The 57,671-nt window shown below is 65.7% G+C and carries 50 protein-coding genes (2 of these 50 running past the window's edge); 29 read left to right on the top strand and 21 right to left on the bottom strand.

The window, feature by feature from the left end; genetic code table 11:
- The 8 genes in view from xrtA to NX780_RS04530 are tightly spaced (at most 23 nt apart) and all read right to left on the bottom strand, a layout consistent with a single transcriptional unit that may run on beyond the window.
- Positions 1–740, bottom strand: the start of a protein-coding gene (gene xrtA / locus NX780_RS04565; RefSeq protein WP_258826664.1) for an exosortase A. 814 nt of this gene lie to the left of the window's left edge; only the first 740 of its 1,554 coding nucleotides appear in the window; its start codon is at positions 738–740; its stop codon lies beyond the left edge, outside the window.
- On the bottom strand, positions 731–1,924 hold the full coding sequence (locus NX780_RS04560) for a TIGR03087 family PEP-CTERM/XrtA system glycosyltransferase (RefSeq protein ID WP_258826663.1): 1,194 nt from the start codon (positions 1,922–1,924) through the stop codon (positions 731–733). Before NX780_RS04560 ends, xrtA begins: the two co-directional genes overlap by 10 nt.
- A gap of 3 nt (positions 1,925–1,927) precedes the next feature.
- A complete protein-coding gene (locus NX780_RS04555) occupies positions 1,928–3,025 on the bottom strand; it encodes a FemAB family XrtA/PEP-CTERM system-associated protein (RefSeq protein WP_258826662.1) in 1,098 nt (365 codons plus the stop codon).
- 17 nt (positions 3,026–3,042) lie between these two features.
- Positions 3,043–3,927 carry an XrtA system polysaccharide deacetylase gene (locus NX780_RS04550; protein WP_258826661.1) on the bottom strand — a complete coding sequence of 295 codons (885 nt, stop codon included), beginning with the start codon at positions 3,925–3,927 and terminating at the stop codon, positions 3,043–3,045.
- On the bottom strand, positions 3,924–4,964 hold the full coding sequence (locus NX780_RS04545) for an XrtA/PEP-CTERM system-associated ATPase (RefSeq protein WP_258826660.1): 1,041 nt from the start codon (positions 4,962–4,964) through the stop codon (positions 3,924–3,926). The genes NX780_RS04550 and NX780_RS04545 overlap by 4 nt, the downstream gene beginning before the upstream one ends.
- A 15-nt stretch (positions 4,965–4,979) precedes the next feature.
- Positions 4,980–6,554 (bottom strand): TIGR03016 family PEP-CTERM system-associated outer membrane protein, encoded by a 1,575-nt coding sequence (locus NX780_RS04540; RefSeq protein WP_258826659.1) that lies wholly within the window; start codon positions 6,552–6,554, stop codon positions 4,980–4,982.
- Complete coding sequence (locus NX780_RS04535) at positions 6,535–7,509, bottom strand: XrtA-associated tyrosine autokinase (RefSeq protein ID WP_258826658.1); 975 nt, start codon at positions 7,507–7,509, stop codon at positions 6,535–6,537. Before NX780_RS04535 ends, NX780_RS04540 begins: the two co-directional genes overlap by 20 nt.
- Before the next feature lie 23 nt (positions 7,510–7,532).
- Positions 7,533–9,065, bottom strand: a complete 1,533-nt coding sequence (locus NX780_RS04530; RefSeq protein ID WP_258826657.1) for an XrtA system polysaccharide chain length determinant — start codon at positions 9,063–9,065, stop codon at positions 7,533–7,535.
- A gap of 382 nt (positions 9,066–9,447) precedes the next feature.
- Here NX780_RS04530 and NX780_RS04525 point away from each other — a divergent pair, with 382 nt between their 5' ends.
- From NX780_RS04525 to pepA, 10 genes are all read left to right on the top strand, one after another.
- On the top strand, positions 9,448–10,227 hold the full coding sequence (locus NX780_RS04525) for a S1 family peptidase (protein ID WP_258826656.1): 780 nt from the start codon (positions 9,448–9,450) through the stop codon (positions 10,225–10,227).
- A 120-nt stretch (positions 10,228–10,347) separates the two neighbouring features.
- The gene (locus NX780_RS04520; protein WP_370663574.1) at positions 10,348–10,950 is read left to right on the top strand and encodes an XrtA/PEP-CTERM system exopolysaccharide export protein; all 603 of its coding nucleotides are present in this window, start codon (positions 10,348–10,350) and stop codon (positions 10,948–10,950) included.
- A 163-nt stretch (positions 10,951–11,113) separates the two neighbouring features.
- Positions 11,114–11,755: a hypothetical protein gene (locus NX780_RS04515; protein ID WP_258826654.1), complete on the top strand. Its 642-nt coding sequence runs from the start codon at positions 11,114–11,116 to the stop codon at positions 11,753–11,755.
- 14 nt (positions 11,756–11,769) lie between these two features.
- Entirely contained in the window at positions 11,770–12,036 is a 267-nt protein-coding gene (locus NX780_RS04510; RefSeq protein ID WP_258826653.1) for an HPr-rel-A system PqqD family peptide chaperone, read from the top strand.
- Complete coding sequence (locus NX780_RS04505; protein ID WP_258826652.1) at positions 12,033–12,947, top strand: HprK-related kinase A; 915 nt, start codon at positions 12,033–12,035, stop codon at positions 12,945–12,947. The genes NX780_RS04510 and NX780_RS04505 overlap by 4 nt, the downstream gene beginning before the upstream one ends.
- The gene (locus NX780_RS04500) at positions 12,944–14,035 is read left to right on the top strand and encodes a nucleotidyltransferase domain-containing protein (RefSeq protein WP_258826651.1); all 1,092 of its coding nucleotides are present in this window, start codon (positions 12,944–12,946) and stop codon (positions 14,033–14,035) included. Before NX780_RS04505 ends, NX780_RS04500 begins: the two co-directional genes overlap by 4 nt.
- Positions 14,036–14,111: 76 nt before the next feature.
- On the top strand, positions 14,112–14,864 hold the full coding sequence (locus NX780_RS04495) for a GAF domain-containing protein (protein WP_258826650.1): 753 nt from the start codon (positions 14,112–14,114) through the stop codon (positions 14,862–14,864).
- A gap of 239 nt (positions 14,865–15,103) precedes the next feature.
- Complete coding sequence (locus NX780_RS04490; protein WP_258826649.1) at positions 15,104–15,838, top strand: GNAT family N-acetyltransferase; 735 nt, start codon at positions 15,104–15,106, stop codon at positions 15,836–15,838.
- Positions 15,839–15,954: 116 nt separating this feature from the next.
- Positions 15,955–16,629: a class I SAM-dependent methyltransferase gene (locus NX780_RS04485; RefSeq protein ID WP_258826648.1), complete on the top strand. Its 675-nt coding sequence runs from the start codon at positions 15,955–15,957 to the stop codon at positions 16,627–16,629.
- A gap of 144 nt (positions 16,630–16,773) precedes the next feature.
- Entirely contained in the window at positions 16,774–17,622 is an 849-nt protein-coding gene (gene pepA / locus NX780_RS04480; RefSeq protein ID WP_258826647.1) for a flocculation-associated PEP-CTERM protein PepA, read from the top strand.
- Between the two features lie 80 nt (positions 17,623–17,702).
- Here pepA and NX780_RS04475 read toward each other — a convergent pair whose 3' ends face one another.
- The 7 genes from NX780_RS04475 to NX780_RS04445 all read right to left on the bottom strand — a co-directional run bounded on the left by NX780_RS04475 (position 17,703) and on the right by NX780_RS04445 (position 31,031).
- On the bottom strand, positions 17,703–18,572 hold the full coding sequence (locus NX780_RS04475) for a ThiF family adenylyltransferase (RefSeq protein WP_258826759.1): 870 nt from the start codon (positions 18,570–18,572) through the stop codon (positions 17,703–17,705).
- Positions 18,573–18,657: 85 nt separating this feature from the next.
- Complete coding sequence (locus NX780_RS04470; RefSeq protein ID WP_258826646.1) at positions 18,658–19,329, bottom strand: N-acyl amino acid synthase FeeM domain-containing protein; 672 nt, start codon at positions 19,327–19,329, stop codon at positions 18,658–18,660.
- Positions 19,330–19,629: 300 nt separating this feature from the next.
- On the bottom strand, positions 19,630–22,410 hold the full coding sequence (gene prsT, locus NX780_RS04465; RefSeq protein ID WP_258826645.1) for an XrtA/PEP-CTERM system TPR-repeat protein PrsT: 2,781 nt from the start codon (positions 22,408–22,410) through the stop codon (positions 19,630–19,632).
- A gap of 170 nt (positions 22,411–22,580) precedes the next feature.
- Positions 22,581–22,895: a hypothetical protein gene (locus NX780_RS04460; protein WP_258826644.1), complete on the bottom strand. Its 315-nt coding sequence runs from the start codon at positions 22,893–22,895 to the stop codon at positions 22,581–22,583.
- A gap of 108 nt (positions 22,896–23,003) precedes the next feature.
- Entirely contained in the window at positions 23,004–26,291 is a 3,288-nt protein-coding gene (gene icmF, locus NX780_RS04455; RefSeq protein WP_258826643.1) for a fused isobutyryl-CoA mutase/GTPase IcmF, read from the bottom strand.
- A gap of 112 nt (positions 26,292–26,403) precedes the next feature.
- The gene (locus NX780_RS04450) at positions 26,404–29,958 is read right to left on the bottom strand and encodes an indolepyruvate ferredoxin oxidoreductase family protein (protein ID WP_258826642.1); all 3,555 of its coding nucleotides are present in this window, start codon (positions 29,956–29,958) and stop codon (positions 26,404–26,406) included.
- 140 nt (positions 29,959–30,098) lie between these two features.
- The gene (locus NX780_RS04445) at positions 30,099–31,031 is read right to left on the bottom strand and encodes a LysR substrate-binding domain-containing protein (RefSeq protein WP_258826641.1); all 933 of its coding nucleotides are present in this window, start codon (positions 31,029–31,031) and stop codon (positions 30,099–30,101) included.
- A gap of 83 nt (positions 31,032–31,114) precedes the next feature.
- On the opposite strand from NX780_RS04445, the gene NX780_RS04440 reads away from it, so the two are divergent.
- Positions 31,115–32,371: an HD-GYP domain-containing protein gene (locus NX780_RS04440; protein WP_370663573.1), complete on the top strand. Its 1,257-nt coding sequence runs from the start codon at positions 31,115–31,117 to the stop codon at positions 32,369–32,371.
- Positions 32,372–32,378: 7 nt separating this feature from the next.
- Here NX780_RS04440 and NX780_RS04435 read toward each other — a convergent pair whose 3' ends face one another.
- Positions 32,379–33,119: an SDR family oxidoreductase gene (locus NX780_RS04435; RefSeq protein WP_258826639.1), complete on the bottom strand. Its 741-nt coding sequence runs from the start codon at positions 33,117–33,119 to the stop codon at positions 32,379–32,381.
- Between the two features lie 58 nt (positions 33,120–33,177).
- On the opposite strand from NX780_RS04435, the gene NX780_RS04430 reads away from it, so the two are divergent.
- On the top strand, positions 33,178–33,774 hold the full coding sequence (locus NX780_RS04430) for a 2-hydroxychromene-2-carboxylate isomerase (protein ID WP_258826638.1): 597 nt from the start codon (positions 33,178–33,180) through the stop codon (positions 33,772–33,774).
- A gap of 9 nt (positions 33,775–33,783) precedes the next feature.
- Here NX780_RS04430 and NX780_RS04425 read toward each other — a convergent pair whose 3' ends face one another.
- A complete protein-coding gene (locus tag NX780_RS04425; protein ID WP_258826637.1) occupies positions 33,784–34,818 on the bottom strand; it encodes a GGDEF domain-containing protein in 1,035 nt (344 codons plus the stop codon).
- 346 nt (positions 34,819–35,164) lie between these two features.
- Here NX780_RS04425 and NX780_RS04420 point away from each other — a divergent pair, with 346 nt between their 5' ends.
- From NX780_RS04420 to NX780_RS04365, 12 genes are all read left to right on the top strand, one after another.
- Positions 35,165–35,368, top strand: a complete 204-nt coding sequence (locus tag NX780_RS04420; protein WP_258826636.1) for a Flp family type IVb pilin — start codon at positions 35,165–35,167, stop codon at positions 35,366–35,368.
- Positions 35,369–35,427: 59 nt separating this feature from the next.
- Positions 35,428–35,949, top strand: coding sequence for an A24 family peptidase (locus tag NX780_RS04415; protein ID WP_258826635.1), 522 nt, complete (start codon positions 35,428–35,430; stop codon positions 35,947–35,949).
- Positions 35,950–36,137: 188 nt separating this feature from the next.
- Entirely contained in the window at positions 36,138–37,541 is a 1,404-nt protein-coding gene (locus NX780_RS04410) for a DUF8689 domain-containing protein (RefSeq protein WP_258826634.1), read from the top strand.
- Complete coding sequence (gene cpaB / locus NX780_RS04405; RefSeq protein WP_258826633.1) at positions 37,538–38,386, top strand: Flp pilus assembly protein CpaB; 849 nt, start codon at positions 37,538–37,540, stop codon at positions 38,384–38,386. Before NX780_RS04410 ends, cpaB begins: the two co-directional genes overlap by 4 nt.
- A gap of 22 nt (positions 38,387–38,408) precedes the next feature.
- The gene (locus NX780_RS04400; protein ID WP_258826632.1) at positions 38,409–40,037 is read left to right on the top strand and encodes a type II and III secretion system protein family protein; all 1,629 of its coding nucleotides are present in this window, start codon (positions 38,409–38,411) and stop codon (positions 40,035–40,037) included.
- 8 nt (positions 40,038–40,045) lie between these two features.
- On the top strand, positions 40,046–40,321 hold the full coding sequence (locus NX780_RS04395) for a hypothetical protein (protein ID WP_258826631.1): 276 nt from the start codon (positions 40,046–40,048) through the stop codon (positions 40,319–40,321).
- Between the two features lie 38 nt (positions 40,322–40,359).
- Entirely contained in the window at positions 40,360–41,526 is a 1,167-nt protein-coding gene (locus NX780_RS04390; RefSeq protein ID WP_258826630.1) for a CpaE/TadZ family protein, read from the top strand.
- Positions 41,527–41,544: 18 nt separating this feature from the next.
- Complete coding sequence (locus NX780_RS04385) at positions 41,545–42,891, top strand: TadA family conjugal transfer-associated ATPase (protein WP_258826629.1); 1,347 nt, start codon at positions 41,545–41,547, stop codon at positions 42,889–42,891.
- A 21-nt stretch (positions 42,892–42,912) separates the two neighbouring features.
- Positions 42,913–43,890 carry a type II secretion system F family protein gene (locus tag NX780_RS04380; protein ID WP_258826628.1) on the top strand — a complete coding sequence of 326 codons (978 nt, stop codon included), beginning with the start codon at positions 42,913–42,915 and terminating at the stop codon, positions 43,888–43,890.
- Between the two features lie 24 nt (positions 43,891–43,914).
- Complete coding sequence (locus tag NX780_RS04375) at positions 43,915–44,856, top strand: type II secretion system F family protein (RefSeq protein WP_258826627.1); 942 nt, start codon at positions 43,915–43,917, stop codon at positions 44,854–44,856.
- Between the two features lie 16 nt (positions 44,857–44,872).
- On the top strand, positions 44,873–45,985 hold the full coding sequence (locus NX780_RS04370; RefSeq protein WP_258826626.1) for a tetratricopeptide repeat protein: 1,113 nt from the start codon (positions 44,873–44,875) through the stop codon (positions 45,983–45,985).
- Between the two features lie 90 nt (positions 45,986–46,075).
- Complete coding sequence (locus tag NX780_RS04365) at positions 46,076–46,417, top strand: BON domain-containing protein (protein WP_258826625.1); 342 nt, start codon at positions 46,076–46,078, stop codon at positions 46,415–46,417.
- Between the two features lie 6 nt (positions 46,418–46,423).
- Here NX780_RS04365 and NX780_RS04360 read toward each other — a convergent pair whose 3' ends face one another.
- From NX780_RS04360 to NX780_RS04350, 3 genes are all read right to left on the bottom strand, one after another.
- Entirely contained in the window at positions 46,424–47,191 is a 768-nt protein-coding gene (locus tag NX780_RS04360; RefSeq protein ID WP_258826624.1) for a GIN domain-containing protein, read from the bottom strand.
- A gap of 124 nt (positions 47,192–47,315) precedes the next feature.
- Entirely contained in the window at positions 47,316–48,140 is an 825-nt protein-coding gene (locus NX780_RS04355; protein WP_258826623.1) for a glycoside hydrolase family 16 protein, read from the bottom strand.
- Complete coding sequence (locus NX780_RS04350; protein ID WP_258826622.1) at positions 48,137–48,997, bottom strand: polysaccharide deacetylase family protein; 861 nt, start codon at positions 48,995–48,997, stop codon at positions 48,137–48,139. The genes NX780_RS04355 and NX780_RS04350 overlap by 4 nt, the downstream gene beginning before the upstream one ends.
- Before the next feature lie 608 nt (positions 48,998–49,605).
- Between NX780_RS04350 and NX780_RS04345 the strand changes: the two genes are divergently transcribed.
- The 5 genes from NX780_RS04345 to NX780_RS04325 all read left to right on the top strand — a co-directional run bounded on the left by NX780_RS04345 (position 49,606) and on the right by NX780_RS04325 (position 57,594).
- Positions 49,606–52,617 (top strand): TonB-dependent receptor, encoded by a 3,012-nt coding sequence (locus NX780_RS04345; RefSeq protein ID WP_258826621.1) that lies wholly within the window; start codon positions 49,606–49,608, stop codon positions 52,615–52,617.
- Between the two features lie 109 nt (positions 52,618–52,726).
- Positions 52,727–54,313 carry a tryptophan halogenase family protein gene (locus NX780_RS04340; RefSeq protein ID WP_258826620.1) on the top strand — a complete coding sequence of 529 codons (1,587 nt, stop codon included), beginning with the start codon at positions 52,727–52,729 and terminating at the stop codon, positions 54,311–54,313.
- Positions 54,314–54,350: 37 nt separating this feature from the next.
- Positions 54,351–55,070, top strand: a complete 720-nt coding sequence (locus NX780_RS04335) for a SapC family protein (RefSeq protein ID WP_258826619.1) — start codon at positions 54,351–54,353, stop codon at positions 55,068–55,070.
- Entirely contained in the window at positions 55,054–56,067 is a 1,014-nt protein-coding gene (locus NX780_RS04330) for a cupin-like domain-containing protein (protein ID WP_258826618.1), read from the top strand. Before NX780_RS04335 ends, NX780_RS04330 begins: the two co-directional genes overlap by 17 nt.
- 12 nt (positions 56,068–56,079) lie before the next feature.
- Entirely contained in the window at positions 56,080–57,594 is a 1,515-nt protein-coding gene (locus tag NX780_RS04325) for a tryptophan halogenase family protein (RefSeq protein ID WP_258826617.1), read from the top strand.
- Here the strand turns inward: NX780_RS04325 and NX780_RS04320 are convergent.
- Positions 57,573–57,671, bottom strand: the 3' portion of a protein-coding gene (locus NX780_RS04320; RefSeq protein ID WP_258826616.1) for a TetR/AcrR family transcriptional regulator. It continues 513 nt past the right edge of the window; 99 of the gene's 612 nt are visible here — the last part of the coding sequence; its start codon lies off the right edge, out of view; it ends in the stop codon at positions 57,573–57,575. The two genes, NX780_RS04325 and NX780_RS04320, sit on opposite strands and share 22 nt — an antisense overlap.

The raw sequence follows: 57,671 nt of genomic DNA, 5'->3' as shown, positions 1-57,671 counted from the left end.
ACGATGCCGTAGGCGCGCAGCCAGTTGGCGACGATCGGCACCACGATCGACAGGCCGATGAAGACGGCGCGGCGGGTGTTCGAGCGGTAGGTCAGGTAGGCGTAGAGGCAGCCCAGGGTGATCGAGGAAATCAGGTAGCGGATGCCGCTGCAGGCCTCGACCACCGACCAGCTGCCGGTCGGCAGCTCGAAACGGGTACCGTTGCGCAGCACCGGGATGCCGGTGGCCTGCACCGCCCACACGGTGAAGTCGGCCGTGTAGTTGATCAGGGGGCCGACGAAGATCTCCCCGAAAGGCACCGCGAACAGCAGGAACAGCAACGGGAAGGTGAATTTCGCCGCCAGGCGCGGGCCGAGCAGGGTGAGCGCGGCCAGCGGGAACATCGACACGAAGGCGTACTGCATCACCACCTGCACGTCGCCCATCCGGCCGGCCAGCCAGGCGGCGCCGGCGCCGGCGAGCAGCAGCAGGCCCGGCCACCACGGGCGTGCGGGCAGGCGCGCGAACCAGGCGCGCTGGCGCCAGATCAGGCCGAGACTGATCGGCAGGATCACGTAGCCGTGGGCGAAGGTCTCGGAGCTGTTCCAGATCGCGACCATCGAGGCGGCCGTCTGCCAGTACAGCAGGAAGGGTGCGATCAGGGCGAGCGCGAGGGCGATGGCGGAGGCTGCCGGCATCCTGATGGGGGCAGCTGCCGGCAGCGCGGCGGCGTCGATGCCGGGTGGAGGTTTCAGGAACATTCGAGTCGCTCCCCGATGCAGGCCAGGTTGCTTGGCCAGCTGTACTTGCGTTCAACCCTGGCGCGCGCGGCCAGGCCCATGGTGTTGTCCTGGCGTGCCAGCAGGCTCGCCACCGCGTCGGCGAAGCCGGTCGCGTCCTGGGCCAGCACCAGCTCGCGGCCCGGTTCGGCCTCGATGCCCTCGAGCGCCTGGGGCGAGACCACCACCGGGGTCGCCATCGCCATCGCTTCCAGCACCTTGTTCTGGATGCCGCGCGCGATGCGCAGCGGCGCCACCGCGGCGCGCGCGTGGGCAATGTAGGGGCGCACGTCCGGCACGGTGCCGGTCACGACGATGTTCGATTGCTTGCCCAGTTCCAGCACGGCGGGGGTAGGACGCGCGCCGACGATGTAGAAGACCAGGTCGGGGAAGCGCGCGCGCAGCAGCGGCATGACGTCCGCGGCAAACCACTGCACCGCGTCCACGTTGGGCCAGTAGTCCATGGCGCCGGTGAACACGATGGCGCGTTCGCCTTCCTTGAAAGGCGAGGCGCCGGCGGCATCGGGCGAGAAGTACTCGGTGTCGACGCCGTTGCTGAAGAAGCCGATGCGCGCATCGCTTTCCGGGGCCAGTTGGCGGAAAAGGTCTGCTTCCGGCGCCGAGACGAACAGCGAGGCGTCGTACTCGCGCGCCACCTGGCGCTCGTAGGACAGCAGCTGGCGCGCTTCATGGCGGTACAGCCAGCTCATCGGCCAGGACTTCTTGTCGGCGTACTGGCGCCATTTATCCGAGTCGACGTCGCAGAAGTCGACCACGCGGCGCGCGTTCGGATACTTGTCGGCGTACTGCGCCATCGCCGAGGAAAACACCAGCACGCGCTCGATCTCGTGCGCCGCCACCGTCTGGTCGACCCAGCGCTGCATGCCTGCGTCGCGGTAGTAGTCGAGCGAGAGCGAACGGTTCTTCACCAGGGCGCCGAGGCTGCGCACACGGGCAAGCGTGGGGTTCAGGCTGGCGAAGTGGCTGCTGGCGCACATCTTCTCCACCGTCGGCACATGCTGCCAGTCGTCGGCGTCGTCGACGAACGTCGCCAGGTGCACCCGGTAGTCGCGCGCCAGGTGCTTGAGCAGATGGTAGGAACGGATCTTGTCGCCCTTGTTGGGCGGGTAGGGGATCCGGTGGATCAGCAGGAGCAGGTCTTCCACGTCTTATCCCAGGTTGCGCACGATGTAGGGGCCGAGGAAGTTCGCCACCGGCAGCGGCAGCTTCTTCCACATCTTGATGAAGAGCTGGTATTTCGGGTTCAGCGGATTGTTGTCCGGCAGCTTGTCCGACGCGTAGAGTTTGTACTCATAGGGCAGCGGTTCGGCCGTGAAGCCCCAGTTCTTCTTGAAATCGTAGGCGCCGGTGCCCAGCTTGCTGCGGCCGTAGTCGAAGATGCGGCAGCCACGCGCGGCGGCAGCCTGCATCAGGTTCCAGTACATGAAGTCGTTGCCCGCCACTTCGCGCGCCAGGTCCATGCCGCCGCCGTAGTAGGGTACGACCTCGTCGCGCCAGTAGAAGGACAGCACCGAGGCCACCAGGCGGTCGTCGCTGGTGTAGATCGTGCGCACTTCGCATTCCTCGCCGAAGGTCTGCTGCAGCAGGGCGAAGTATTTTTTCGGGAACACCGGGGTGCCCAGGCGCAGCACGCTGTGGGCATAGGCTTCGAACATGCGGTCGACGTTGTCTTCGACCACGCCCTTCAGGCCCAGCTTGATCCCCTTGCGCACCATGGCGCGCTGCTTGCGCGGGATGGCATTCAGGTTGGCTTCGTCGTCCGCGCTGATCTCCTTGCGGAAGGTGACGTAGAGTTCCTTGGTGTGGAAACCCGGATCGTCAGGGTGGGCCCGCTTCATGCCGCGGTATTCCAGGTGGCCGACGCCCAGCTCGCGCGCCAGCTTGTCGGCGGCTTCGTCGAGCAGGATCCGGGCATTGTCATCCGTAGCGGCCACGCCGCCGTAGACGCAGAAGGGCATGGCGCCCAGCGAGTGGCCGAACAGGCGGCTCTTGATCTCGGCCAGCGGCAGCACGCCCTGGATCTGGCCGTCCTGCTGGACGTAGTAGAACCAGGTCTTGATGCCGAAGGATTGCTCGATCACCTTCTGCCAGCCCGAGAGGTGGAAGAAGGTGGCGTCGGGGCAGGCGCGCACGAAAGCGTCCCAGCGGGCGTAGTCCTGCGGCTGCAGCAGGTGCAGCGTCTGCGGGCCGGCGGCCTGGATCGGGGCGGCGCGTTTGGCCTGTGCGGCTTCGATGATCGAGTTCATGCGGTGATGCCTTGTCGTTACTGACGGTCGAGGAAGATGCGGTCCATGCGGTCCCACGCGAAATCGCGCGCCAGCTGCTCGAGGCGGCTTTCCATGCGCTCGATGTTGACGTAGTGGCGGAAGCGCGACTTGGCGTCCAGGCCTTCGGGGCGCGGCTGGCCCGGGTCGAGTTCCCAGGGGTGGAAGTAGAACAGGGCCGGCTGGCGGTCCTCGCGGTTCACCTTCTGCATCATCCAGCGCGACAGGGCGTAGGGCAGCAGGCGGAAGTAGCCGCCGCCGCCGGCCGGCAGGTTCCGGCCCAGCATGTTGACGGTGGTGACCGGCACTTCCAGCAGGCCGTCCGGCCCGTGCGGGTAAAAGGCGAAGCGTGGCGCGTCCGGCATGCCGTAGTGGTCGTGGGCGATCGGGTAGATGCTCGAGCTGTAGCGGTAGCCCGCTTCCTGCAAGGCTTCCAGCGCCCACAGGTTGGCGTGGCCGATCGAGAAGCTCGGCGCGCGGTAGCCGATCACTTCCTGGCCGCCGATGTCTTCCAGCAGCGCTTTCGAAGAACGGATGTCGTTGTCGAACTGGGCGCGGGTCTGGTCGGACGCGCGCAGGTGGCCGTAGCCGTGGCTGGCCAGTTCATGGCCGGCGGCGACGATTCTTTTCACCATGTTTGGGTAGCGCTCCGCGATCCAGCCCAGGGTGAAGAAGGTGGCTTTCACGCCGTGGCGCTCGTAGATGGCCAGGATGCGCTCCATGTTCGCCTCGACGCGGCATTCGCGGGTCGGCCAGGAATCGCGGTCGATGTAGGGCGCGAAGGCGGAGACCTGGAAGTAGTCCTCGACGTCGCAGGTCATGGCGTTCTTGATGCGCTCGCCGGGTGTGGGCGCGGGACGCGGGGCGGGGGCGTAGAGTTTCATTCCTGGTTGTCCATGTGCTGGGCCGCCGCGCCCTGGGGCGTGGCGACGATTTTTTTCAGGATCGACAGGACCGAGACGATCGACTTCTCGAGTCGCATCATGCGTTCGTCGAGGATTTCGACGCTGGCGCCGCTGCCGGAGCGGCGGTCGCCGCTACGCTGGTCCAGCGTGCGCAGTTCGCCCGGCATCGAAGCGGGGTCCGGCTCGCCCACGGCGTCCGGCAGCTCGAATTCTTCCGAGATGTCGCGCACCACCGTGTTGATGTCGGCTTCGCCGAAGGCGTGCAGCTCTTCCAGGTAGCCCATCAGGAGCACCCGGTCCATCAGCGTGTTGGTCTTGCGCGGGATGCCGCCGCTGTAGGCGTAGACGGTCGCGTAGGCGCCATCATCAAAAGAAGGATCGCCCTTCCACCCGACCGTGGCCAGGCGGTGCTCGACATAGGCGCGGGTTTCCTGCGCGTCCATCGGGCCCAGGTGGTAGCTGGCGATCACGCGCTGGCGCAGCTGCTGCATGCCGGGGCTGTGCAGGGTGGCACGGAATTCCGGCTGGCCGAGCAGGAAAGTCTGCAGCAGCGAGCGGTCGTCGGTCTGGAAGTTCGACAGCATGCGCAGTTCCTCGACCGTGCGCGCGTTCAGGTTCTGGGCTTCGTCGATCACCAGGAGGGCGCGCTTGCCCTGGCGGTCGACGCCGCGCAGGAACTGCTCGAGGCGGTTGAGGAGCTCGGCCTTGCTGGCGCCTTCGAAGGGCAGGCCGAAGGCGGAGACCACCATGCGCAGCGTGTCTTCCGGATCGAGGCTGGTGTTGACGATGTGGGCGGCGACGATCTGGTCCGTCGGGATCTTGTTCAGCAGGTTGCGCACCAGGGTGGTCTTGCCGGCGCCGACTTCGCCCGTGATGACGATGAAGCCTTCGCCCTGCGACAGGCCGTACTCGAGGTAGGCCATGGCGCGCTTGTGGCCCTTGGAGCCGAAGAAGAAGTGGGGGTCCGGCCGGAGCTGGAAGGGCTTGGCGGACAATCCGTAGTAGGTTTCGTACATCGTGCGCGGTCCTGCTTAGAGCTGCATGAAAAGGGTTGCCGCAATGGCGTTCTCGGTATAGCTGCGCAGGGCGAGGCTACCGTTGCCCGGATCGGTGTCGCCGCGCCGCCTGCGCAGCTCGAGCGAGCCGCGCAGGTCGCGGCCAAGCTTGGTATTGAATGCCAGGCGCAGAAGGCGCTGGCGGCTTTCGAGCCCGGTGCTGATCGATTCGCTGCGGCTGAAGTCCGCGCTTCCGACCAGGCTCGAGCGCTGGCTCAGGCGATAGGTCGCATTGGCGCTGGCGCCGTACTGGCGCACATTGTCGTTGAGCGAGGCGAGCTGGCTGCCGAGCAGGGCGCTGTCGGTTTCCTGGCTCGACAGGGCGATGCGTTCGTTGCCATACGCGCTCAGGACGGCGCTGCTGCGCCGGCCGCGGAACGCGGCCGAGCCTTGCAGTTGCTTCTGGCGGATGTAACGGTTGGTCAGGTAATTGACGCTGTCGGCCAGGCTGGGCGGCAAGCCGCTGGCCTGGATATAGGCTTCCACCGCCTGCCGGCGCTGCACCGGGTCCGGGATCGACGCGAGGAACAGCCGGTCCAGCATGGCGGCGGTATCGATGGCCGACGGCAGCGTGAACTGCGAGCGGCTGTTCGTGATCGCGTCGCTATAGCTGAGAAGCCAGACCGTTTTCCGGCTGCGGACGCTGGCCAGCAGCGAGCCCGTCGTGCCAAAGAAATGGCGGCCGATCGACGCCTCGATCGTGGTGCGCTGGGACGGGGTCCAGGAGAAACCGGTGGACCAGTTGCGGCCCGCGGTCCGCCCGCCCAGGGCCTGGTAGTCGTAACGATCGTAGCCGAGGTTCGCGGTGAGTGCGAACGAATGTACAAGCTGGTAGCGCAGCCGGCCGCTGACGTTCTCGGACGAGGACTCGCCGGCGAATTCCTGCTCCAGGTCCTGGCGGTTGTAGTTCACGCCCCATCCGAGCTTGCCGGCGCCCGGCAGGCTGTCGAGGCTCGCGGTGACGGTATCGGCCAGACTGTCGCCAAAGCGGTTGCGCTGGTCGCTTTCGACCGAGTCCCGGGTGTAGCGCAGCGTGGCGCGCGCGCTGCGGCCGAACTTCTGCATCAGGTAGGGGCTGATGCGCCAGGTCCTGAATTCGGTGCCGTTCAGGTTCGAGTAGGGCCGCTCCTCCGCCCGTGGACCGAAGGCCGAAGTACTCTGGCGGCCGGCGCTGGCGCTGGCATCCACGTAAAGCAGGTCCTCGGCCAGGATGCCGCTCAGGTCGGCGTCGTACTGGACGAAGCGTTCGTTGCGGTTGCGCGCCGACGCTTCTTTCAGGTAGAAGAACTGGCGCAAGGAACCCTGTGCGGACACCTTCAGGCGGCGGCTGTCATGCATGAGGGAGAGGCCTGGCGCGACCTCGGAAATCAGGTCGCTGTGCTTCTCGCTCCCGCTGCGCAGGTCGACGTTGTCGGTATAGGTTTCGACGATGTTCAGAGACGGCGTAAAGCGCCAGTCCGCCCAGCACGAGGGAGCCGCGAGCAGGGAGGCGAGCGCCGCGGCGAGCGGCGCGAGGCGCAAGGCCCGTCGCTCAACCGTAGTGGTAGTCATACGTCTCTTCGATGCCAGGAATGTCCCTGGTCTTGTTGTAGATGAGGTTGACGTTCTTGAAGCCTTCCAGCTTGTGCAGCGCTTCCTTGACCGCGTGCTGGGTCGTGGTCTGCGCTTCGACCACCACCACGATCTGGCCCATGTGGCTGGCCAGCACCCGCGATTCGCTGGTCAGGAGCAGCGGCGGCGAATCGAAGATCACGACGCGGTCCGGATAGCGGTTGGCGATCTCGGTGACCAGGCTGCTCATCGTCGAGCTGGCCAGCAGCTCGGTGGCGCGTGGAGTGCTGGTGCCGGCCGGCAGGATCGACAGGGTGTCGACATTGGTGCGCAGCAGGACGTCGGACAGGTCGAGCTTGTCGTCCACCAGGATGTCCATCAGGCCGCGCTGGGCCGGCAGGCCGAGGGTGCGCAGCACCGAGGGGCGGGCGACGTCGGCGTCGACCAGCAGCACCGTATGGTCGAGTTCCATCGCGATGCTCATCGCCAGGTTGATGGCGCAGTAGGTCTTGCCTTCGCCCGGCAGCGAGCTGGTGATCATGATCAGGTTCGGCGGCATCGCGCCTTCGGCGCGCTCGCCAAAGGCACGCTTGAGCAGCGGGCGCTTGATGATGCGGAATTCCTCGAGCAGGGTGGTGCGTCCGCCGGCGGCGGTGACCATCCCCATGTCGCGCATCTTCGCCAGGTCGAGTTCGACCATGCGGGGATTGGCGCGGGAAGCTGGCGCGGCGGCAGGGGCAGGGGAGCCCACATCCGGGCCCGCGCCATGGACGACGGCAGGCGCAGCCGCAGGTGCCGCGGCTGCGGGTGCTTCGAGGACGGCGACTGCCTCGGCGCCAGGTGCGGCCAGCGCCAGCGATGCGTCGGCGTTGTCGATCGGGGCGGTGACGGGGGCGGCCATGGCGCTGCTGCGCTGGCGGTCGATGCGGCTTGCTGCTTTTTCGATAATGCTCACGTTTTAACTCCTTGGGGCGCCGCTTACAGCGTCGGGCGCACGAGAATGGCGGCGACACCGGCGCCATAGGTGCCGAACAGCACCAGCACCGAGGCGGCGAGCGCCATCAGGCGGCGCTTGCGGCGCACGGTCTGGGCGGCGGTCCAGTTCATGCTGATCGAGCCCAGGATCGGGACCTCGGTGGCCTCGCGCAGGGCGGACTGGCTCAGGAAGGTCGGGCGGAACTGGCTCATCAGGAAGGCGCCGGCCAGGCCGGCCAGCAACGCTCCGGCGAACACGGCCGAGAACAGCAGCATACGGTTCGGGCCGGACGGCATTGCGGGCGCGATCGGCGGATCGACCACGCGGAAGGTCAGCATGTCGGTGGCCGAAGACAGGTCGCCGGAAAGCTTGGCCGATTCACGACGCTGCACCAGCTGCTGGTAGTTTTCGCGGTTGATCTCGTAGTCGCGGTTCAGCTGGGTGAGCTGGGCTTCGATCTCCGGCACCGAGGCGCTCTGGGCGCGCAGCTGGGCCAGGCGCGTCGAGTACTCGGAAACACGCGCCTGCAGCGACGCGACGCGCGCTTCGGCGTCTGACAGCGACACCTTGAGCTGCTGCAGCATGGGACTGTAGCTGGCGCCCGGATCGAGCGTCTCGCGTGGACGCTTGCTTTCTTCGACCTTGCGCGCCTGCAGCTGCTCGAGCAGGCGCCGGTTGGCGATGATGTCCGGGTGTTGTTCGGTGTACTGCAGGCGCAGGGCGTCGAGGTTCTTGGTGACGGTGGCAATGCGCGCTTCCAGCTCGGGATCAACCGGAACCGGCGCAGGCTTTTCGCCTGGCGCCGCGGGCGTGCCGGAGATCTGGCGGCGGATTGCGTTCCGAGCCTGCTCGGCTTCCGCCAATTCGAGCCGCGCCTGATTCAGCGCCTCGGTCGTCGTACCCACGCGGGCGTGGAAACCCCCGCCTTCGCCCGGCAACATGCCCATATTGCGAATCTTGAATTCCTTCAGCGAGTTCTCGGCGGCGGCCAGCTTTTCCTCGTAGTTGCGGATCTGGTCGTCGATGAACTGGACGGCCTTTTCGGAGTCCTGTTTCTTGCCGCCGAAGCTGCCTTCGACGAAGATGGTGAGGAAGGCCTGCACCACGTCCTTGCCCTGCTGGGCGCTCGGCGCGGTGTAGCTGATGGTGTAGATGTCGTCGCGTTCGGTGCCGGCGATCTTGATCTTCGACATCAGCTTTTCCACCAGGGCCTCGTGTTCTTTCGGCGTGGAAGCCTGGACGTCGAGGTCGACCATGCGCATCACCCGCTCCACGTTCGGGCGGCTGATCAGCGTGCGGCGCATGAACATGACCTGCTGGTCCAGGTTCGGCATCATGGTCATGCCGGACAGCAGGGGTTTCAGGATGCTCTGGGTATCGACGTAGACCCGGGCCGAGGCTTCGTACTGGTTGGGGAGCTTGAGGACGACCGCCCAGCCGCACAGGGCGACGATCCAGGTGATCACGATCGCATGCCAGCGATATTTTCCGATCGCCTTCAGGAAATTCAGGACCAGCGCTGTCAGTTCTGCCATCTTGTCAATCTCACATCAATGTCCGGGGAGTCCGGACTCAACAATCATTAAACGTGTTGCATGATCGCTTGTACATCAAGCAATTGCAATTGCGCTTCGGAAAATTCCACACTTTCCTCGCCAAATGCACCGAGTTTGCAACACAAATTCCAGCAAGCAAGACATTTTGTGCTTAAAAACCTATCAAATCCAACATAAAATTGCATTCTCGAAAATAAAAGTTCCCTGCGGAGATTGCATTATTTTAACTTTTTCTCGCGTCCCCGTGACCCCGAAGAGACCCACCGGCGACCTTGAATTTTGTTATTGTAGTGTTGATTACCCGAAATAGCTTGCACGATTGATTGCAAATTGAATACGTTCTTTACACGACGAATGTGATATGACGATGACAAGAAAGCGCCGCCTGCTGGTGTCCTCCTGCCTGCTGCCGGCGCTGCTGTTCGCGCCCCTGGCGCCAGCCCGGGCCGAGCTGACGAAGACGATTCCTCTGGTGAAGCGCTCGGTGGTCGGGATCGGTACCGAACTGCGAACCCGCAGCCCCGCGATCGCCTTCTTCGGTACCGGCTTCGTGGTCGGCGATGGCCTGAGCGTGGTTACCAATGCCCACGTCGTGCCGCCGGTAAGCGGCGAGGCGGGCAAGGAAACCCTCGGCATCGTGCTGCGCGAACGCAATGGCCTCGCCTTCCGGGCCGCACGCCTGGTGGCGATCGACCGCGAGCATGACCTGGCCCACCTGCGGATCGAGGGTGAGCCGCTGCCGGCCCTCCAGTTGGGCGAGCCGGACCAGGTGCTGGAAGGTTCGGCGCTGGCCTTCACCGGTTTCCCGCTCGGCATGGTGCTGGGCCTGCACCCGGCCACTCACCGCGCCACCCTTGCGGCGATCACGCCGATCGTCATGCCTTCGCTCAGCTCACGCAAGCTGGACGCGCGCGCCATCACCCAGCTGGCGCGCTCCCGCTTCGATATCTACCAGCTCGACGGCACGGCCTATCCGGGCAACAGCGGCAGCCCGGTCTACGACCCGGACAGCGGCGTCGTCCAGGCAGTCATCAATATGGTGTTCGTGAAAGGACTCAAGGAAACGGCGATCAGCGCCCCCAGCGGCATCACCTATGCCATTCCGGTGCGCTACGTGCACGCATTATTGCAACAGAAGTGAGCACCGCACGCGACACTCGGCTTTTAAGGAAATAGTCGTTATACAATACAACTCGGCCATTCATGGCAAAACAACAATTTTGAAGCTGTCGGGAAGGGATTTGACGTGAGCATGAAGAAGATGATGAAACAGATTGCGCTGATGCTGGCCGCCGCGCTGGCCCTGGCCGGCTGCGCCACGCCCACGCCGCCAAGCGCTGCGGCGCTGGCGCCGGTCAATCCGGACTACCTGATCGGGCCGGGAGACAATGTGACCGTCACGGTCTGGCGCAATCCGGAAGTGTCGAGCTCGGTCCCGGTCCGCCCGGACGGCAAGATCACGACGCCGCTGGTCGAAGACCTGCCGGCCGCTGGCAAGACCTCGACCCAGCTGGCGCGCGACATCGAACAGGCGCTGGGGAAATTTATCCAGCAGCCAGTGGTCACCGTCATTGTGACCAATTTTGTCGGCAATTACGGCGACCAGATCCGCGTGATCGGCCAAGCGGCCCGTCCCCAGGCCCTGCCTTACCGTCGTGACATGTCGCTCATGGATGTCCTGATCATGGTCGGCGGCATTACGGAATTCGCAGCCGGCAACAAGGCCAGCATCATCCGCAACGTCGACGGCAAGCAGGAAAAACTGAACGTGCGCCTGGATGACCTGATCCGCGAGGGCGACATCTCGGCCAACATGCCGATGCGGCCGGGCGACGTGCTCGTCATTCCGGAAAGCTTCTTCTAAGGGGGGAGCGCAGGGACGCTGTCGATGATTCTTACAACACCATCGGCTTGACCAAACGGTGGAAGGCTAAACTTTTGATTTAGAATAAGAAATAAGACGGCGTCTGCAGTGGCATAAAAATTGCTTTTTGTCATTTGTTGTTTCCCTGCCTTCATTCCGCCTCATGAAAGACACGATCGTGACTCCTCAAGACCATCGCGACCCTGAAACGCCCGTCTCCACTGACCTGCCTGCTGCGCAAGCAATCGGCAGCAAGGGCGCCGCGCGCCGGCGCTTCGCCAGGACCGGTCTTGCCGGCGGCGTCATCATGACCCTGGTCAGCAAGCCGGGGATGGCGATGACCTGCACCACCACCTCGGGTTTTGCCTCCGGACCGAATGCGAGTATTTCTCCCGGCGCCAGTTGCAGCGGCCGTTCTCCCGGCTACTGGTCCAGATGGACGGGGGAGTGGGAGAAGGCGGGCTTGAGTACCGAAACCGAATTTTCCAAGGTGTTCAGTTGCGGTAGCACCTTCACCGCGCCGCTTGCTACGCAAACGCTGCTCGAAGTGGTCGACCAGGATATGGGGCCCAAACATACCGGCAAGTCGAAGGGACCCAAGACGAATATCGACCAGGATAATGTGGCGCGCCACCTCGTGGCGGCGCTGCTGAACGCGCGTTCCGGCAAGGTGCCGCAGCTGCCCGAGCGCGAAGTGATGGAGATCTGGAACAGCTACGCCCGGACCCAGACCTATTCGCCCAAGAAAGACGTGGTGTGGAATGGCGCCGACATCGTCATCTACCTGAAGAGCACGATGATGTAAGGGCTGCAGGCGTGTTGCAAGCATTCCCGGGCGCCTGGCGCCTGGTTCCCGGCCAGGCCCTCCTGCATCACGGCGCAGGCGACGAACACCTCGTTTTCAATGATCTGTCGGGCGATACCCATCTGCTCGATGCGCAGGCCATGCAGGTATTGCGCGCGCTGCAGGCCGGACCCCTGGCGCCGGCGGCGCTGCAGGGCCTGTGCGGCGAAGCGCAGGAGCCCGAGGATATCGCCGCGCTGTTGGCCGAACTGCAGGAACTGATGCTGGTGCAGCCTGCATGAATGTCGGCGGTCTCTCCTACCGCGCCTTGTGCGAGCGCCTGGCCGGCCCCGGCCTGCGCCTGGCCACCGGGCCTTTCGTCGCCAGCGTCCGCAGCCCGCTGCCGGCGGTGGCGGAAGGCATCGCGCTGCTGTACGGGGCCTACCCCTTGGCCGACCCGGCCGGCTTCGCCGATTTCCACTTGAACCTGCGCCCCTCGGGCGGCCTGCGGCGCTGGCTGCGCCCCCAGGCCCGCTTCGACCTCGACGGCGTGGCGCCCTTCCTGCCCCTGCCTGCGGACCATGCCTTCTCGCTGTTCGAATGGGCGCTGAACTGGTGCGTTTCGAGCCGCGCCCACGATTACCTGATCCTGCATGCCGCGGTCGTGGAAAAGAACGGCCGGGCGGCGATCCTGCCGGCGCCTTCCGGTTCCGGCAAGAGCACGCTGTGCGCCGCCCTGGTCTGCCGCGGCTGGCGCCTGCTGTCGGATGAACTGGCGCTGATTTCCACCGCAAGCGGCGAACTGACGCCGCTGCCGCGTCCAATCAGCCTGAAGAACGCGTCGATCGGACTGATCAAGGGGTTCGCGCACGATCCGGTCTTCAGCCGGCCCTCGGTCGATACCGCCAAGGGGACGATCGCGCACCTGAAGGCTCCGCTGGACAGCGTGCGGCGCGCCGCGGAAACGGCGCGGCCCGGCTGGGTCATCTTCCCGCGCTACCAACCTGACGCCGCGCCGCGCCTGGAAGCGCTCGCCTCCACCCGCGCCTTCCTGCGCGTCGCCGAGAACGCCTTCAACTACAGCCTGCTGGGCGCCCAGGGCTTCTCGAGCGTCGCTCGCCTCGTCGATGCCGCCCCCGCCTACGATTTCACCTACAGCGCGCTGGACGATGCGGTGACAGCCTTCGACCGGCTGGCCGGGGAGGGCGCATGAAGGACTTGCCGCTCCTGCTTGCCGTGCTGCGCCAACCGCAGCGCCTGGCTGCCCTCGCGCCGGCCGACTGGGACCTCCTGCTGCGCCAGGCCGTGGCGGCCAGGCTGGCCTTCACCCTCTACCTGCTGGCGAGCGAGCACGGGCTGCTGGACGCCGTGCCGGCGCGCCCGCGGGCTCACCTGGAATGGGCCGCCGTGAGCGGCCGGCGCCACCACCAGGCCGCGCAGTTCGAAGCCAGGCAAATCGCGGATGCGCTGGCGCGCACGGGCATCCCGCTGATCCTGCTCAAAGGCTCGGCCTACCTGATGGCCGGGCTGCCCGCCTCGCGCGGACGCCTGTTTTCCGACATCGACATCCTGGTCCCGCAATCGCGCCTGGACGAGGTCGAGGCGGCGCTGATGCTGGCCGGCTGGAAGGTGACGTCGCTCGACGCCTACGACCAGCGCTATTACCGCACCTGGATGCACGAGCTGCCCCCGATGCAGCATATGCAGCGGGGCAACACCATCGACGTGCACCACGCCATCCTGCCGCTCACGGCGCGCGTCCGTCCCGACCCAGAAAAGCTGCGTGCCGCCGCCGTGGCGCTGCCCGGCCATCCCGGCTGGCACATGCTGGCCCCGGTCGACATGGTGCTGCACAGCGCCACCCACCTGTTCCATGACGGCGAGTTCGACAAGGGCCTGCGCGACCTGTTCGACATCCACCGCCTCCTGCAGCATTTCGGCGCCGTGCCGGGATTCTGGGACACGCTGCCGGCGCGCGCATGCGAACTGCAGCTGGCGCGCCCGCTCTTCTATGCCCTGCGCTACAGCGGGCGCCTGTTCGGCACCGCCGTTCCCCCGCAGGTTGTGGCGGCGGCGGGGCGGGGCCGTCCCAATCCGGTCCTGCTGCGGCTGATGGACGCCCTGTTCGAGCGCGCCCTGCAGCCCGACCATGAGAGCTGCGCCGACCGCTTCACGGCCTGCGCACGCTTTGCCCTGTATGTGCGCGGCAACTGGCTGCGCATGCCGCCCCTGATGCTTGCCCAACACCTGTTTCACAAGGCATTCATTTCGCCGCGCTCGCCGGGCACACAGGGTCGATAACGCAACGGGATTGCATGAAATTCAAGAGTTGTGTTGAAATCAACACACTCCATCCTGGCCGACGCCCGAGGTATGCATGCAAGCAGCGCACATTTCCCCGAACCGTTTGCAGGTCCTGCGGCAATTCCTGGCGGACGAGGCGCCGGAGCCGCAACTGGACCGGCAGGTCAGGCGCGTGGCCGAGCTGGTCGGCGCCGCCAGCTGTTCGGTCATGCTGCTGGGCAGCCCGGGCGAAGGCGATGCCTGCATGAGCATCCAGGCCCATCATGGTCCTTTGCCGGACGCGGCCCTGCAGGCGGCGATCCGGCGCGGCGAGGGCATTTCAGGCCGCGTGCTGGCCAAGGGCAGTGCGCTGCTGGTGGATGACATCGCGCATTCCGAGTTCGCCGCCCTGGCCAGGCACGGGACGGCGCTTGGCGCCAGCCTCATGAGTGCGCCGATCCGGGTCGAGGGCCGGGTCGCCGGCGTCATCAATGCCGCCAATGGCAGCGGGACGGCGCCCTTCGACGAAGCGGCGCTGTGCCTGCTCGAAGTGGCTGCCGCATTCATCGGGAAATCCCTGCAGCTGAGTCAGCTGCGGCACCTGCTCGATTCACGCTTCGCGCAGCTGGCGCTGCTGCAGGAAAGCGGGCCGGATGCCGATGGGGACCGCTTGTCTTACCGCAACCCCGAAGATGTGGCCAGGATCCTGGCCCGTTCCCTGTTCCGGGAAATGACGCGGGCCGGCTTCGGATCGGCACACATTGTCGCGGCCGCTTCCGAGCTGATCGGCCAATTGCATCAAGATATCCAGCAGGAAAAAAGCAAGGACAAGCGGCTTGGACTCTGACAGGCTTTTTGAGGTATGTCGGAATTCTTTACACGCGCATGCAGTATTTATAACAGTTCTATTCTTTAGTTGTTGTAATTTTTGCCACCATTCGAGGGGGTGGAACGGTGCAAGAGTAGTGGATATGATAGAAAGAAATGTTGCCCGCATTAATTTATTGATACGTTGGAATACCAAGTGCTATGATATGAGACAGTCCCGACTGCGGCATGCCCTGTCCATCCGCCTGGAGAATACCGATGATCGATACCGTAGTGACAGAAGAAGTCGGCCACAGCAACACGGCTGACCACGGCAGCGAGTCGTATTCGCCCAATATCGTTGACGTCGCCATCAACGAGAGTGTGTTTGGCATCCGCGCGGCGGATGTCGATGAACACCGCAACTCGGCCAGCATGCTCATCAGCAAGATGTACGCCTGGCGTGGCTATAGCGGCAATCACACCGTGGGTAAAGATCCAAACCGCATCACCCTGACGGCCACCAGCAAGGGCGAGGTGATCGGCACCCTGAGCCTGAACCTGGATTCCGACGTCGGCCTCTTGTGTGACCAGGTGTTCAAGGACCACATCGATCCCTACCGCGCAAATGGCGGCAAGGTATGCGAGCTTATCAAGCTGGCGATCGATCCTGGCGTAAAGTCCAAGGCGGTGCTGGGCTCCCTGTTCCATGTGGCCTTCATCTATGCCCGTGACCTGCATGGCTGCAGCGACATCTTCATCGAAGTGAACCCGCGTCACCGCCGTTTCTACGAGGCAATGCTAGACTTCGTGGTGGAATGCGAATCGCGTCCCAATCCGCGAGTCGACGCGCCGGCGGTCCTGCTGCGCGGCAATACCGCCCTGGGCACCCGCCGCATCGCCGAAGTAGCGGGGCAGGGCGACCATGCGGTTGGCGACCGCTCGCTCTTCCCCTATTTTTTCTCCCCGCGCGAAGAGGCCGGCATCATCGCTCGCCTGAAGCGCATCGGCTGAGTCCGCGCCCCCTTTCGGAGGGGGAGCTAACTTCCATGACTTGCCTGGCCTGCAGGAAGCACCTATATTCGCTCCTTCAGTTGTCCTCGCTCTATTTCCATTAACAAGGAACGACCATGACTACCGGTAAGACCCGCGACGAAATCGCCGAAGCCTATTCCTCCGAGCCATGGTGGTACGACATACGCGGCTTCTTCATCCTCACCTTCGCCTACAACAGCACGATCGGCACCCAGATGCGCTTCTTCGGCCCGAATTTTGGACCCGATCACCTGGAAGTGGCCTGCGGCACCGGCACCTTGCTGGAAATGATCTTGAACTGGCGCCGCCGCCGCAAGCTGCCGAAGGTGAACGTGGTCGGCATCGACTATGCGCCGTCGATGCTGGCGGGCGCCAAGAAGCGGTTTGCAAAGGATCCGCAGGTCAAGGTGCAGCACGCCGACGCGGCTGACCTGCCTTTCCCGGACAACCATTTCGATACGGCGAACATCGCCAACTCGATCCACTGCTTCCCGACCGTCGACGGAGCGCTGCGCGACATCCGGCGCGTGCTCAAACCAGGCGGCACGCTGGCGGCCAATGTGCTGCTGTATCCGAGCGGCTTCGCCCCGCTGCGCTGGGCGGCGCAGAAGATCAACGACTGGGGTATCAAGAAGGGCATCTTGTACAGCCCTTTCCGCGAAGAAGACATTCGCCGCAAGATGCTCGATGCCGGATACGAAATCGCCTCTGAATTTAAGTCAGGCAACACTTGGAATGTGATTGCGCGCAAACCCTTGATCGCACAGTGAACGGCGCATGTCGGGTTTTTTTACAGTTCTTATTCTCGGCTCGATTAAACTTCTATAAGTGATTGATTTTAAAAGGATTGGTTCGGCTGGCACGGCGTTTGCTAATACAGCGGTGCAAGGTTCAGACTAACCAGGAGATCAAAGATGAAAGCACTGTTTTCGAAGAAGGTTCTCGCGTCGGCAATCGCCGCAATGTCGATGTTTGCTGGCGCAAATGCGCACGCCGATGTCTTCAATCAGTTCGTCGTAAAGCCGGCCGGCCCGACGATTAACGCCCCGTTCACCGCTGACCGCATCACCGGCGGCTATGCCGAGATCGCTACCTTCACCCCAACCAGCGCCACCGGCGGCACCTTCCAGGTCTCGCTGCGCTGGGTTGCTGGCCAGTTTATCAACAACAGCGGTTCGGATGACCCGGATGAACTGCCGACCCTGACGACCGGCCTGGGTTTCGACTATGGCCTGTATGCTCTGTACACCGCATCGGGCACGTTCACCACCGGCGCAAATGGCCGCGCGAGCTTCAGCTTCAGCGAAGGCACCGGTAACCTGGCGGTTTACCTGGACGACAACGTCGACACGACCTTCGCCGCCCCCGCTACCGGCGCTACGGCCTATGCCCGCGCGAATGCAGGCGACGACATCCTGCTGGCAACTGGCAACCCGCTGGCTGGCGAGGGTAACCTGGATCCGACCCTGAGCACCTGCTCGGGTGGTAGCGGTTCGGGTATCAACTGTGGCAGCTTCGGCTCGACCACCAGCTTCGAGCTGACCGCCGCCGGCATGAACTTCTTCATCGATCCGACCCCGTTCTACAACCTGTCGTTCCAGTCGGGCCAGTTGAACCGCTTCACTCCGACCGGCACCCAGTCGATCAATGGTTCGCTGGACGTGGTCTTCGCCAATGAAGTGCCGGAACCGGCATCGGTCGGCCTGTTGGGCCTCGGCCTGCTGGGTCTGGGCGCTGCGCGTCGCCGCAAGCAAGCCAAGTAAGCCTGTCATCGGATCCGGTTTCCCGGATCCATGTAAAAAAAATCCACTGCCTCGGCAGTGGATTTTTTTTCGCCCTGCTTCTACTTGAACTTGCTGGCGAACTGGCGTTTGCCGATGGCGATGGCGAGCCGCTGAATCGGGTGGCTGTTGCCGCCTGGACGCCAGGTCCGCTTGAGCTTGTTGCGATAGGCGTCGAACTGCATGCCATGGGGCGCCGCCAGTACCTCGCCGCGGCCGAGCAGGATCTTCAGGGCCTCGGTGCCGATGATGCCGGCGCATAGCTGGCAAGCCATGAAAGTAGAGGGACCGCGCTGTTCATCGAAGTTGACCGATTCCGGCACCACCAGATAAGGGCGGTGCAGACCGGCAGGCGCCAGGCCGACGGCGAAGCGGATGGCTTTATCGATATCAGGTAAATCGCCCCACTGGAAATACTCTTCGAAGGTCATTTTGCCGGGCATGAAATTCAGCAGGGCGGCGCCCATGCCGAGCGGAGCCGCCGTGGTGGCAGGCACACCCAGTTGCGCGCAACGCGCGAAGGTCTGGCGCCGGGCGTCGAAAGCGAAGAAATCCAGGCCGTCCACATACAGGTCGGCATCACCCAGGAAATCGTCAAGGTTGCCCGCATCGACGCCATTGCCGAATACGCGGATCTCGACTTCGGGATTGATGTCCTTGGCCATGCGTTCCAACACTTCCGCCTTGGGTTGCCCGAGGGTCGACATCATCGCCCCGACTTGGCGATTGAAGTTCGGTATATCGAAGGTGTCGAAATCGGCAATATTGAACTTTGAAACACCGAGGCGCACCAGTGTCAGCAGATGGACGCCACCTACGCCTCCAATACCGGCAATCGCTACGCGCTTGCCTCGTAGAACCTGTTGTTCGTCCTGGGTGATCCAGCCAATATTGCGCGCAAAAGCCTGCTCGTAGCGAAACGGGTTATTCATCGAAGGGTGGAAACGGTTGACCGGCACGCGGGATGCGACTGCCGGGATTGCCAATGACGTCGATCACTGGCGCTGAATCGCCTTGCTATCTGGAACCACTCTGCTCGTCCATGCGCAGCAGGCGGTTGATGATACCGCGTTCCTCGCGAGGCGAAAAGAAATAAGGATAGAGCGATCGTTCGGCACTGCCGGCAGGGGAATCGAACGTGCCGCCATAGCGTTCCACCTGCTCGCCCACGTATTCGAGGGTGAGGTGCATCAGATAGGCCGGCGCATTTACGCGCGGATTGATCTTCAATTCACCCTGTTGGCGGAACCCGAGCATCCGTTCATAGAAACGCCTATGGCGTGGATTGATCTCGATAACGACGTCGGTGCAATCGTACAGGTCGCGTGCATAGATCAGCGCTAGGTGGAAGACGTTGGCCAGCGGCACGCGCGAACGCTCGGAGAGGTCGAAGGCCAGCTTGGTGCATTCGCACAGGCGCGCGCCACGGGCGCGGTGCTCGTCCAGGATGTCCTTGAACAACTCGTCGGCCATCAGGCCGCGCTCGGAGTCGATGCCGATCGTCACGGTGCCGACCACGTCGCCGCGGTCGGTGGCAGTTAGCGTCACGCGGTTGCTCTCGTCGAGGACATGACGCGTGCCGGTGCCCGTATACCCGCGACGGGCATACATCCGTTTCACCAGCATGCTGGCCGAATTTCGGCCTTCGGCAGTATCGGTGAGACGAATTCCGTACGAATCGTCATTCACGATAAATATCCTCGAAATATGAGGCTGCCATAGTAGCGCGATCGACGTAGTTCGCGCGTTCGCTAGGGAAGCAGCCAATTAGCCCGGCCGGAAAGGAGCGCAGGAATACTCCATCCCGTGCCGAATCAACGGCATGGGAAGGTTTCAGGAATGCGCCGGGTTTTGGCCTGCCATGTCCTTACATTGAGGCATGGCTTGTGCGTCGATTTCCGCAGCCCCTTCCAAAGGGGCTTTGGCGCTGCAATGCGGGCATTGCAGCGGGATGGAAACTCGACAGTTTCGTATCAATATATTATCAACTTACAGGGTCTTGAGCAATGCGCGCGCGGCCTCAATATCGTTGAATGGGATGTTTTGGGCGATCGCCTTGTCGATTTCCCTGCGCGCGCCCTGTTTGTCGCCGGATTTATGCAGGGCGACGCCCAGGTGATAGCGGATTTCAGGAGAGGTAGGCGCCTTTTCCGAGGCTTTCTGCAAGAGCGGCAGGCCGCGTGCGGTGTCGCCTTTCTCTACCAGCAGCCAGCCCAGGGTATCCATCACGCCTGGATTATCGCCGGCCAGCTTGTATGCCTGTTCCGCAGTCGCCAGCGCGCGCGGATCCTTCTCCTGCTGGTAGGCCCAGGCCAGGTTGTTCAACACCAGCGGGCTGTTCGGCGCGGCCTTGAGCGCGCGCTCCAGAATCGAGATCGCCGGTTTGAATTCCTTGCTGGCCAGGTTGGATTCCGCGACCATCAGCGCCACACGCACGTCGTCAGGATGCTGGTTCAGCCACTGGGCGCCGCGCGATTTCACCTCCTTGGTCTTGCCGGCCATGCCGAGCGCCTGCAGGGTCTTGGCAAACAGCTCCGGCGCGGCGCCGAGGGACTGGGCCTTCTCGTAGGCGTGGGCGGCCAGGGCCGGCTTTTGCTGCGCCATCAGTACGTCCCCTTCGAGCATGTAACCGACTGCGGCCTTCGGATCGAGCTTTTGCACTTCGCGCGCGATCTGCAGGGCTTCTTCTCCACGGCCGCTACGCATGGCCATCTCGATCTGGGCCAGGCGAGCCGGGATGAAATTCGGCTGCAGGTCGATGGCGCGCCGTAGATGGGTCGCGGCGGAGGCGTCGTTCTTCATGACCTGGTACACACCAGCCAGGCGCATCTGGGCCAACGCCGACTTCGGCATCACGGCTGCCAGCTTGCCGTAGGTGTCGAGCGCGCCTGCGGTATCCTTGGACGCCATCTGGGCCTGTCCGAGCATTTCCAGCAATGCCGCATTGGTCGGGTTGGCCGGTTGCAGCTTGCGCGCCAGGGTCAGTGTCTTCTCCGGCTGCTTGATGCGCAGGTAGTGCATGCCCAAATTGAGCGCGGGCGACACTGCATCCGGATTGACATTGCTGGCTTTCTCGAGCCAGCTGGTGGTTTCCTCCGGACGCTTCTGGGCCATGGCCAGCTCGGCGAGCGCGGTCATTGCTTCGATGTTGTTCTTGTCCTTTTCGAGAACTTTCAGGAAGCGTCCCTTGGCCGCATCCGGCTGTTTCTGCGCCAGGTCCAGGCGCGCCAGGTTGGCAACCGCCGCGATGAAGGTCGGCTGCAGCGCCACTGCCTTGTCGAACGCGGCGCGCGCCTTCGTGGAGTCGCCCTTCGATTGCAGCACGATGCCTTTCAGGTTGTGCACCTGCGGATTGTCCGGCTGGCGCTGCTCCATGCCGGCGATGGTTTCCAGCGCCTTATCGTACTGTTTCATGCCCATCTGGGTCTGGACCAGGGCGATGCTGGCTTCGGCCGACTTGGGGTCGAGCGAGGTCGCCATTTCGAGTTCCTTGAGGCCGCGCGCCTGGTCGCCTTGGGCGAGCTTGGACAGGCCAAGCGAGGTGCGCACGCCGGCCGCTTTGGGAGCCAGCTCGGCCGCTTTCTCCAGGTAGCCGCTGGCCTTGTCGAAGTCGCGCACCTGCATATAGGACTGGCCGGCCAGCGCCAGCAGTTGGGCGTCCCGACTGCCGTCCTTCAGCACGGGCGCCAGCGCCGCGGCCGCGTCGGCGGGCTGGCTGCTCTTGAGCAGGGTCTGGGCCAGCAGCTTGCGGGCGTAAATATTGTTCGGGTTGCTTTCGATGTACTTGCGTAGATGCTGTTCGGCCTGCTGTATCTGGCCGAGGTTCATCTCGGAGGCGCCGGCCAGCAGCAGGGTCGGCATGTGGTCCGGAGCAACCTTCAGGATCTTCAGCAGCGACTCATGCGCCACGGCATATTTGCCCTGCGAGAATTCATACAGCGCGCGGGTATAGGTCACGAGCAGGTTGCCCGGGGCCGCCTTCTCGGCGCCCTCGATGGCCGCCTTCGCCTCAGGGAACTTGCCGCGGGCGATTTCGACATAGGCCTTCTCGATGAAGGCGTCGCGGTGGTTCGGCTTGAGCTTCAGGACTTCGTTATAGGCCGCGATGGCTTCGTCCTGCTTGCCGTCCATGCGGTGCACGGTGCCCTGCGCCATCCACACGTCCGGGTTTTTCGGATCCTTGGCCAGCGCCTGCGCCAGGAAGGTTTCGGCCACGATCTTGTCCCCACTTCGCATGGCGTGACGCGCCAGGCCCAGCAGGGCCGCGCCGGAATTCGGGTCGACCGCGAGCGCGGCATCGAAAGCCGCCTTGGCTTCGTCCGGCTTGCCGGCGACCAGCAGGGCGTCGCCGCGCAGGGTCAGGAGAGGCGCCGAGCCCTTGGCCTGCTCGGCAGTGATATCTTCCAGCACGGCCTGGGCCTGGCCGCGCTGCATGTTCGCCTTGCCCAGCAACGGCAGGACACGGCCGGCGTCGACGCCGAGCGAGCGCGCCTTGCGCAGTTCCTTGTCGGCCGAGACCGCGTCGCCCACTTCCAGGTGCAGCATGCCCAGCTGCATGCGCGCTTCGCCGTCCTCCGGGCTCTTCGCCACCGCGTTCTTCAGCTGGATCATGGCGGCCTTCAGATCGCCCTTCTGCTGGTATTGCTTGGCTTCGGCCAGCAAGGTGGCGGTCGACTCGTTATTGCTGCAGGCCGACAGGCCTGCCATCAGGAAAACGCTGGAAAGAAGGGCTGCGGAAAGCTTGTTGAGCTTGGAGGCGTGGCGCGGCATCGTGATTCCTTGTGGGTTGTCAGGAGCATCGCATATTGATGCGAATTAACTCGGTAACAATAATACATGATGGAATCGTGTGCCAACGCAACAAGGTTGAGGGTTTGTTGCGGATTCTTCCCAACTGTTGCTTACGGAAAATAGCAATACGCGAAGTAGCAGGATCTGGCCTATTCCGGCGCCTCGCCCTTGCGCAGCCGGCCCAGCAGGGCCTCGACATTGTCGCCCACCGGCAGGCCGTGGCGGCGCAGCAGCTGCACGTGCAGGACGAGATTTTCGAGCACCAGCTTGGCCGATACCGCGAGCAGGGTCATCAAGCGGTCCTCGGTGCTGAACTTCTCCATGGCGGCGGCCATCTCGCACAGGTGGGTGGCCACCAGGGTGCGCAGCTCATCCTCGGGGAAGGGCAGGTCGGCGAAGTCGATCGGGTCTTCCTGTTCGACCTCGTGCATCAGGGCGGCAAGCTGTTCGGGCTGGATGGGCATGCATGAACTCCACGAGTGGGTGTGAAGTCATTCTAGGCGGAAGTGGGCGCCGCGGCCCACGGGTTTGCGCAGATATGCCGCCCGCGGGCGCGGGCGGCGGCAGGGGACTTACATATTGCGGCGATACTGGCCGCCGACCTCGAACAGCGCGGTCGTGATCTGGCCCAGCGAGCAGACGCGCACCGCGTCCATCAGTTTCGCGAACACGTTCTCGTTGTCGATCGCGGCCTGCTGCAGGGCGGCCAGCGCGGCCGGGGCCTTGTCGGCATTCCTGGCGTGGAAGGCTTCCAGGCGGGTCAGCTGCGACTGCTTCTCGTCGTCGGTCGAGCGGGCCAGCTCGATCGTCGCCGGAGCACCCGCGCCCTTCGGGTTGCGGAAGGTGTTCACGCCGATGATCGGCAGGGTACCGTCGTGCTTCTGGTGCTCGTACAGCATCGACTCTTCCTGGATCTTGCCGCGCTGGTAGCCGGTTTCCATCGCGCCCAGCACGCCGCCGCGTTCGGCGATGCGCTCGAACTCCTGCATCACCTGCTCTTCAACCAGGTCGGTCAGCTCGTCGATGATGAACGATCCCTGGTTCGGGTTCTCGTTCTTCGCCAGGCCCCATTCGCGGTTGATGATCAGCTGGATGGCCAAGGCCCGGCGGACGGATTCGTCGGTCGGCGTCGTGATCGCCTCGTCGTAGGCGTTGGTGTGCAGCGAGTTGCAGTTGTCGTAGATCGCGATCAGGGCCTGCAGCGTGGTGCGGATGTCGTTGAAGTCGATCTCCTGCGCGTGCAGCGAGCGGCCCGAGGTCTGGATGTGGTACTTCAGCTTCTGGCTGCGCTCGTTGGCGCCGTATTTGTCGCGCATGGCGACTGCCCAGATGCGGCGCGCGACGCGGCCCAGCACCGTGTATTCCGGATCCATGCCGTTCGAGAAGAAGAAGGACAGGTTCGGGGCGAAGTCGTCGATGTGCATGCCGCGCGCGAGGTAGGCTTCGACAAAAGTGAAGCCGTTCGACAGCGTGAAGGCCAGCTGCGAGATCGGGTTCGCACCGGCTTCGGCGATGTGGTAGCCCGAGATCGACACCGAGTAGAAGTTGCGCACCTGGTGGTGCACGAAATACTCCTGGATGTCGCCCATGACCTTGAGCGAGAACTCGGTAGAGAAGATGCAGGTGTTCTGGCCCTGGTCTTCCTTCAGGATGTCGGCCTGCACGGTGCCGCGCACGTTCATCAGGACCCAGTCCTTGATCTTCTGGGCCTCGTCGTCGGTCGGCTGGCGACCGTTATCGAGCACGAACTTGTCGATCTGCTGGTCGATGGCGGTGTTCATGAACATCGCCAGGATGGTCGGGGCCGGGCCGTTGATGGTCATCGAGACGGACGTACTCGGGCTGCACAGGTCGAAGCCGTCGTACAGCACCTTCATGTCGTCCAGCGTCGCGATCGAGACGCCGGAGTTGCCGACCTTGCCGTAGATGTCGGGACGCAGGGCCGGGTCGGCGCCGTACAGGGTCACCGAGTCGAAAGCGGTCGACAGGCGCTTCGCATCCATGCCGGTCGAGACCAGCTTGAAGCGTTTATTGGTGCGGAAGGCGTCGCCTTCGCCCGCGAACATGCGGGTCGGGTCTTCGCCTTCGCGCTTGAAGGCGAACACGCCGGCCGTGTAGGGGAAGGAACCCGGCACGTTTTCCAGCATCAGGAAGCGCAGGATCTCGCCGTGGTCCTCGAACTTCGGCAGGGCGACCTTGCGGATCGGGTTGCCCGACAGGGTCTTCTGCACGAGGCGGGTACGGATTTCCTTGTCGCGGATCTTCACCACGTAGTCGTCGCCGGCGTAGGCGGCCTGCATGTCGGGCCACATGGCCAGCAGTTTTTTCGCGCCGCCTTCCATGGCGTTGTCGCGTTCGGTGATCAGGTCGTCGAGGACCACGTCACGGTTGGCGGCCGCCAGCATGCGCTTGGTCTCGCTCAGCTGCTGGCGCTCGCGGGCCAGCTGCACCTGCTTCCTGACGTTGCGGTGGTAGCCGCGCACGGTGTCGGCGATCTCGGCGAGGTAGCGCGCGCGGGCGGGCGGCACGATGACGTTCTTGCCGCTCGAGTATTTTTGCGAAGGCGCAGCCAGCTTGCTCGGCTCGACCTTCAGGCCCAGTTCGGCGAGCTTCGGCAGCAGGCCGTGGTACAGCGCGGTGACGCCGTCGTCGTTGAAGCGCGAGGCCTGGGTGCCGTAGACCGGCATCTCGTCCGGCTGGCGGCTCCACAGTTCGCGGTTGCGCTGGTACTGCTTGGCGACGTCGCGCAGCGCGTCCTGGGCGCCCTTGCGGTCGAACTTGTTGATGGCGATGAAGTCGGCGAAGTCCAGCATGTCGATCTTCTCGAGCTGGGAGGCGGCGCCGAATTCCGGGGTCATCACGTACATCGAGGTGTCGACGTGCGGCACGATGGCGGCGTCGCCCTGGCCGATGCCCGAGGTCTCGACGATCACGAGGTCGAAACCGGCCACCTTGCAGGCCGCGATCACGTCCGGAAGGGCCTGCGAGATCTCGGAACCGGCTTCGCGGGTGGCGAGCGAGCGCATGAAGACGCGCGCCTGGCCGTTCCACGGGTTGATCGCGTTCATGCGGATGCGGTCGCCCAGCAGGGCGCCGCCTGATTTGCGGCGCGAAGGGTCGATCGAGATGACGGCGATGTTCAGGCGGTCGCCCTGGTCGAGGCGGATGCGGCGGATCAGTTCATCGGTCAGCGAGGACTTGCCCGCGCCGCCGGTGCCGGTGATGCCCAGCACCGGGGCCTTGACGGTGTCGGCCGCTTCCACGATCTGCGTGCGCAGGCCTGGGTCGACCTTGCCGCTCTCCAAGGCGGTGATCAGCTGGGCCAGGGGACGATGGCGTTCGGCGACGTCACCCGCGCGCAGCGCGTCGATCGACGTCGGCGCATAGGACGAGAGATCGACGTCGCAGCTTTCCAGCATCGAGCGGATCATGCCCACCAGGCCCATGCGCTGGCCGTCTTCCGGGCTGAAGATGCGGGTGACGCCGTAGGCGTGCAGTTCCTCGATCTCGCTCGGGACGATCACGCCGCCGCCGCCGCCGAAGACCTTGATGTGGGCGCCGCCGCGCTGGCGCAGCAGGTCGATCATGTACTTGAAGTATTCGACGTGGCCGCCCTGGTAGCTCGAGATGGCGATGCCCTGCACGTCTTCGCTGAGTGCCGCGGTGACGACTTCGTCGACCGAGCGGTTGTGGCCCAGGTGGATCACTTCGGCGCCGTTCGACTGCAGGATGCGGCGCATGATGTTGATCGAGGCGTCATGGCCATCGAACAGGGAAGCGGCGGTGACGAAGCGCACCTTGTTGGCCAGCTTCGGCTGCTCCGGCAGGTCCAGTTTGGCGGCGGAAGTGATGTCGTTCATGGGTGTGGGTCCTTGGGATTCGGGAGGACGGGGGTAGTTTGCTACGGTATATGACGTTAACGTTAACGTCAAGCCAGGCATGGGGGTGGATCGTTGCCCACCCCCCCGGGTATTACGCGGCGCGGCGCTTGATGTTGCCGGAGAGCAGCTCCGCCTTACGTACGCGGAATTCGGCAACGGCCTTTTCCTTCACGTGGCCGAAGCCGCGGATCTGTTCCGGCAGCGATGCCAGTTCGACCGCGTCAGGGTGGTTGCCTGCGTCCAGCCTGGCGACCAGGGCTTCCACCATCTCGCGGTATTCCACGATCAGGGCGCGCTCCATCTTGCGCTCCGCGGTGTGGCCGAAGATGTCGAAGGCGCCGCCGCGCAGGCCTTTCAACTTCGCCAGCAGCCTGAAGGCGCCGAACATCCAGGAGCCGTACTGCGCCTTGACCATGTGGCCCTTGGCGTCCTTCTTCGCGAACAGCGGCGGGGCCAGGTTGAACTTCAGCGAGAAGTCGCCTTCGAACTGGGTCTTCAATTGTTCGACGAAGCGGCCGTCGGTGTACAGGCGCGCCACTTCGTATTCGTCCTTGTAGGCCATCAGCTTGGCGTAGTTCTTCGCCACCGCCATCGACAGCTTGCTGCCCAGGCCCTTGCTGGTTTCAGCTTCGCGCACACGCTTGACCAGGTCTTCGTAGACGGCGGCATATGCCGCGTCCTGGTAGCCGGTCAGGTGCTCGACGCGCTTCTTGATGACGCTGTCCAGGCTTTGCGGCATTTGGATCACTACGGTTTGCGCAGGGATGGCCTGCTTCTCGACGCGCTTGAAGTCCACGGCGGCGCGGCGGCCCCACAGGAAGCTCATTTTGTTCGAGGCCACGGCCACGCCATTGAGCTCGATCGCGCGCAGCAGGGCGGCTTCGCTCAAGGGGATACGGCCCTTCTGCCAGGCGTAACCCATCAGGAAGAGGTTGGTGGCGATCGAATCGCCCATCAGGGCGGTGGCGAGTTTGGTGGCGTCGACGAAATCGACACCCGCTTCGCCGCCCACCGCTTCCAGGATCAGCGCGCGCACGTCTTCCGACGGGAACTCCCAGTCGCGCTGCTGGGCGAAGGTGCCGGTCGGCTGCTCGTGCAGGTTGACGATGGCGAGCGTACGGCCCGGGCGCATCTTGGACACCGCATCGGCGGCGCCGGTGGTGAGGATGTCGCAGCCGAGGATCAGGTCCGCTTCGCCGGTGGCGATGCGCTGGGCGCGCAGGCGGCTCGGCGTCGCGGCGATCTTCACGTGCGAGGTGACGGAACCGTTCTTCTGGCTCATGCCGGTCATGTCCAGCACCGAGGCGCCCTTGCCTTCGAGGTGGGCGGCCATGCCCATCAGGGCGCCGACGGTGATGACGCCGGTGCCGCCGATGCCGTTGATGAGGATGTTGTACGGATGCTCGATGCTCGGCAGGCCAGGGGCGGGCAGCGCGCCCCAGCCGTCATCCGCGCCGTTCTTCGACACGCCGGCCTTGCTCTTCTTGAGCGCGCCGCCTTCGACGGTGACGAAGCTCGGACAGAAGCCCTTAGCGCAGGAGTAATCCTTGTTGCAGGAGGACTGGTCGATCTGGCGCTTGCGGCCGAATTCCGTTTCCTTCGGCAGGATCGAGACGCAGTTCGACTGGATGCCGCAGTCGCCGCAGCCTTCGCAGACGGCTTCGTTGATCACCATGCGCTGGTTCGGGTCCGGGAACTCTTTCTTTTTCCGGCGGCGGCGCTTCTCGGCGGCGCAGGTCTGGTCGTAGATGATGACGGTAACGCCCGGCAGTTCGCGCAGCTCGCGCTGCACGTCGTCCATGTGCTTGCGGTCGTGCAGGGTGACCATCGCCGGCAGGTTCGAACGGTCGGCATAGCGCGACAGGTCTTCGGTCACGAGCGCGATGCGCTTGACGCCTTCGGCCGCCATCTGCTGGGCGATGTGCGGCACGGACGTGGCGCCGTCGACCGGCTGGCCGCCCGTCATCGCGACCGCGTCGTTGTACAGGATCTTGTAGGTGATGTTGACCTTGGCCGACACCGCCGCGCGGATCGCCAGGTAACCCGAATGGAAGTAGGTGCCGTCGCCCAGGTTCTGGAACACGTGCGGCACCTGCGAGAACGCGGCCTGGCCGATCCACGGCGTGCCTTCGCCGCCCATGTGCGTGGTCAGCTTGTTCATCTCCGGGTAGATCGAGGTCGCCATCACGTGGCAGCCGATGCCGGCCAGCGCGAAGGAACCGTCCGGCACTTTGGTCGAGGTGTTGTGCGGGCAGCCGGAGCAGTAGAAGGCCGGGCGGAAAGGCGTGGTGATCGCCTTCTGCAACACGGCGTCCTTCGCTTCCAGGAAGGCCAGGCGCGCCTTGATCAGATCGCGCGTGGTCTCGTCGGTGACGAGGCGGGCGATGCGGCCGGCGATCACGTGCGCTACCTGGGCCACCGAGAAGTCGGCCTTCGGCGGCAGCAGCCAGTCGCCGCGCGGGGCGACCCACTCGCCCTTGTCGTCGAACTTGCCGACGATGTGCGGGCGCACGTCGTCGCGCCAGTTGTAGAGCTGTTCCTTGAGCTGGTACTCGACGACCTGGCGCTTCTCTTCGACCACCAGGATCTCTTCCAGGCCTTGCGCGAATTCGCGCACGCCTTCCGGCTCCAGCGGCCAGATCATCGCGACCTTGTACAGGCGCAGGCCGACTTTCGCGGCCATCGCTTCGTCGATGCCCAGTTCTTCCAGCGCTTCCAGCACGTCCAGATAGGATTTACCGGAGGCGATGATGCCGAGTTTCGCATCCGGGCTGTCGATGGTGGTGCGATTGAGCTTGTTCTCGCGGGCGTAGGCCAGGGCCGCGTAGATCTTGTAGTCCTGCATCAGCGCTTCCTGGGCGCGGGCCTGCTGGCCCAGCGGCACCGAGGACAGCCTGGTATTCAGGCCGCCTTCCGGCATCACGAAGTCCTTCGGATACTTCACGTCGACGCGGAAGGGATCGGCGTCGACCGAGGCGCTCGATTCGACCGTGTCGGCCAGGGCCTTGAAGGCCACCGCGCAGCCCGAGTAGCGCGACATGGCCCAGCCATGCACGCCCAGGTCCAGGTATTCCTGCACGTTGCAGGGGTAGAGCACGGGGATCATGCAGGCCGAGAAGATGTGGTCGGACTGGTGCGGCAGGGTCGAAGAGTAGGCGCCGTGGTCGTCGCCGGCCACCAGCAGCACGCCGCCGTTTTTCGCCGTGCCGGCGTGGTTCATGTGCTTGAAGACGTCGCCGCAGCGGTCCACGCCCGGGCCCTTGCCGTACCACATGGCGAACACGCCGTCGTACTTGGCGGGGCCGATCAGGTCCACGGTCTGGGTGCCCCAGACGGCGGTGGCCGCCAGGTCTTCGTTCACGCCCGGGACGAACTGCACGTGGCTCGCTTCCAGGTGGCCCTTGGCCTTCCACAGGGTCTCGTCGAGACCACCCAGGGGCGAACCGCGGTAGCCGGACACGAAGCCGGCCGTGTTCAGGCCGGCGGCGGCGTCGCGTTCGCGCTGGATCATCGGCAGGCGCACCAGTGCCTGGATACCGGAGAGGAAGATGTTGCCGGTGCGGGCGGTGTATTTGTCGTCGAGGGTGACAGTGGTCAAGCGGGACGTGTCCGGCTCCACGGCCTGTGGCGTGGCGGTATCTGGCATGCGGGTCTCCATCGTGTGGTTCTGTGCAGCGCCGGCCGCCGGGTAGGCAGGGCGCATAGTGACCGCGTGGAGTGTAGGGATTTGGCCTCGGCTAAGCCAATAGGGAATGCGGATGGGGGTATAAGAAAATCTGATGACCGTTATTCACGCAGGCGGGCGCCGGGCCAGGCGCCGCGCGCGCACAGGTCTTCGCTCACTTCGCGCACCAGCTTTCCGATCGCCGCTGCCGCATTCGTGAGCGGGATGTTGCGCGAAGCGCAGAGCGTCACCTGGCGCGTCACTGCCGGATCGACCACCGGCCAGGCCGCCATCGCCCCGCGTTCGATGTCGGCCAGCAGGGGCGCGACCGGCAGCAGGGTGGCGCCGAGGTCGGCCAGCAGGGCCGAGCGCAGGATGGCCAGCGAATTGATCTCGAGGACGGCGCCCAGCACCAGGCCGGCGCTTGCCGCGGCCTGTTCCACGAGCGGGCGCACGCCGTGCTGGCGCGCCGGCAGGATCAAGGTGCTGCCCAGGGCATCGCCCAGGCGCACGCCAGGTCCTGCCGGGGCGAAGGCCGAGCCGGCGCGGCAGATGAACATCAGGTCTTCCTCGACCAGGGGCGTGCCGGTGAAGTGGCCGAGCGGAACGTCGTCGAACAGCACCGCCAGGTTCAGGCGCCCGGACTTGAGCTGCTCGGCCAGGCTGCCCGTGATCTCCTCGGTCAGTTGCAGGGTGATTTCAGGGTAGCGCTCGCGCGCCGCGCTCAGGATCGGCAGCGCCAGCGCGCCCGAGATGCTGTGCGGCAGGCCGAGCGAGACGCTGCCGGAAGGGCGGGTGGTCGACTGCACCACCGCCGAGCGGGCATCGGCGACCTGCTTGAGGATGGCCTGGGCATGCTCGTAGAAGATCTTGCCGGCGTCGGTACTGACCACGCCGTGCGCCGAGCGGTGCAGTAGCTGGGCGCCGAGCTCCTCCTCCAGCTGGCGCAGCTGCTGGGTCAGCGCGGGCTGCGCCACGTGCAGGACCAGGGCCGCGCGCGACAGGGAACCGTGGTCGACGATGGCGACGAAATAGCGCAGTTGGCGAAATTCCATACTTTAGAGGTGTGTTTGATCAGCAACAACTGGTAATTATTGGAAATATTGACCTTTAGTGTTGCTATACTGCATCTTGGGCGATGGGCGCCGTCATTATTACAGAGCAGAGTAGCAAGATGTTGAAAAAGGTCGATGCGTCGCAGCTGAAAGTGGGCATGTTCATTCACGACCTCGATTGCGGCTGGATGGACCATCCCTTCATGCGCAACCGTTTCGTGTTGAGCTCGGACGAAGAGATCTACAAGATCCGCAATGCCAAGATCCGCGGCGTCGTCATCGATTGCAGCAAGGGCCTGGACATCGACGACGCCCCGACCCTGGAGCAGGCCGACGCCGCCACCGAGGCGGAGGTGACCGCGATCGCGGCCAAGCCGGTCGTCGTCGCCCGCGTGTCCCTCGGCGAGGAACTGCAGCGCGCCGCCAACATCCGCAAGCAGGCCGCCGGCCTGGTGCGCACCGTGATGGCCGATGCGCGCCTGGGCAAGGCGGTCGAGCTGGACCAGGTCAGCCCGGTGGTCGAGGCCGTGACCGAATCCATCCTGCGCAACTCCGGCGCGCTGCTGGGACTCCTGCGCATCAAGAACAAGGACGACTACACCTTCCTGCATTCGGTCAGCGTGTGCGCGCTGCTGGTGGCCTTCTGCCGCTCGCGCAAGCTGGACGAGGATACGATTTACCAGGCGGGCCTGGGTGGGCTGCTGCACGACACCGGCAAGGCACTGGTGCCGGACGCCATCCTGAACAAGCAGGGGCGCCTGACCGAAGAAGAATTCGAGATCATCAAGCGCCACCCGCGCGATGGTTACGACATTTTGGTGAAGACCCCGGAGATCGGCCAGATCCCGCTCGACATCACCCTGCACCATCACGAGCGCCGCGACGGCAGCGGCTATCCGGACAAGCAGGCCGAGGGCGGCATCAGCGAACTGGCGCAAATGGCGGCCATCGTCGACGTCTACGACGCGATCACCTCGGACCGCTGCTACCACAAGGGCATGCCGGCGGCCGAAGCGCTGCGCAAGATCTACGAGTGGAGCAAGTTCCACTTCAACCCGACCCTGGCGCAGGAATTCATGCGCTGCGTCGGCATCTACCCGGTCGGCACCCTGGTGCTGCTCGAATCCGGCCGCCTGGGCGTGGTGATCGAGCCGCACGAGACCAGCCTGCTCACGCCCAAGGTCAATGTCTTCTTCAGCACGAAGAACCAGACCTACATCAAGCCCCAGACCCTGGACCTGTCCAAGCCCTTCGGCTTCGGCGGCGGCGACAAGATCGTGCGCCACGAGTCGGCCGAAAAGTGGAACGTCAACCCGCTGCAGTTCATGAACATCGCCTGAGGGGCAGCTACATTCCCCCGGCGCAGCGCAAGGTCGTTCCCGTCACGTAGGACGCGGCCGGCGACAGCAGCCACAGCACCGCTTCCGCGATTTCCTCCGGTTCCGCCAGCCGTCCCATCGGGATGGCCGGTGCGACCCGCTGCGGGCGCTCCGGTTCGCCGGCCGCGGCGTGGATGCCGGTCAGCGTCGATCCCGGCGCGACGCCGCACACGCGGATGCCTTCCGGCGCCATCTCGCGCGCCAGGCCCAGCGTGAAGGTCTCGACGGCGGCCTTGCTGGCGGCGTAGTGGACGTATTCGCGCGGGCTGCCGGTGCTGGCCGCGACGGAGGAGAGATTGACGATCACGCCGCGCGTGCCGATGCGCCGGAAGGCCCCGATCGCGGCGCGGCTGCAGTGCATGAGGCCATGGACGTTGGTGCGGAACACCGCCTCGATGGTGGCGGGGTCGGTGTCCATGAAGGAGGCGATGCGCCCGGTGATGCCGGCGTTGTTGACCAGCGCGGTCGGCGGGCCGAGTTCCGCTTCGGTGCGCGCGAACAGGCGTGCGACCTCGGCCTGCACGGCGACGTCGGCCTGGATCGCAAGGGCTTGTCCCCCATTGGCGCGGATCGCCGCCACCAGGGCCTGCGCCGACGCCTCGTCGCTGTGGTAGTTGACCGCCACCGCATAGCCGCCGGCGGCGGCCTGCCTGGCGATGGCGGCGCCGATGCCGCGTCCGGCGCCCGTCACGATCACGACCTTGCTCATTCCCGCCTCCTCGCTGTACGCTTGAAGCCGATACTATACCCAACAGCGGGGCCTGCGCATGCATCCAACGATCGAATGCTGGTTCGAGTTCGGCAGCAATTACAGCTACCTGTCCCTGATGCGCGTCGAAGCGCTGGCCCTGGACGCCGGCGTGGCGCTGCGCTACCAGCCCTTCCTGCTCGGGCCGATCTTCCGCGAACTCGGCTGGCAGAGTTCCCCGTTCGCCGAACAGAAGGAGAAGGGCGAGTACGTGTGGCGCGACATGGCCCGGCGCGCTGCGAAGTACGGCGTCCCCTTCCGCCGTCCCAGCGCCTTCCCGCGCCGCGCGCTGCTGCCGATGCGGGTGGCGCTGGTGGGCGCGGACCAGGCCTGGATGGGGGAATACTGCCGCCGCATCATGCTGCAGAACTGGGCGCACGACCGCGAGATCGACGATGCCGCCGTGGTGCTGGAGGCCTTGCGGGGACTGGTCGACGACCCGCAGGCGGTGCTGGCTGCGGCGCGAATGGAGCAAGCCAGGGAAGCGCTGCGCGCGCAGACGGCAAAGGCGCGCGCGCTGGGCATCTTCGGGGCGCCGACCTTCATCGTGGACGGCGAGATGTTCTGGGGCGACGACCGCCTGGAAGACGCGCTCGACTACGCGCGGCGCGCTTGACGCCGCGGCTCAGAAGAATTCGGCGGTGTCGTTGGTGGCGATGGTCTGCAGCAGGCCGCCCGCCACCAGTTCGTCGTAGTGGCAGGCGCGGTTGCGGCCGTTGGCCTTGGCGAAGTAAAGGGCCTGGTCTGCGTGGCCGAGCGTGACCACCGGCGAATCGGTCGCGCGGATGCTGGTGAAGCCGACGCTCACCGTCACCTGTCCCACCTGGGGAAATTCGTGCGACTCGACGTTGCTGCGGAAGCGGTCGATGATGCGGCGCGCATTTTCCAGCGTCGTCGAGCGCAGCAGCACGACGAATTCCTCGCCGCCGAAGCGGAACACCCGGTCCTGGGCGCGGAAGGACGACTGCAGCAGGTTGGCGATCAGGATCAGCACCTCGTCGCCGTACAGGTGGCCGAAGCGATCGTTGACCAGCTTGAAATGGTCGACGTCGACCACGGCCAGCCACTGCTTTTCTTCGGCCACGTGGTGGCGCCGCTCGGGCTGGCCCGGCAGCAGGGTCTCGGCGTCGCCGGCATGCAGCATGCGCGCCAGCTGGTCGTCGAAGGTCTTGCGGTTGAGCAGGCCCGTGAGCGAGTCGCGTTCGCTGTAGTCGAGCAGGTTCTGGAAGTTGCGGTAGACGCTGACGATCCCGCTGACCATGTGGACCGTGTCGGCATTGAAGCCCTGTGCGTGGGTGATCTCGAGGCAGGCGCTGGCCTTGTCGCCGAACCAGATCGGCAGCCACAGGCGGCGCAGGCCATCGCTGCCCATGCCTTCCGCGCGCGAAGCATGGTGGTCGAGGCACCAGGCCAGTTCCGGAAAAGCGGCGATCGGCTCGCCCGGGCTGCTGTCCTGGGGCTCTTCGGGGCAGGCCACGCCGCCGGCGCGGATGCAGGCGCGCGAACGCACGAAGCGCTGGCCGCAGACCGTGCTGATCGCCAGCACCCGGGTTTGCGTGGCGCCCGACAGCTCCTGTACCGCCGAAATCACGGAAATGTCCAGCATCGTGTGATCGCGGTGGCCAGTCATGTCCACCATGTGTCTCAGCAGGGAATCCATGTCGTTTACAGAAACAAAGTCAAGCAAATGCACGGCTCGTCGGTACCACGGGCTTGCCGCTTTTTTGAGCGGCAAAAGAGACAGCATAAATTGTTTTTGTATTGTAGGCAACTATTCTTGACAATATTTATCGTTTCTATGTGGCATTGTTGGAAACGTGCCGTATTCCCTTGTGCGGGCTCAAGCAATATGGGTAGGAACCATTTCCGCAGGGCAAACTTGCCCAACATCAACTTGCCGTGTGGAACTATTCGGTACAGTGAACTCACTGACAGACGCAGTCGAAAGCAGCACAACGTGGGCCCCGTCTGTCAGTAAGTCCCTCAACCACCATAAGGAGTTCGTCATGAGCACCATTACCTCCGCCATCAAGACCTTCATTGCTGATGAAGACGGTGTGACGGCCATCGAATACGGCCTGATTGCCGCCTTGATCGGCGTCGTGATGGCAAGTGTCGCAGGCGATGTCGGTACGAAGATCAAGGATGCGTTCACCTACATCAAGGATCAGTTCGCCGACGTTCCGGCCGCACCCGCAGCAGGCGGCTAATCGCCCGTGCCCCCCGCGGCGCTGTCAGGCCCCGGGGGGCTTTTTTTTTGGAGCGGATCATGGTTGTCGCACCCTATCTCGATACCCTGTTGCTGCTGCTGGCTGCCGCTGCCGCGATCAACGACCTGGCCAGCCGCCGTATCCCGAATCTCCTGCTCCTGTGCGGCCTGGCGTGCGCACTGGTCCTGCATGCGCTCTCGCCCAGTCCCGGCGAAGCCCTGCTTTCCAGCCTGGGCGGCTTTGCCGCCGGACTACTGATCTTCCTTCCCTTTTACATGATGCGCGGTATGGCTGCCGGCGACGTCAAGATGATGGCCACGGTCGGCGCCTTCACCGGCCCGGCCACCGCTTTCCATATCGCCATCATGGCCTGGTGTGCCGGCGGCGCCATGGCGATCGCGATCATCGTCTTCCGCGGCCGCTTGCTGCTGGCCTTGAGGAACCTCTGGCACATCGCCCGCGGCCTCTGGCTGCGCATTCCGGTAGGCAGCGCAGCGAAGAGCGAAAGCGCCGGTTCGATGCCCTACGGCGTGGCGATCGCCGCCGGCACGATCTATGTGCTGGCCATGCGCTATAGCTGAAATTCTGCCTTTTCTTGCAAGTTTTTTGCGTGCTGTTTGCGCCTGTTTCATACCTGTTCCGCACCGTTTTGCTTGCCGGATTCACCGATCCCCCTTCCTTGCTGGGCGTCAAACGGGGGGGAGGGGGTGGTGGCTAGAATCAATTTAACAAATGTAAGAAATATCCGTATCCAGCAGGAGGTTTCTTTATGGAAGCATTGTCAACGTCTCCGCCGCTCACCGCTTGCGCGAGCACGCCGGGGATCGGGCTTGACGTCGAACCGGTGCTGCCGCGACAGGCGCGCACGGTGCGCGACACGGGTCTCGAACCACGCTTCGTCACTGCGCTGGTGCTCAAGACCATGCATGCGAGCGGCAAGACGGCGCTGTCGATGCTCACCGGCCGCCTGCGGCTGTCGATCGGCGTGGTGCGCGAGGTGCTGCAGGGCCTGGTCGCCGAACAGCAGGTCGAAGTCGCCTGGTCCGGCGAAAGCGACATCGACGTGCACTACCAGCTCACCGCCTTCGGCCAGCGCGCCGCCGCCGAATACCTGGCGGAATCGCGCTATATCGGCCCGGCCCCGGTCACCCTGGAAGCCTGGCGCGCCGTGGTCGAGGGGCAGTCGCTGCGCCAGCCCGATGCTCCCCGCGCCACCCCTGCCGAGTTGCAGGCCCTGCTGGCGGAGGATGGCACCGAACCCGCACTGCGCGACCTGCTGGGGGCGGCCCTGCATTCACAGCGCCCGCTGATGTTGTACGGTCCGTCCGGCGGCGGGAAAACCACCCTCGCGCGCAAGCTGGCGCGCCTGCGCCAGGACCCGATCGCCGTGCCTTACGCGGTGCTGGTCAAGAACGAGATCGTGCAGGTCTACGACCCGGCCCTGCATCCTGCGCCCCTGCAGGCGCGCGCCATGGAAGACCGGCGCAGCTGCGATGCGCGCTGGGCCCTATGCCGGCGGCCGCTGGTGCATGTCGGCGCCGAGCTGGCGCGCGACATGCTGGAACTGCGCCTGGACGCGGCCAGCGGCGTGCTGCGCGCGCCTTCGCACCTGCTGGCCAACAACGGCCTCCTGATACTGGACGACCTCGGCCGGCAGCGCGTGCCGGCCGCCGAGGTCCTGCACCGCTGGCTCGGCGCGCTGGAAAGCGGCCTGGATCATGTGGCGGTGCCGGGCGGCGCCAGCCATGCGCTGCCCTTCGACGTCTCGCTGGTGCTGGCCACCAGCCTGGCGCCCGAGGCGGTGCTGGACGAATCCTGCCTGCGCCGCATCGGCTACCGGATTCCGGTCGGCCCGCTGTCCGAACACGGCTACCGCGCGCTGGTACGGCGCCAGTGCCGGCTGCGCGGCATCGAACCAAGCGAGGACGCGATCGATTACCTGATCCACGAGCTGCACCGCCGCACCCGGCGCGCGCTGCTGGCCGCCTGGCCGCACGAGCTCCTCGGCCGCATCGTCGATTTCGCCGGTTTCGCCGGCGAGGTCCCGCGCCTCGACTGCCCCAGCCTGGCCCGCGCCTGGAGCAGCCTGTTTTCGCACGAAGCCGGAACTGAAGCGGGCGAACCCCTTTCGACACCAATGCCCGCGTCCAGCGAGCCGGGAGACACACCATGAAGAACAAGCGTGCCGTGATCGTGATGACGCTCGCGATCCTGTTCGGCCTGGCCGCCGTGCTGCTGGCCTCGAACTGGCTCCTGAGGCAACCGGCGGCCAGCAGCGGGCGCATCGTGGTGGCGGCGACCGACATCAATATCGGCCAGCGCCTCAATCCCGAGATGCTCAAGCTGGTCGACTGGCCGGCGCACAGCGTGCCGAAAGGCGCCTTCGACGATCCGCAGAAGCTCGGCGGGCGCGTGCTCAAGACCAGTATCCAGTCCGGCGAACCGCTGAGCGAATCCAAGCTGGCGCCAAGCGGGACCCTGGGCGGCTTGTCCGCCCTGATCACCGAAGGCAAGCGCGCCATCACGGTGAGGGTCAACGACGTGATCGGCGTGGCCGGCTTCGCGCTGCCCGGCAACTACGTCGACATCATCGTCAGCACCGAGACCGAACCGCCGCTGCAGGGCGAACAGCCGCGCCAGCAGAGCATCTCGAAGATCGTGCTGGAGCGGATCCTGGTGCTGGCGGTGGCGCAGGAAGTCAACCGCGACGAGACCAAGCCGAAGGTGGTCAATGCGGTGACGCTGGAAGTCACGCCGGAACAGGCCGAGCAGCTGGACCTGGCGCGCAGCGTCGGCACCCTGTCGCTGGCCTTGCGCAACCAGGTCGACCCGGCTGCCGCCGCGACCCTCGGCGCGACCAAGCAGAACCTGCTGCCACCACCGCCTGCGCCGCTGCGGCCGGTGGCGCTGCCGGTGCAGCGCCCGCGCACCCAGGCCCCGCGGCCGGCGGCAAGCCCCGCACCACGCAACTGCGTCAAGGTCATCAACGGCCTGCACACCTCGCAGGAATGCTTCTGACCTCACTACCGGGATGGATGCCATGAACAGACGTTTCTTCCTTGCACCGCTGGCCGTCGGCCTGGCCTTGGGCGCTACCCAATCCGCCGGGGCGGCCGACACTGCCGCTGCCGCCGTCGCACCCGCCGCTGCGCCCGCCAAGGCGCCGCCCCAGGCCAGGTCCGCAGCCCCCGCCAGGTCGAAAGCCGCCGGCGTGAAGGCAGCCGGCCCGGCGCCGGATGCGCGTCCGCTTGCTGCAGGCTGCAGCGGCGAGGCCGCGCGCCCGGCTACCCTGAACCTCAATATGGGCAAGTCGACCATGCTGCGCCTGCCGGAAAAAGTGGTCCACCGCAGCGTGGGCAACCCCTCCATCGTGCAGGCCATGCTGGTGGCGCCGGACACGCTGTACATCGCCGGCGTCGACGTCGGCACCACCAATATGATCGTGCAGGGCAGGAGCGGCCTGTGCAGCGTGGTCGACATCGTGGTCGCGATGGATCCGGCCGCCCTCCAGGCGACACTCAGCGCCGCCATGCCGGACGAGAAGGACATCCGGGTGATGGCCGCCGCCGATTCCCTGGTCCTGCTGGGGACCGTCAGCGACGCCGGCGCCATCGCCCGCGCGGTCGAGCTGGCCACCGCCTACGTGCGGCGCCCGGTGCGCCAGCTGCCGTCCGCGGACAAGAACAACGAGACCGATGGGGTCATTCCGCTCGCCGGCACCGGCGCCAACAGCCTCACCGGCGGCGGCGCCAGCGCGGCGGCCACGCGTGTGGTGAATATGCTGAACGTCAGCGCGCCGCAGCAGGTGCAGCTCGAAGTCAAGATCGCCGAGGTGTCCAAGACCCTGCTCGAGCGGCTCGAGACCGATACCGTCTTCCGCTTCGGTTCCGGTAGCTGGACCACCCGGCTGGTGTCGAACTTCCTGACCGGCCGGGCCCAGGGCGGCCTGCGTTTCGACAAGGACAACGGCAACCGCCTGGTGGGCGAGGCCGACAAGCAGGACGGCCTGGTGCGCGTGCTGGCCGAACCGAACGTGCTGGCCATCAGCGGCCAGGAAGGCAGCTTCCTGGCGGGCGGCAAGTTCTTCATCCCGGTCGCCCAGGACAACAACAAGATCACGCTCGAGGAAAAGGAATTCGGCGTGGGCCTGCGCTTCACCCCGACCGTGCTGGCCGGAGGGCGCATCAACCTCAAGGTGGCGCCGGAAGTGTCGGAGCTCTCGCGCGAAGGGGTGGGGGTATCGGCGGTCGGCATCACCGGCAATGCGATCCTGCCCCTGGTGACCACGCGCCGCGCCAGCACCACCGTCCAGCTCTACGACGGCCAGAGCTTCGCCATCGGCGGCCTGGTGAAGAACAACCTGGTGGCCAACCTGAAAGGCCTGCCGATGCTGGGCGAAGTCCCGGTGCTGGGCGCGCTGTTTCGCAGCACCGACTACCAGCAGGACCGCACCGAACTGGTGTTCGTGATCACGGCGCGCCTGGTCAAGCCGCTCGCCGGACCGGGCTACGTGCTGCCGACCGACAAGGTGGGCATCCCGTCGCGCGCCGGCGTGCTGCTCGGCGGGCGCCTGGAGGGAGAGGCGCCGGCCACGAGCACGGCCGCAGCTTCCACGCCGCCGGCCGCCCCACCCGCCGCCCAGACCGCCGGCGGCTTTGAACTCAAATAGGAGCCAGCGTGAACACCTCGAAACGCTTCATCGCCCCGCTGTTGCTGGCCGGGCTGCTCGCCGGATGCGCGAACACGACCCCGCGCTGGGACGCGCAGTTCGGCGCTTCCACCCGCGCCAACCTGGCCGCCCAGGTGCTGGACCCGGCGGCAAGCCGCAACCCCAATCCTGCCGTCGGGGTCGACGGTCGCGCCGCCAAGGGTGCGCACGACCGCTACCAGCGCAGCTTCGCGCAGCCGGAAAGCGCGCCGCCTCCCCTGATCATCAACACCGGCGCGCGCTGAGCGGCCCCTGAACCCAAGCGACCGCCACGAGACCCGCCATGAAAGCGCTCCTCATCAGCCGCGACAGCCAGCTGTACGCGGAAATCGCCTCCCAGGGAGCGGCGCGCGTGCCGCCGCTGAACCTCGGGGCCGTACGCGCCAGCCTGCGCGAGGCGCTCGACCGGCCAGAAAGCGACGCCCCCCAGCTCGTGATCGTCGACGCCACCGAGACCGAACCGTCGGAAGCCGCCTTGCTCGAGCGGCTCGGACGCCAGTATCCCGAGGCCCACCTGATGCTGCTGACGGACCAGCACCAGCCCGACCTCCTGATCCATGCGATGCGCGCCGGCGTACGCGAAGTACTGCAGCTGCCGCTGGTGCACCGCGCCTTCCACGAATCGATGGACCGCATCTCGGCCGCCGCCGGCGTGTCCAATCTGCGTGACGGCAAGGTGCTGGCCTTCATCGCCTGCAAGGGCGGCAGCGGCGCCACCTTCATCTCGACCAACTTCGGCTACGCCCTGGCCACCCTGGCCGCCAAGAAGGTGCTGCTGATCGACCTGCACGGCCAGTTCGGCGACGCGGCGCTCTACGTGTCCGACCAGAAGCCGGCCATGACCCTGTCCGACGTCTGCGCCCAGATCGCGCGCGTGGATGGCCCCTTCCTGGATTCCTGCGTGGTGCACGTCACCCCCGGTTTCGGGGTGCTGGCCGCCGCCGACGACGCGGCCCATGCGAAAGAGGCCAAGCCCGAACACATCGACACCATCCTGCGCGTGGCGCGCCAGCACTACGACTACGTGCTGCTCGACGTCGGACGCCAGATCGACGCGGTGTCGCTGCGCGCGCTCGACGTCACCGACACCATCTACCCGGTGCTGCAGCTGGCCCTTCCTGACATCCGCGACGCCCGGCGCCTGCTCGACATCTTCCGTTCGCTCGGCTACGTGCTGGACCACATCCGCCTGATCGTCAACCGCTACGAAAAGGGCGGCAAGCTGCGCCTGCAGGACCTGCACGCCGCCCTGGGCTGCGAAGTGGTGCACACCTTCCCCAACGACTATGTCGCCGTCACGGACTCGGTCAACCAGGGCGTGCCGGTGCTGCAGCTGTCGCGCTCGAGCGCCGCCGCGCGCAGCCTGGCCGACATGGTCGAACTGGTGACCACCCGGCGCGCGCCGGAAAGCCGCGGCCTGTTCGACCGCCTGTTCGGACGCGACGACTGAACGCCAAAGGAGAATTCCATGTCCCTGCGCGAACGCCTCGCCAGCACCACCCCGGAGCGCCCCAGCGGCGCGGTGCCGCCGGAAGCGGCCAACCAGGCCTACCAGGAACTCAAGAAGCTGATGCACCAGATGATCCTGGACCGCATCGACCTCGAGCGCCTGAAGCGCCTCACCGCCGAGCAGTTCAAGCACGAGCTGGCGCTGCTGGTCCAGCGCATCATCGAGGAAGAGCGCATCGTGCTGAACCAGCACGAACGCCACCACCTGGTGCTCGACATCCAGCACGAGATGCTCGGCTTCGGCCCGCTCGAGCCCCTGCTGAACGACCCGACCGTGTCCGACATCCTGGTCAACACCGCCAGCAAGGTCTACGTCGAACGGCGCGGCAAGCTCGAACTCACCGACATCACCTTCCACGACAACGCCCACCTGATGAAGATCATCGAGAAGATCGTTTCGCGCGTGGGCCGCCGCGTGGACGAATCGAGCCCGATGGTCGACGCGCGCCTGCCGGACGGTTCGCGGGTGAATGCGATCATTCCGCCGCTGGCGGTGGACGGGCCGCTGCTGTCGATCCGCCGCTTCGGCGCGACCCCGCTGACGGTGCAGAACCTGCTCGACTACAAAAGCCTGACCCCGCCAATGATCCGGGTGCTCGAAAGCCTGGGCACGGCCAAGGTCAACATCCTGATCTCGGGCGGCACCGGCAGCGGCAAGACCACCTTGCTGAACCTGATCTCCGGCTTCATCCCGCCCACCGAGCGCGTCGTGACGATCGAAGACGCGGCCGAGCTGCAGCTGCGCCAGCCGCACGTGGTGCGCCTCGAGACGCGGCCGCCGAACATCGAGGGCAAGGGCGAGGTCACCCAGCGCGCCCTGGTCAGGAACGCCCTGCGCATGCGCCCCGACCGCATCATCCTGGGCGAGGTGCGCGGCGCCGAGGCGCTCGACATGCTGCAGGCGATGAACACCGGCCACGAAGGATCGCTCGCGACCATCCACTCGAACACCCCGCGCGACGCGCTCTCGCGCCTGGAGAACATGGTCAGCATGGCGGGCGTCAGCTTGAGCGCGCGCGCGATCCGCCAGCAGATCGTGTCAGCCGTGACGGTGGTGGTGCAGGTCTCGCGCCTGACCGACGGCACGCGCAAGCTGGTCAGCCTGCAGGAAATCACCGGCATGGAAGGCGAGATCATCTCGATGCAGGAGATCTTCCGCTTCGAGCAGAGCGGGGTGGACCAGGACGGCAAGGTGAAGGGCCGCTTCAGCGCCACCGGTGTGCGGCCGCGCTTTGCCGACCGCCTGCGCATGTACGGCGTGCCGGTGCCGGAAGACAGCTTCGATCCGGACCGCACCTTCGACTAAGGCCAGGTAAAGGTAAATCGTATGGACGCGCTGTTCTACGCATTCGTGGTGTTCCTGTTCGCCGCCGCGGTCCTGGGCATCGAGGGCGCCTACCTGTGGTGGGTGGGCAAGCACGGCGCCGCGGCGCGCCGGATCGCGCGCCGGCTACAGGTCATGTCCGGTTCGCCGGGACGCAGCGGCGAGCGGATTTCGATCCTCAAGCAGCGCCCCTACAGCCGCAATGCCGCTTTCGACCGGGTCCTGCACCGCATCACGCTGGCGCACCGGATCGACGCGCTGCTGGTGCAGGCCGGCGCGGCGCAGACGGTGGGCCAGTTCCTTGCCGTTTCAAGCGGCTGCATGGTCGCCGCAGTCCTGGTCTCGCTCGCCTGGCCGCTGCCGCTTCCCCTGCGGCTGCTGGTGGCGGTGCTGGGCCTGTGCCTGCCCTGGGTCCTGTTGCGGCGCGCGCGCCAGCGGCGCCTGGTGCGCATCGAGCAGCAGTTGCCCGACGCCGCCGACTTCATCGCCCGCGCGCTGCGCGCCGGCCACTCCTTCAGCAATGTGCTGCAGATCGTCGGCAACGAGCTGCCCGAGCCGCTCAGCGGCGAGTTCCGCATCGCGCGCGAAGAGATCAACTACGGCGTGCCGATGAACGAGGCGCTGCACGGGATGGCCGCACGCATTCCCCTGACCGACTTGCGCTACCTGATCATCGCGGTGCTGATCCAGCGCGAATCGGGCGGCAACCTGGCCGAGATCCTGGGGAATATCAGCGGCATCATTCGCGCCCGCCTGAAGCTGGTGGCGCACGTGCGCGTGCTGTCCGCCGAAGGACGCATGTCGGCCGTGATCCTCACCGCGCTGCCCTTCGCCGTGCTGGGCGTGATGCTCGTCTCGAATCCGCAGTACGTCAGCCTGCTGTGGACCGAGCCGAAGGGCCAGCGCATGCTCTGGTACAGCGTGGGCATGCTGGTGATCGGCGTGATCTGGCTGCGCAAGATCATCCGTATCCGAATCTGAAGCCAGTCCATCCACGAGGTGACCATGACGTCCTCCCAGCTGATCTTCCTGCTCATCGTCCTGTGCGTGGTCTGCGGCCTGGCCTGGCTCGGCCTCGTCCTGTTCGCGCCGCTGGCTCTGCGCGAGCGCCTGCGCCACTTCCTCGGCGCCGCCGAGCCGAGCCAGCTGGACGCCGGCAACGGCTGGGTCGAGCGCGTCGCCAGCGCCGCCAAGCCCCTGACCCGCCTGTCGATCCCGGAAGAAGGCTGGGAAAAATCGACCCTGCGCACCCGCTTCATGAACGCCGGCTGGCGCAACCCGGCGGCGCCCACCCTGTATTTCGCCTCCAAGACCGGGCTGGCCCTGCTGCTGCCGGCCCTCGGCGCACCCTTCCTCGTGATGTATGGGGCCAGGATCGATGGCGGTCGCGTGCTGGCGCTGCTGCTGGCGGCAGCCTCGGTCGGCTACTACCTGCCGAACATGGTGCTGGAGCGCATCGTGCAACGGCGCCGGCGCGAGATCTTCGAGACCATTCCCGATGCCCTCGACCTGCTCACGGTCTGCGTCGAGGCCGGCCTGAGCCTGGAGCGCGCGCTGGTGAAGGTGGCCAATGAAATCCACATCAAGAGCGCGGTGCTGGCCCAGGAGCTGCAGCTGGTGCTGATGGAGATGCGCGCCGGCTTCAGCAAGGAGAAGGCGCTGCGCAACTTCGCCCTGCGGTCGGGCGTGGAAGACGTCGACACGCTGGTGGCCATGCTGATCCAGTCCGAACGCTTCGGCACCAGCGTCGGCGACTCGCTGCGCGTACAGTCCGACAACCTGCGCCACAAGCGGCGCATCCTGGCCGAGGAGCGCGCGGCCAAGATCGGCCTGAAACTGCTGTTCCCCCTGATCTTCTGCATTTTCCCACTGCTGCTGACGGTGCTGCTCGGTCCTGCCGCGATCCAGATCTCGCGGACCCTGGGCGCGCTGCCCGGCGCCCGCTGACATCCTGGAGCCTGCCATGCGAACCCCCATCCTGCTCACCCGCCTGGCGTTGCTGGGTCTCGGCACCAGCCTGCTGGCCTGCGCGCCGATTTCCGGCCGCGTCCCGCGCGAACGCGCCACCCCGGTCGCCGACGACGCCTACCTGGCCGGACGCAACCACCACCTGGCGCGCCGCTACGATGAAGCCCGCGCGGCCTACCAGGCCGCCTTGCGGGCCGCGCCGCAGCACGTCAACGCCCGCAACGGCCTGGCGACCCTGCACGCCGAGCAGCGCGAGTTCGGCCCCGCGATCGCCCTGTGGCGCACGCTGACCGCGTCCGTGAACCTGTCGGCGGGGCCCGCCAAGGCCTATTTGTTCAGCAACCTCGGGCATGCGCTCTTCCTCGATGGCGACTACGACCAGGCCCTGGTCGCGCTCGAGAAAGCCTGCCTGCTGGACCCGTTGAACCACCGCGCCTGGCAGCTGCTGGGCGAAACCCTGCGCAAGCTCGGCCAGGAAGAGCGCGCAAGCCAGATGCTGGCCCAGGCCGAGGCCTTGCGCGTCCACGATCTGCGCGCCGACTATGCCGCGCTGGGCGCCACCTCCACGGTCGCAGCCATCGACCGCGCGGCCAAAACGCCGCAGCGCGAGGAGCCGGGCTGGAACCAGCTGCAGTTGCACGTGGGCGTGGACGGCATGCTGGAATTGCGGCGCGAACCGGCATCGACGGCAGCGTCGGCGCAGGCCGCGCTCCCGCCGGTCGAGCGGCAGCCGGCGCCGGGGCAGGGCGCGCCGGACACGCCGGTGGTATTGCTCGAAATCCGCAATGGCAACGGCATGCGCGGCATGGCGCGCAAGCTCGCGGGCCAGCTCGGCGCCGACGGGATGAAGGTGGCGCGCATTTCGAACCAGAAAGGGTTTGGGGTACGCCGCACCCGCGTCGAATACGAGCCGGCCTACCGCGCGCAGGCCGAGCGCCTGGCCGAGCGTTTCGGCGGCGCTCAGCTGGAAGAAGTGGCGCGCTGCGCACCCGCCAACCTGCGCGTGGTGCTGGGCCGCGACGTGGCGCGCCGCGGATTCGCGCTACGGCCCCTCTTGTCTCTACCAGACGCGGCCGGGCCGCGCATTGCGGCAAACAAGGCTTCCTGAAAAAGGTCCGGGCGCACGTTTGTTCGGCATCAAACGCCGAAGCTTGCCTCCCGAGAGAATGGGCTGGTCTGCCTTCTCTCGGGAGCCGCCATGAACCTGCTATCGCGCATCCAGAACGTCCGCGCCCAACTGATTCTTGCCGGCCTGGTGCTGGCCATCCTCAGTGCCTGCGCACCCACCGGCACGCAGCGCGGCACCGGCGAGTATATCGACGACACCGCCATCACCAGCCGCATCAAGACCGCTTTCGCCACTTCGCCGGAGGTCAAGGCGACCGAGGTGCAGGTCGAAACCTACCGCGGCACGGTCCAGCTCAGCGGCTTCGTCGATTCTTCCGAGAGCGCCTTGCGCGCCGCGCAGATCGCGCGCGAGACGCCGGGGGTGAAGGAAGTGCGCAACAGCATGGTGGTCAGGGAGCCGCGCCGCGAGTAAGCGCGCTTATTTCCAGGCGACCTTGCCCATGCCGCTGGTATTGGCGCGGCGGCTGGCCGGCTTGCCATAGACGGTGGCCGAGCCCATGCCGCTCAGGTCGACCTCGGCCGCACGGCTTGCATGGACCGTCGCGCCGCCCAGGCCGGACATGTCGAGGTCGACGGTTTCCGCGCGCAGGTTCTGCGCCTCGAGGCTGCCGACACCGGCCAGCTTGGCATGCAATTCCTTGCTCTCGCCGCTGACATTGATGCGGCCCGCGCCACGCAGGCTGAGCTCCAGGCGCTCGGTGCGCACGCCGTTCAGGGTCAGGCCGCCCACCCCGCCCAGGCTGGCGTCGATGGCGCGGTAGTTGCCGTTCATCGTGACCGCGCCGGCGCCGTCCAGGGCCACGCGCAGGGTGTCGCCCGAGAAGCCGGTGACGGTCGAGGCGCCCACGCCTTCCGAGCTGAATTCGGACAGTTTCGGCACCGTGAGTTCGGCGCGTAGTTTCTCCTGCATCTCACCGCGGCGCTTGTTCAGGGATTCGGTGTCGATTTCCAGGGTGTCGCCCCGCTGCGAGGTGGTGATGCGCTGCACGTAGCGCTTGTCGCCCGAGACGACGAGGGAAGGGGTATTGCCCTGGCGGACCACCAGGTCGACCACGCCGCCCAGCTTCACCTTGGTCACGCGGGCGTCGATGGTGCGGTTCTCGCGCACGACCTCGTCGGCCAGTGCCGGGGTGGCAAGCAGGGCAAGGACGGTGGCAAACGCGGCGGGCTTCAACAGGGTTTTCATCGTGTTCTCCGATCGAGTAGGGATGAAAACAGCATAGGCCGAAGCGGGCCGACGTCCCCGCCGATTGCGATGAACTGCACGATCGGCGGTCTGGAGCGCAAAAATGCCGGAATGACGAGTGCCGCTACTTCGCCGCGCCGCTGCGCCGGTACACCCGCACCCAGTCCACCAGCATGCGCTGGGGCAGCACCGTCGTGCCGTCCGGATTGCCGGGCCAATAACCGCCGACGGCCAGGTTCAGCAGCACGAAGAAGGGCCGTTCGAAGACCCAGTCGCCCTTGACCAGGTCGGGCCGTGCCGTGTGAAAGTGGATGCCGTCGCGGTACCAGCGGATCTCGCCGGCTTCCCATTCGACCGCGAACACATGGAAGTCGTCCGCATACTTGCCCTTGTCTAGGCGGGACGGACCGCCGTAGGCCTTCTCGCCCGAATAGCCGGGCCCGTGCACCGTGCCGTGCACGATGTCCGGCTCCTTGCCGATGTTTTCCATGATGTCGATCTCGCCGCTGCGCGGCCAGCCGATCTTGCCGATGTCCGCGCCCAGCATCCAGAAGGCCGGCCAGATGCCCTGGCCCTGCGGCACCTTGATGCGCGCTTCGAAGCGCCCGTGCATCTGTTCCATCAGGCCGGCGGTCTTGATGCGCGCCGAGGTGTAGGCATTGCCGCCATACGCTTCGCGGCGCGCTTCGATGACCAGCATGCCGTTCTCGACCCGCAGGTTGTCAAGCCGGTCGGTGTAGTGCTGCAGCTCCGCATTACCCCAGCCGTGGCCGCCCGTCTCCGGGAGCCACTTGGCGCGGTCGAGCGTGGCGCCATCGAACTCGTCGCTCCAGGCCAGGGTCCAGCCGGCCGTGCCGGCGGAAGCGGGCGCTTCCGGGGTGGCGCAGCCGGCAAGGCCGAGGGCGAGCAGGGTGGCGCAGAAGGCAAGTGGAAGGCGAAGAGATCTCATGGTGTTCCTGGTGGTGTCGGCGTGGGTTTGAGGCGGGCCTGCTCGCGCCGCACATGGCGCATGATGTCGAGGAAGGTATCGGTCCAGAACAGGCGGCGGTTTTCGGCAAGGAAGCGCACCAGTTCTTCGTGGGCCTGGGCGGATACGCCGAGGTAGTCGCCGCCGATGCCGTGGAAGGTGAAGTTGACCATCGTGCCCTGTCGCGCCGCCTGTTTGACGATCGCGATCAGCTGGGCGCCGCTCACGCCGCTGGGCGCGAGCACCGGCACCGCGTAAGGGTCGAGCCTGTCCATCGCCTCGACCACGCCGCCATTGCTGCCGACCTTGATGGCGACAAAGGACGCGCGCACCCCCGGCAGGTAGTCGCGCCCGCCGGCCAGCGTGTCGCCGCAGGGCGCCGTGTAGGTCCGCTCCGCGCGGCCGTCGATGGCCATCAGCATGATATTGGCCAGCAGCACCTGGTCGCGCATCTGTTCGGCACTGGTGGTGTCGAGGTTACGGTGCGCCTCGACCCAGCCGCGCTCCGGCTTGCTGCGCGCGCACTGGTGGAACAGGCTGTGGTTGCCGAGCTCGTGGCCGCGCCGCGCGGCCGCCCGCCAGTCCTCCATGCGCCGCGCCACCGAAGGGTTCGACAGCTGCAGGTAGAAACTGGCGCGGATGCCGTGTCGGTCGAGGACAGGCAGGGCGTTGTCGAGTTGGGAATCGAGGGCGTCGTCGTAGGCCAGGCTGACGGCGGCGCGGGCGCCGTCCGGCCAGGCGAAGCCCCGTTCCGGCTCGGCCGCGGGCGCCGGGCCCGGGTGCAGGCCGGCGCACAGCAGGCCGGCAAGCAGGGTGGCGGCAAGGACACGGCCCGCCATCTTCCCAGCCCGTCCTGTGTTCCCGCCACGTCCGTCCACACGCCGCATCCGCGCCTCTTTGTCTGAATTTGGAAACGTTACCAGATTGTCAACCCGACTATAGCACCGCCGATTTTGGCGTGTCAATGCCAGTGCGTTCGGCGCACATGGGCGCAGATGCCTGCATTTCGCGGGGTGGCCCGGAGGGTGTTGCAAATCAGCCGCATTTCGCCTCCGATCCGTATGGAATATTCCGTTGACAATTTTTTTTGCTAACCCTAATATTCAGACAAGTGAGATGGAAACGTTTCCACGTAACAGACGGATTGCTGAACAACAACTGCATACCGGACAAAGAATGATGAACGAGCGCAAGGCGCCAGCTTCTGAAGCAATCCCGACAGCGAGGACATCGGCCCCGGCCGCATGTCCTCGCTGCGCCGCCTGGCGGCAAGGGGAGCGCCCGTGCCGGACCGCGAGGCGAGGAGGTGCCCAGGCTAGGGAGTGACAGCGAAACGAGAGCTGGAACAGCATGACCGCCGGCAGCGTGCAGCCATGGGAGCCGGCAAAGTAGTGGAGACACCGTTGGATGGGTGACGGTTAAAAACTTAAAAAAACAGGAGAGCACCATGTATTACCCGAAGGCGAAACAGACATTGATGAGCCTGGCAGTAGCCAGCGCGTGCGCGGCGTTCATGCCGGCTTACGCCCAGGAGGTCGCCTCGACCCCGGGCGCGGCCGCCACCACCGACCCGGCCAAGGAAGAGGCGACCTCGCCATCGTCGCCTGCCGGCGTCCAGACCGTCGTCGTCACCGGCCTGCGCGCCAGTCTCGAATCGTCGATGAACCTCAAGCGCAATGCGCAGGGCTTCGTCGACGGCATCGTCGCCGAAGACATCGGTAAATTCCCGGATACCAACCTGGCCGAATCGCTGCAGCGTATCAGCGGCGTCTCGATCGACCGCACCATCGGCGAAGGCTCGAAGGTCACCGTGCGCGGCGTCGGCCCCGACTTCAACCTGGTGCTGCTGAACGGCCGCCAGATGCCGACCTCGAGCCTGGGCGACCGCCCGGGCCGCGCCTACGATTTCGCCAACATCGCCTCGGAAGCGATCTCGCAGCTGCAGGTCTACAAATCGGCGCGCGCCGAGACCCCGACCGGCGGCATCGGCGCCACCATCAACGTGCTGACCGCGCGTCCGCTCTCGCGTCCCGGCCTGCAGGCCAGCATCGGCGTCAAGGGTGTGTACGACAGGTCGGCCGAGAACCTGCCGGCAGACATCACTCCGGACGACAAGGTCACTCCTGAAATCTCGGGCATCTACAGCAACACCTTCGCCGACGGCAAATTCGGTATCGGCATCTCGGGCAGCTACCAGGAGCGCAACCTCGGCTACAACCAGGCCGGTGTCCCGGGCGGCTGGAAGGGCCCGTTCCGCGGCGACGAGAACAACTGGGGCACCATCGCCCAGCCTGGCACCCCCGGCTCGGAGAACATCACCAACCGTCCGAAACCTGGCGACATCTACCAGGTGCCGCAGAACCTGAACTACAACATGAGCGGCATCCAGCGCCAGCGTACCAACGGCCAGCTGGTGTTCCAGTACGCCCCGAGCAAGGCGCTGACCACGACCCTCGACTACACCTTCTCGGAAAACAAGATCCAGACCCGCCGCCAGGACCTCTCGGCCTGGTTCAACTTCGGCGCGTCCACCAGCAGCTGGACCGACGGCCCGATCGCCGGCCCGCTGTCCTACGGCGAAATCATCAATCCGGCCACCAGCGACATCGCGATGGGCGGCGCCGACTTCGCGACCAAGACCCAGAACAAGTCGCTCGGCTTCAACACCGCATGGCGCGTCAACAGCGACGTGCGCCTCGAGCTCGATGCCCACCGCTCGACCGCCGAATCGGTGCCGGACAGCCCCTTCGGCTCCGGCAACACCCTGGGCACCGCCAGCTTCAGCCGCGGCACCACCACCGTGGACTTCTCGAAGGATTTCCCGGTCATGAGCATCCAGGGCGCCGACTTCACCCGCGCACCGCAGCAGGTAACCGGTTCGGTGTTCGAGAACGGCTACGTCAAGAGCGAGATCTCGCAGGTGCAGGTCCACGGCAGCTGGAAGCTGCTGGAAGCGTCCGAGCTCAAGTTCGGCGTGGCCACGACCGACGTGAAGAACCGTTCGGCCTTCTCGGTCCAGCAGCGTGACGACGTCTGGGGCGGCGCGACCAAGGCGTCGGACTACCCGGCCAGCATGTTCCACCAGGAGAGCCTGCGCCAGTACTTCGACAATATCGACGGCAGCGACAACCCGGCCCTGTTCAATACCTTCTACACCTTCGACTTCGCCGCGCTGCGCGAACTGGCCGCCAAGGTCACCGGCCTGCCGCATCTGTACCTGCCGCGCAACGACTACACCACCGACCAGCGCACCCGCGAAAAGTCGAAGAGCCTGTACCTGCAGTTCAACACCGACTGGGACCTGGCGCTGCCGGTGCACACCTCGATCGGCGCGCGCTACGAGAAGACCGACGTCACCTCGACCGCGCTGGTGCCGATCGCCACCTCCTATACCTGGGCTTCGCAGAACGAGTTCGCGGTGGGCTTTGGCGCACCGAACTTCACCACCCTGGGCGGCAAGTACCACCACTGGCTGCCGAGCTTCGATGCCGACGTCGACCTGCGTCCGGACATGAAGGGCCGTTTCAGCTACGGCGAAACCATCGGCCGCGCGCGCTATGACCAGCTGACCGGCGGCCAGGTGCTCGAACCGCAAGGCCGTATCGAAGGCGGCAACGGACGCCAGGGCAACCCGGGCCTGCTGCCGGTCAAGTCGAAGAACATCGACCTGGCCTGGGAGTGGTACTACAACAAGTCGAGCTTCGTCTCGATCGGCCACTTCCGCAAGAGCCTGGAGAACTACGCAGGCCAGTCGCAGGAGACCGCGCAACCGTTCGCCCTGCGTACCCCGGTCGGCGGCGCCTACTGGAACGCGGCGATCGGCGCCGGCTGCACCACCGCCGACACGACCTGCATCCGCAACTACATCCTGCGTAACTTCAACGGCCAGCCGGGCGTGACGCGCGGAGCGGATGACGTCAACGGCAATGCGACCGGTTCCATCGTCGGCCAGCCGAACGATCCGATCGCGAATTTCCGGATCACCAGCTACTCGAACCAGAAAGCGGCGCGCCTGCGCGGCCTCGAGTTCAACGTGCAGCACATGTTCGGCGCGACCGGCTTCGGTATCTCGGCGAACTACACCTACGTGAACTCGGGGCTGAAGTACAACAATGCCAGCATCGGCGAGCAGTTCGCGCTGGTCGGCCTGAGCGACTCGGCCAACCTGGTGGGTATCTTCGAGAACGAGAAGTGGAATGTGCGTGCGGCCTACAACTGGCGCGACAAGTTCCTGTCCTCGACCTTCGACGGCTCGGGCCCGAACCCGAACTATGTCGAGGCCTACGGACAGCTGGACCTGAGCATCGGCTACAACGTCAACAAGAACCTGAGTATCCAGCTCGAGGGCATCAACCTGACCGACGAGATCAAGCGCATCCACGGCCGTACCGAGCGTAACCTGCTCTACGTGGAGCAATCGGGTCCGCGTTACATGCTGGCAGCCCGCTACAAGTTCTGACCCGCCACTGCCCGCGCGAGCGGGCAGCACCGGCGCCTGGAAAAGCCGCGGCCCAACCGTGGCTTTTTCAGGTTAGACTTGCCCGGCATTCGTTTTATTGGAACCCACCATGGTGAGCACCACCATCAGGCACGTCGTCATCGTCGGCGGCGGCTCCGCCGGCTGGCTGACGGCCGCCGTTCTCGCGTCCGGCCTGCAACCTGCCGAAGAGGGCGGCCTGCGCATCACGCTGATCGAGTCGCCGGATGTTCCCATCATCGGCGTCGGCGAGGGCACCTGGCCGACCATGCGTGACACGCTGCGCGCGGCCGGCCTGTCCGAAGCAAGCTTCTTCCGCGAGTGCGACGCCGCCTTCAAGCAGGGTTCGCGCTTCGACCGCTGGGTCACCGGCGGCGAGCACGATCACTACTTCCACCCCTTCGCGCTGCCCCATGGATGGGGCGACGCCGACCTGGCGGGACGCTGGCTCGAAGGTCACTGCGATCTTCCCTTCGCCGGCCTGGCGAGCTACCAGCCGCATTTGTGCCTGCACGGGCGCGCGCCGAAGCAGGCGCAGACGCCGGAATTCGCCGCCGTGGCCAACTACGGCTACCACCTGGATGCGGGCAAGTTCGGCCTGTTCCTGAAAAAGCACTGCCTGGAGAAGCTCGGCGTGCACTACGTGCCCGACCACGTCATTGGCATCCGCTCCCACGAAGGCGGGGAGAGATGCGGCGACATCGCCGCCCTGCACACCCGCGCGCATGGCGACCTCGAAGGCGATCTGTTCGTCGACTGCACCGGCATGCAGTCGCTGCTGCTCGGGAAGCACTACGGCGTGCCCTTCATCCCGCAGCGCGGGGTGCTGTTCAACGACAGGGCGCTGGCCGTGCAGGTGCCGTACGCAAAGGAGGACGACCCGATCGCCTCCCAGACCACCTCCACCGCGCAGCACGCCGGCTGGATCTGGGACATCGGCCTGCCGACGCGGCGCGGCATCGGCCATGTGTATTCCAGCGCCCACACCAGCGACGAACAGGCCGAACAGGCGCTGCGCGACTACGTGCGCGCCACTGGCGGCCCCGAAGACATCGCGCCGCGCAAGCTGACCTTCGAACCCGGCTACCGCGAACGCTTCTGGCACCGCAACTGCGTGGCCATCGGCCTGTCCAGCGGCTTCATCGAACCGCTGGAAGCCTCGGCCCTGGCCATGGTCGAATTATCAAGCACCATGCTGCTCGAGGAGATGCCGGTGACGCGCGCGCAGATGGACATCTGCGCCGAACGCTTCAACGCGACCTTCAGCTACCGCTGGGAGCGGGTGATCGATTTCCTCAAGCTGCACTACATGCTGAGCCGCCGCGAGGGCGCGGCCGACCCGTATGGCTACTGGCGCGACAACCGCAGCAGGGAAACCATTCCCGGCCGCCTGGCCGACCTGCTGGCGCTGTGGGCCCACCGTCCGCCCTCGCGCCAGGACTTCGGCCGCTTCATGGAAGTGTTCCCGGCGGCGAGCTACCAGTACATCCTGTACGGCATGGGCTTCCGGCCCGAGCCCGGCCTGGCGCGGCGCGTACGTCCGGGCGAACCCGATGCGGCCAGCGCGGAGGCCTTCTTCCAGCAGGCGCACGACCTTACCCGCCGCATGCTGCCGGCGCTGCCCGACAATCGGGCGCTCATCGCGCACATCGTGCGCCACGGCCTGCCCCGCCACTAGACCACCATCACATAACAACGACCAAAGAGACACCACCATGGCCAACCCGGTACTGCTGAATAACATCGATCACAAGGACCTGCGCGTGATCACCCGCCACGGGGCCGACCTGGGCGACAACCGCGCCTTCGTCCAGACCTTCCCGGCCGAGTTCCGCCAGTTACAGGCGCACTATCCGATCATCTTCCGCAAGGACGACGCAAGCCAGGCCTACGAGCCGATCGCCCTGTTCGGCTTCGAGAGCGACGAGAACCTGTTCCTGGAAGGGCAGGACTGGGATGCCGCCACGGTTCCGCTCCTGGTGAGCCGCCTGCCTTTCCTGATCGGCCAGCATGGCGAGGAACTCATGATCCACGTGGACCTCGACAGCCCGCGCGTCAGCAAGCTCGAGGGCGAGGCCGTGTTCCTGCCTCACGGGGGCAGCACGCCCTACCTCGAGAACATCAACTCGATGCTGCTCGCCATCCACGAGGGCATGCAGACCAATGCCGGCTTCATCGAAGCCCTGCTCACGAACGAGCTGCTGGAAGGCTTCTCGCTCGACATCACGCTCGACGACGGTTCGCAGCACCGCTTCGGCGGCTTCTACACGATCAACGAGGAGCGCCTGGCGGCCCTGGATGCCGTGACCCTCGACCGCCTGCACAAGGCCGGCTACCTGGCCGCGATCTACTTCCAGATCGCCTCGCTGTCGAACTTCCGCGCCCTCATCGACCGCAAGAATCGCAAGATCGCACCTTATGCTGCCCGCGGCTGAACCGATCCGCGAGATCGCCGGCCTCACGCCGCGCGATCTCGGCCCCGAGATCCTGGAGTCGACCGAACCGCTGCTGCTGCGCGGCCTGGTCGGAAGCTGGCCGATGGTGGCGGCCGCGCGCCGCTCCGGTGCGGAGGCGGACACCTACCTGCGCCGCTTCTATCGCGGCGCCACCGTCGCCGCCATGCTGGGCGCGCCCGAGATCGCGGGCCGCTTCTTCTATAACGAAGACCTCAGCGGCTTCAACTTCGCCCCGGTGCAGGTAAGGCTCGACAAGGTGCTGCTCGAGCTCGAGCGCTACCGCGGCAAGGAGGTCCAGCCGGCGATCTATGTCGGCTCCACCACGATCGACACCTGCCTGCCGGGCTTCCACGACGAGAACGTCGTCGACCTGGGTGGACGTGACGCGCTGGGATCGATCTGGATCGGCAATCGCACCCGTATCGCGGCCCACTACGACCTGCCGGACAACCTGGCCTGCGTGGTCGCCGGGCGCCGCCGCTTCACGCTGTTCCCGCCGCAGCAGGTCGGGAATCTCTACATCGGGCCCCTGGACTTCACACCGGCCGGCCAGGCCATCAGCCTGGTCGACTTCCACGCGCCCGACCCCGAACGCTTCCCGCGCTTCGCCACCGCGATGGCGCATGCCCAGGCCGCCGAGCTGGAGGCGGGGGATGCGCTCTTCATCCCCAGCATGTGGTGGCACCACATCGAGGCGCTGGAAGACTTCAATGTGCTGGTGAACTACTGGTGGCGCCAGTCGCCCGGCTATATGGACACGCCGACCAACGCCCTGATGCATGCCCTGATGACGGTGCGCGACCTGCCGCTTGAGCAGCGCAAGGCCTGGCAGGAGCTGTTCCGCCACTACGTGTTCGAAGCCGATGAAAACACCGCCGCCCACATTCCGCCCACCGCCCGCCGCATCCTGGCGCCGCTCGACGAGGATGCCGTGCGCAACATCCGCGCCCAACTACTCAAAAGAATGAACCGCTGAAGGAGACAGAATATGGAGACCGGAGCAAAAGGGGGCAATGGCATCGGAAAGCCGGTGCGCCGCGTCGTCATCGCGGGCGGCGGCACGGCCGGCTGGATGGCCGCGGCCTGCATCTCGAAGATCCTGGGCAAGCGCCTCGACATCAAGCTGATCGAATCCGACGAGATCGGCACCGTGGGCGTGGGTGAAGCGACCATCCCGACCCTGCTGAACTTCCATCATCTGCTGGAGATCAACGAGCAGGAGTTCATGGCCGAGACCAAGGCGACGTTCAAGCTCGGCATCAGCTTCGAGAACTGGCGCAATGTGAAGGAGGATTACATCCACTCCTTCGGCCTGACGGGCACCGACCACTGGACCGCCGGCTTCCAGCACTTCTGGCACAAGGGCCGCGAGCGCGGCCTGGCGGGCGACTACGGCGACTACTGCCTGGAGCTGCGCGCCTCGCAAGAGAACAAGTTCGCCCACCTGCCGCGCCAGGGCATGAACTACGCCTACCACCTGGACGCGAGCGCCTACGCGCGCTACCTGCGCAGGTTCAGCGAACGCTTCGGCGTGCAGCGCATCGAGGGCAAGATCGTCGACGTGACCACCAGCGCACTCACCGGCCACGTACGCTCGATCACGCTGGACTCGGGCCTTGATGTCGAAGGCGACCTGTTCATCGACTGCACGGGCTTTCGCGGCCTCCTGATCGGCCAGGCGCTCGGCGTCGAATACGAGGACTGGTCGCAGTGGCTGTTCAATGACTGCGCGGCCGCGCTGCAGACCACTTCCGTGGGTGACGCGGTGCCGCTGACGCGCTCGATCGCGCACCCATTCGGCTGGCAGTGGCGCATCCCGCTGCAGCACCGTGTCGGCAACGGCATCGTGTTTTCGAGCCGCTACGTGGAAGAGCAGCAGGCCATTGGAGCCCTGATGGGCAATATCGCCGGCGAGCCCCTGATGAAGCCGCGCGTGATCAAATTCACGCCGGGCCAGCGCAAGCAGGTGTGGAAGGCGAATGTGGTCGCGGTCGGCCTGTCGAGCGGCTTCCTCGAGCCGATCGAATCGACCAGCATCCACCTGATCCAGCGCAGCATCATCCGCCTGATGCAGATGTTCCCGAGCGAGGGCATCATGCAGACCGACGTCGAGGAGTTCAACCGGCAGGCCGCGCTCGAGGTGGAGCACATCCGCGACTTCATCATCCTGCACTACAAGGTCAACAACCGCATCGACGCGCCCTACTGGGTCGATGCGCGCAATATGCCGGTGCCGGCCTCGCTGCAGCACCGCATCGACCTGTTCCGCGAGACCGGGCGCGTGTTCCGCTTCCCGACCGAGTTGTTCGCCGAGAACTCCTGGGTCCAGGTGATGCTGGGGCAGGGCATCATGCCGCTGCAGCACCACCAGACGGCCGACCTGATGGGGGACGAAGAGCTTTCGCACTTCCTCGGCGGGATCAAGGGACAGATCGACCGCACCGTGGCGGGCCTGCCTTCGCACCAGTCCTACGTCGAGCGTTACTGCGCCGCGCCGAAGTAGGACAGGAACATCGACACCGCCGCCTCGATCACGGGCTCCTGCTGCTCGGGGCCCAGCGGGGCTGCGCCCATCGCCAC

It is taken from the genome of Massilia agri (assembly GCF_024753255.1).
Lineage (GTDB): Bacteria > Pseudomonadota > Gammaproteobacteria > Burkholderiales > Burkholderiaceae_D > Telluria > Telluria agri.
The sequence above is the reverse complement of the archived record's forward strand: the minus strand, read 5'-3'. Positions and strand labels throughout refer to the sequence as shown.

Excerpts from the sequence above, each read along its gene's own strand:
- NX780_RS04555 (WP_258826662.1), bottom strand. The coding sequence starts at position 3,025 with ATGAACTCGATCATCGAAGCCGCACAGGCCAAACGCGCCGCCCCGATC.
- NX780_RS04550 (WP_258826661.1), bottom strand. The coding sequence starts at position 3,927 with ATGAAACTCTACGCCCCCGCCCCGCGTCCCGCGCCCACACCCGGCGAG.
- NX780_RS04545 (WP_258826660.1), bottom strand. The coding sequence starts at position 4,964 with ATGTACGAAACCTACTACGGATTGTCCGCCAAGCCCTTCCAGCTCCGG.
- NX780_RS04540 (WP_258826659.1), bottom strand. The coding sequence starts at position 6,554 with ATGACTACCACTACGGTTGAGCGACGGGCCTTGCGCCTCGCGCCGCTC.
- NX780_RS04530 (WP_258826657.1), bottom strand. The coding sequence starts at position 9,065 with ATGGCAGAACTGACAGCGCTGGTCCTGAATTTCCTGAAGGCGATCGGA.
- NX780_RS04525 (WP_258826656.1), top strand. The coding sequence starts at position 9,448 with ATGACGATGACAAGAAAGCGCCGCCTGCTGGTGTCCTCCTGCCTGCTG.
- NX780_RS04520 (WP_370663574.1), top strand. The coding sequence starts at position 10,348 with ATGATGAAACAGATTGCGCTGATGCTGGCCGCCGCGCTGGCCCTGGCC.
- NX780_RS04515 (WP_258826654.1), top strand. The coding sequence starts at position 11,114 with ATGAAAGACACGATCGTGACTCCTCAAGACCATCGCGACCCTGAAACG.
- NX780_RS04505 (WP_258826652.1), top strand. The coding sequence starts at position 12,033 with ATGAATGTCGGCGGTCTCTCCTACCGCGCCTTGTGCGAGCGCCTGGCC.
- NX780_RS04500 (WP_258826651.1), top strand. The coding sequence starts at position 12,944 with ATGAAGGACTTGCCGCTCCTGCTTGCCGTGCTGCGCCAACCGCAGCGC.
- NX780_RS04495 (WP_258826650.1), top strand. The coding sequence starts at position 14,112 with ATGCAAGCAGCGCACATTTCCCCGAACCGTTTGCAGGTCCTGCGGCAA.
- NX780_RS04490 (WP_258826649.1), top strand. The coding sequence starts at position 15,104 with ATGATCGATACCGTAGTGACAGAAGAAGTCGGCCACAGCAACACGGCT.
- NX780_RS04485 (WP_258826648.1), top strand. The coding sequence starts at position 15,955 with ATGACTACCGGTAAGACCCGCGACGAAATCGCCGAAGCCTATTCCTCC.
- pepA (WP_258826647.1), top strand. The coding sequence starts at position 16,774 with ATGAAAGCACTGTTTTCGAAGAAGGTTCTCGCGTCGGCAATCGCCGCA.
- NX780_RS04475 (WP_258826759.1), bottom strand. The coding sequence starts at position 18,572 with ATGAATAACCCGTTTCGCTACGAGCAGGCTTTTGCGCGCAATATTGGC.
- prsT (WP_258826645.1), bottom strand. The coding sequence starts at position 22,410 with ATGCCGCGCCACGCCTCCAAGCTCAACAAGCTTTCCGCAGCCCTTCTT.
- NX780_RS04460 (WP_258826644.1), bottom strand. The coding sequence starts at position 22,895 with ATGCCCATCCAGCCCGAACAGCTTGCCGCCCTGATGCACGAGGTCGAA.
- icmF (WP_258826643.1), bottom strand. The coding sequence starts at position 26,291 with ATGAACGACATCACTTCCGCCGCCAAACTGGACCTGCCGGAGCAGCCG.
- NX780_RS04450 (WP_258826642.1), bottom strand. The coding sequence starts at position 29,958 with ATGCCAGATACCGCCACGCCACAGGCCGTGGAGCCGGACACGTCCCGC.
- NX780_RS04445 (WP_258826641.1), bottom strand. The coding sequence starts at position 31,031 with ATGGAATTTCGCCAACTGCGCTATTTCGTCGCCATCGTCGACCACGGT.
- NX780_RS04440 (WP_370663573.1), top strand. The coding sequence starts at position 31,115 with ATGGGCGCCGTCATTATTACAGAGCAGAGTAGCAAGATGTTGAAAAAG.
- NX780_RS04435 (WP_258826639.1), bottom strand. The coding sequence starts at position 33,119 with ATGAGCAAGGTCGTGATCGTGACGGGCGCCGGACGCGGCATCGGCGCC.
- NX780_RS04430 (WP_258826638.1), top strand. The coding sequence starts at position 33,178 with ATGCATCCAACGATCGAATGCTGGTTCGAGTTCGGCAGCAATTACAGC.
- NX780_RS04425 (WP_258826637.1), bottom strand. The coding sequence starts at position 34,818 with ATGGATTCCCTGCTGAGACACATGGTGGACATGACTGGCCACCGCGAT.
- NX780_RS04420 (WP_258826636.1), top strand. The coding sequence starts at position 35,165 with ATGAGCACCATTACCTCCGCCATCAAGACCTTCATTGCTGATGAAGAC.
- NX780_RS04415 (WP_258826635.1), top strand. The coding sequence starts at position 35,428 with ATGGTTGTCGCACCCTATCTCGATACCCTGTTGCTGCTGCTGGCTGCC.
- NX780_RS04410 (WP_258826634.1), top strand. The coding sequence starts at position 36,138 with ATGGAAGCATTGTCAACGTCTCCGCCGCTCACCGCTTGCGCGAGCACG.
- cpaB (WP_258826633.1), top strand. The coding sequence starts at position 37,538 with ATGAAGAACAAGCGTGCCGTGATCGTGATGACGCTCGCGATCCTGTTC.
- NX780_RS04400 (WP_258826632.1), top strand. The coding sequence starts at position 38,409 with ATGAACAGACGTTTCTTCCTTGCACCGCTGGCCGTCGGCCTGGCCTTG.
- NX780_RS04390 (WP_258826630.1), top strand. The coding sequence starts at position 40,360 with ATGAAAGCGCTCCTCATCAGCCGCGACAGCCAGCTGTACGCGGAAATC.
- NX780_RS04385 (WP_258826629.1), top strand. The coding sequence starts at position 41,545 with ATGTCCCTGCGCGAACGCCTCGCCAGCACCACCCCGGAGCGCCCCAGC.
- NX780_RS04380 (WP_258826628.1), top strand. The coding sequence starts at position 42,913 with ATGGACGCGCTGTTCTACGCATTCGTGGTGTTCCTGTTCGCCGCCGCG.
- NX780_RS04375 (WP_258826627.1), top strand. The coding sequence starts at position 43,915 with ATGACGTCCTCCCAGCTGATCTTCCTGCTCATCGTCCTGTGCGTGGTC.
- NX780_RS04370 (WP_258826626.1), top strand. The coding sequence starts at position 44,873 with ATGCGAACCCCCATCCTGCTCACCCGCCTGGCGTTGCTGGGTCTCGGC.
- NX780_RS04365 (WP_258826625.1), top strand. The coding sequence starts at position 46,076 with ATGAACCTGCTATCGCGCATCCAGAACGTCCGCGCCCAACTGATTCTT.
- NX780_RS04360 (WP_258826624.1), bottom strand. The coding sequence starts at position 47,191 with ATGAAAACCCTGTTGAAGCCCGCCGCGTTTGCCACCGTCCTTGCCCTG.
- NX780_RS04355 (WP_258826623.1), bottom strand. The coding sequence starts at position 48,140 with ATGAGATCTCTTCGCCTTCCACTTGCCTTCTGCGCCACCCTGCTCGCC.
- NX780_RS04350 (WP_258826622.1), bottom strand. The coding sequence starts at position 48,997 with ATGGCGGGCCGTGTCCTTGCCGCCACCCTGCTTGCCGGCCTGCTGTGC.
- NX780_RS04345 (WP_258826621.1), top strand. The coding sequence starts at position 49,606 with ATGTATTACCCGAAGGCGAAACAGACATTGATGAGCCTGGCAGTAGCC.
- NX780_RS04340 (WP_258826620.1), top strand. The coding sequence starts at position 52,727 with ATGGTGAGCACCACCATCAGGCACGTCGTCATCGTCGGCGGCGGCTCC.
- NX780_RS04335 (WP_258826619.1), top strand. The coding sequence starts at position 54,351 with ATGGCCAACCCGGTACTGCTGAATAACATCGATCACAAGGACCTGCGC.
- NX780_RS04330 (WP_258826618.1), top strand. The coding sequence starts at position 55,054 with ATGCTGCCCGCGGCTGAACCGATCCGCGAGATCGCCGGCCTCACGCCG.
- NX780_RS04325 (WP_258826617.1), top strand. The coding sequence starts at position 56,080 with ATGGAGACCGGAGCAAAAGGGGGCAATGGCATCGGAAAGCCGGTGCGC.